Here is a 57,671-nt window from a genome sequence, read left to right as displayed (position 1 = left end):
TCAAAGTGGAATACGTCCGCAATGGCAAAAAAGCCGTGGCAAAAGTAACCCTCAAAAACCGCAGCAACCGCACCAGTATCGTGAAGGGAGATGATTTGAAGTATTTGCAAAAACTCGGCATGGAAGTCCGCCCTTTGAATGCTCGTGAGCGCAAAATTTCAAAATTGGAAAATGGCATAAAAGTAACCAGCGTATTGCGGGGCAGTACCATTGATCGCACCAACCTCAAGCCCAATTTTATCATCACCGAAGTCAATGGCATTAGCGTTTCGACCGAAATTGATTTGGTGAACGCACTACAAAAGGCAGGAAAAGAAGTGAAATTGAAAGGGGTGTACGAAAACGTAGATGAACCCTATTTTTATGTTTTTCACGCAAAATAATCCATCACACTTAAGAGACCATATGGGTACATGGTGCTCATATGGTCTAATACCATCCAACATGACCCAAAAACTTTACTTAAGCCTTTGTTTCACTTGTTTGCTGAGCAGCATCCAAGCCCAAATTTCCTTGACGCGCAACGATTTTACGGTTTCGAGCAATCGGGTCGATACCATCCTCACCCAGGGGATGCAGCGCGTGGGATTCCAATTGCCGCAAGGTGGGAACAACCAGTTTTGGGATTATTCCAACCTTCAGGATTCTACCGTGTCCCCCGCACGTTTTGTGACCTCAGTATTCGGTCCACAGTTGGCCCCATTTGATTTTCCCAATTCCACTGGTGCCTACATCGCGACATATAGCTTTGGTCCTTTTCGGGTTACCGACAATTATCAGTTTGAGCGTTACGGCGATGATGGGTACTCCATTCAGGGTACCCTTTTTGCGGGAGGGCGATTCCCTTTGCAAAGTTTTACGGGTTTTCCTACCGATTCTGTCGTGTTGTTCCCTAAAGTGGACAATTACACCAGCAACCCACTTTATTACTACAAATTCCCGCTCACGGCTACGAGCAAACATACCTGGAGTTACCGCAACGTGATCAATTTCCAATTGACGGTTGCGCTAGTGGGCTTGAACCGTGCGCCTGGACAAGTGGTCACCAACGAATTCAAACGCGACTCTACCATTGGCTGGGGCACCTTGCGCATGCGCAACCCCAAAGGTGGCAGTGCCCTGGATTTTGCGGTGCTTTTGGTCGAAACGGCTGAATTATCCCGAGATAGTTTTTACCTCTCCGGAACACCCGCCCCGGGCTTGTTGCTCACTGCACTGGACTTAGAGCAAAATGCCTTACGCAGAAGTACTACCTATAGCTTTTACGGCGCCCGTTTTGCCACTGCTATCCTGAGTGCCGCCGTGCGCAATGACACCTTGGCTCGGGTTACCCGTAGCATCAATCCGGTGCGTGGCCTGGTGACGGATTTGCCAGATGTAAAAGAACTATCGGTGCAAACCAAATTGTACCCCAATCCCAGCCTCGGCGAATTCTACCTGGAATTTGACAAAACCGAAGCCGCCGATTGGGACGTCCTGATTTACAACACGCAAGGGCAAATGGTCGGTTTGGAGCGCATCAGTGCGCCAAGTGGCCAGGTCAAACAGCGCATCCAACTCAAGCCAACCCTGAACAATGGCACTTATTTTTACCACTTGTTGGATCAACGTTCTTTGATTCGCAGCAGTGGAAGTTTTTTGTTAGTGAAAAGTGAATAGTGAAAAGTGAATAGCGCAAAGTAAGATGAACCATAGCCTAAATTTAGTGTTTCGCGAAACAGGTATATGGTGGAACGCAAATGCTGTATTACTTTTCACTTTTCACTATTAACTTTTCACTAAAAAAATATTATGAACTACTTCATCCTCTCCTCCCTCTCGGTTATCATGAGTTTGCTGACGGTGTTTCAACCCATGCAGCGCCGGGTAGCCTTGCTTCATCCAATGGAGGCCCCAATGCCGATGTGCCACAGCACTGGCGACGGAATGGCCGCTTTTGTTGATGACCCTAAATTTGTGGCACTGCACCCGGCACCACTGCCACTGGATTATGCCGAAATGGGCAGCAACGTCAGCTTCAAAACACCCGATGGACAAACCGCCACTGGTTACATCATCAAAGCCAAAAAGAAGTCGAACAAGTGGTTGTTTGTGTACCAGGAATGGTGGGGCTTGAACGATTACATCAAGCGCCAATCGGACATTTTTTACACCGACTTGGGTGGCTCAGTCAATGTGATTGCGCTGGACATGTACGATGGTAAAGTTACTGCCGATCCTAAAGAGGCTGGTGCTTTCATGCGCGGCGTGCAGGAAGCTCGCCTGGAAAGCATCGTTAAAGGTGCCATGATGATGGCGGGCAAAAAAGCCAAAGTAGCCAATGTAGGCTGGTGCTTTGGTGGCGGCTGGTCCTTGAAGTCGGCTATCCTGGGAGGCAAACAAACGGTTGGTTCCGTGATGTACTACGGCATGCCCGTGCAGGATGTAGAAAAACTCAAAACCTTGAACACCGATGTGTTGGGCCTTTTTGCAACCGAAGAATACATCTCCAAAAAAGTCATCGAAGACTTTGCTGCCAATATGAAAACGGCGGGTAAAAATTTGACTTACAAAATTTTCCCTGGCGTACATGGCTTCTCCAATCCAAGTAATCCCAAATACGATGAGACGCTGTCGAAAGAGGCCTATGGGATGGCTATTGGGTATTTGAAGCAGAAATTTGGGGTGTAAGAACTCAAAGAGTAAGAACATTACCAAGCGGCATTTTTTTATCACAAAGGGAAAAAAAGAGGGCACAAAGGACACAAAGCGACGCATCGTCAACGTCTAACTTTGTGTCCTTCGTGTCCTCTTTTTTCCCCTTTGTGATAAATATGTGTCGCTTTGGTTTTCAAAACAATCATCTTAGCTCTATAAATATCACATTGGCTTTACCACATAAGTCTTTCCTTTTTCAGTAAGGAAACTCAAAGCCCCATCTTCTAGTGCCTTACTCTTGATTTTTTTCCCATTTTGAGTCACCTGAAAAGCACCTCCACCCGGCAGCAGCCGACACTCCAGACCCGCTTTCGACAAAACCTGCAATTCCTGTACCTTCCCATTCTGCCAGCTAAAATCCAATTGGAAACCGCCACGGGCGCATACCCCTTCCATCCGCCCACTCGCCCAGGCCGTAGGCAAGGCGGGCAGGAGGTGAATCCGCCCTTCGTGGGATTGCACCAGGGCCTCCACCACGCCAGCAGCAACGCCAAAAGACCCGTCCACCTGCATGGGGGTGTAACATTTGGCAAAAAGCTGTGGGTAAGCCTGGTCTTTCAGGTATCCCTTGAAGATTTTTTCCAAACGATTGCCATCGTACAACCTGGCCCAAAGGCACATTTTCCAGGCCCGCGACCAACCGGAAGCTTCGTCGCCACGTTGCTCCAGCACTTTTTTGACAGGTTCTACCAACTGCGGAGTACGCCAGCTCGAAATCACTTTGCCGGGGTAAAGCCCGTACAAATGAGAATAATGGCGGTGGGCTTTTTCCAATTGCCCCCAGTCTTCAGTCCATTCCTGCAAAGCCCCATCTTTGCCAATTTGAGGTGGCGGGAGGCGTTTGCGGGCAGCGGCGACTTGGGCGGCAAATTCGGCATCTACTTGTAAAACTGCGGCTGCTTCCGTGTAGTACCCAAACAGGTCAGCCAAAATTTGCATGTCGATCGAAGAGCCATAACAAATGGTGGTGCCAGGTAAGATCATCCCCGTTACTTCATCGTAATAAGGTTGATTGCCGGGGCTGGCCGGAAAGTTTTCAGGCGAGGTTGAAGGGTTGGTCACCAGCCACTTATGATCCGGCGTTTCCACCAAAAAATCCATAAAAAACTGCACCGAACCTTGTAGCAGTGGATACACCTCCCGCAAATACTCCCGATCCTGGGTGAACAGGTAATGCTCCCACAAGTGGGTACAGAGCCAGGCACCGCCCGTGGTGAAAGTACCCCAAGTGGGGCCGTCCATCGGAGCAGCGACGCGCCAGAGGTCAGTGTTTTGGTGAAAAACCCAGCCTCGGCAGCCGTAGTGTTCGCGGGCTACCTGCGTGCCTTGATCCACCAGTTCTTTGACCATTTGGACGAGCGGCATGACACACTCGCTGAGGTTGCCCGTTTCGACGGGCCAGTAGTTCATTTCGGTGTTGATGTTGGTGGTGTATTTGGAGTCCCAGGCGGGATTCATGTCGTTGTTCCAGATGCCTTGTAGGTTAGCGGGTTGGGTGCCCGGGCGGGAGGAGGCGATCAGGAGGTAGCGCCCAAAATGATAGCAGAGGGCGGCCAGACTGGGATCGGGTGCCGTTTGAATGCTGACCATGCGCTCGTTGGTGGGCAAAAAGGATTGCTGGGTGTTTTCCAGTTGCAGGTTGCTTCTTTGGAAGTATTGCTGGTGGTCTTTGAGGGCGGCGGCCTGGATTTGGGCGTAAGTTTTGCCTTGCAGGTTTTTCCACACCGCTTCTACCTTGGCATGTGGGTCGGCGCTGACGTCGTGGTAATTGACAAAATTGGTGGCGGCGCTAAAGTAGAGGGTAACCGACTGGGCATTTTCTACCCAGAGGTCGGCATCGTCGGTGCGTACGGTGCCACCTTCGGCTACGACTTTGAGTTGGGCTTCGAAGCGGATTTGTCCATCAATCCCGAGGTAATCGGAGGATCGGCCTTTGAGCAGCAGGCCATCCTGGCCATTAGGATCCATCGTGAAATAATCGGTGCCGTAATTGGAATGGGCGGGGTTGCGCACGCCGCGCAGGTTGGCTTTGAAGCTGATCTTTTGGTCGCTGGCCGTAATGCGCAACACCATCACCTGATCGGGGGCCGAAACAAAGGCTTCGCGGCGGTAAGTCACCTCTCCAATCCGGTAGGAAACGCCGCTGATGCCCGTTTGTAAATCCAACCAACGTTTGTACTCGCTCATGGCTCCGTTTTCAGGAAAAAAGAGGTGCAAATTGGCCAGACTCTGGTATTTCTGTTGCTCCACCGGGTAGCCCATCAGGCGACGGCCAAAGAGGTTGTGCGCCTTGAGCATTTTGCCCGCAAAAACGAGTTGCTGGATTTCGGGTAAAACGGCCGCGCCGTTCTTCACTACGGTGGAGTAGGGGCCACCCGTCCAATAGGTTTCTTCGTTGAGCTGGATGCGCTCTTCGCCGTTTTTGCCAAAAACCATCGCTCCAATGCGGCCATTGCCGATGGGCAGGGCTTCTTCCCATTTTTGGGCCGGGGCGGTGTAGTACAGGGTGGTGGCGGGGTTGAATTGATCGGGGTTTTGGGCTATGCTGGGCGTAGCGCATAACAGGAGCAGAAGGTGGATCAGCTTGTGACGCATGGTGTTTTTTGGTTTTGAAGGGCCTTCAAATGATGGGAGTGCATGACAAAATCGGGGCAACGTAAAACATGACGGGTGATGCCGAATTGTAGAGACGCACGGCCGTGCGTCTCTACGGTGCGTTGCCCCGATTTTGTCGTACACTCAAATGATGGTTCTCAAAGCTAAGGAGTTTTGGCGTTAGGAGATATTCTTTTGAGATCTTTGTGAAGTCGAGGATGCCCTTTGTACCTCTTAGGGGCTCAATGAAATAGAGCGAGTGGGTACTCGAAGCCGCTATGCTAGTTTCTACCACCTAACCCTACCCCCGTCTTTTCCCCAAACTCCCCCACACCATGCCCCACAACTCTTCAAACGGAATCACCTCCACCTCGTACCCTTGCGGGTTCATCTGCAACGGATATTGCTCCAACAATTTCAAATAGCGCTCCGCCCGTGGCAACACCGTTTGTGGATGAAAATGCGCTTTGGGAATTTGCAACAACAGCCGAATGAACACATTACAGCGGTAATTTTCATCCTGTTTCAGGTAGCGGCTGCAATACCGCTCGATGGCTTCCATACGGCTGATCACGGCGTCGTGGCGTTTTTGAGCAATGAGGAATAGAATTTGGATAATCAAAATGGGGATGTTCATGCCCCGTTTGTCTTTGGAAAAAATGGGAACTTCGTTGAGAAACTTGTTGAGTCGAAATTTGCGAGACGTTTCCGTTGCGTTGGAATTGAGTTTGCCAATGAACAGCAGGTACTCCAACCAGGCTTCATAAATTTTCCATTTTTCCATGGCCCGTTTGCCTAGGGCCGTGAACAGGGGATGATTGGTGGCGTATTGCCAAACCTGATATGCCTCCGTATAATTGTGGGTGTGTAAGGCCAGGATCAGGCACAACTCGCGGTTTTTGAACCAATTGTAAGCTCCCTCTTTTTCCAGATCCAGTGCTTTTTCCACTACTTCCCGTCCGGCAGGGTAATCTTTGAGCTGAATGAAACAAACCAGTTTTTGGTACAAAAAAGTCAAAAAAGCCGCTTTGGGCACAAATTCAATCGCCTTCAATGCGGCCAAAGCCTCATCGCAAGCTTGCGCCGCCTCTTCGTAATTGACTTCGCCCATCAATGCGGCTACTTTGAGCAAATACACGTGGCGCAAAAAATGGTAAGAACGGTGCTGCTCCTGCAAAGGGGCCAATTGCTCGTAATAGGCCCGTGCTGGAGAGGCTTCAGTTGATGCATTTTGATCAAATAAATGACTGTACACCAAGCGGATGTACAGGTCTTCGGCCAGGTTTTCACTTTGCCAGAGCTGGACGTATTGGCCGTGCAATTCGTCGTAATATTTCAGTTTGCGGGCATCGGGCTGGCGAGTAGAATAATACAGGCGCAGGATTTTGCTGATGTTGACCAGCAATTCGGAAAATTGGTAGTATTGAGCGCGTTTGAAAATTTTGAGCGCCAAATCAACGGCTACCTTGCTCGCTCCCCGATTGAGCAGAATTTTTACGGCGGCCCATTCCTTACAACAACTGATGTAAGCCCGATCCCAGTCGGAATAACCCGCTTGTTTGACGTCGATGAAAAAAATCGCGTTGACCAGGCGGTTTTTGAGCTGGTTTTTGAGTTTGCGGTAGGCGTGATCGCTAGGGGCAGCACTAAAGTAGTACTGGGCCGCTTCTTCATCGGTGCTGAACTCCCGCGAAGCAATTTTTACATAAAGGCTGTTGACCATTGAAACGCGGCCTTGCTCGGCTTGCCCTAGCAATTCAATGGATTTGAGTTTGTTGCGGCTGACCAGATCAACCAAATCCTGAATGATTTCCATAATACCCTCATTGTTGAACGAACGGAGAAATGCCTGTTTGCAAACAGGTTGAGTGCAAATGGAAATTGTTTAATAAAAGGTTGCAGTTGGAAATTGTAATAAAGGAAAGCAATTGATGTTCCAAATATTCTGGTTTTTTTTGAAAGAAGCAATAGCGAGTCAAAAAAAAAGCCCATCAAAGATGAGCCTGTACTTGCCTTACATAAAACTATTATTTACACAACCTTTCTAATCGCTGGATTTTCAAATAAATGAGTCGCTTGATAAAGCAGGGGAGAGGGGCACTCTGATTTCCCTCTCCCGGTCTTGCTAATCACCCTTGGTTAACAATGATCCTCTTTTATTAAAAATCATGGTTCAAAGATAGAGGGGCCGGGAGTGGTGTGCAGTACCAAAAGAAGGCTTGATGTTCCAGCGCAGAATTGGAGAAAAAGTTAGCGGGTAAGATTGTAAGTTATTGATATTTAGATTTTAAGGCAAAGCTTCGCGTTATAAAACACCAAAGGCTGCTGTACATTTTGCGCAGCAGCCTTTGGTATGAGCAGATTAAAATCAGCAGATTAAACTTAGTCCGCGATTCTTTTGTAATTGTCCGCCAGCGTAGTATTCACATTGCAGAACAGCGACAACACAATCCAATATTGATCGCGGGTACCTTTTGAACGCAGGGCGATATTGTCTTTATCGGTCAATTGCAGCAGCATCAGGGTGCGGTCGGCATCAGCCATGTCTTCCTTTTTTTCAATCGGAATTTCGATGCGGCCATTGCGGAAAACCCCAATGTCACTCATCGCACAAGAAGGACGGCCATCATCCAGGGGATTACCCGTAATGTCAACTTTTACCCGATCAGGACCTGCGTATTTGATGCTGATCTGTTTCCAAATGCCTTTATCTGGATAATTGGCTGTAACGTAAGTGCCATAAAGCTCCTGCATTTGTGCCGCTTCTTGGTAGGTTTCTTCTTTCGGAGCGGCGGTAGATGTTGGAATTTCTGTAATCACTTCTTCCTGTGCTGCTTCTTTTACGTTTTTGTCGTTTTTACAGGCGCTCACTGCGGCCAACAAGAGCAGACTGAATGCAAACTTTTTGATCATAGGACTATCGGTTGGTTAGCCGGCAAAGGTAAAAAATAGACTTTAGCTGTAATAGAATGGCCCTAAAAAAAAGTAAAGCCACAACCCGAAGATTGCAGCTTCCTTAACCTACATCAGATCGCAAGTTCTTTACATAGATTCTGGGGAAAAAATTTTCAGATCTGATGCCCCAAAAATAGAACCTATGTATTAACGCAATATGAATTATTTGCGAATTGTTTTGACATAAGCCTTGTCGCCAACGTTCAGTACAATGGTGTACTCACCAGCAGGCAATTTGCTCAAGTTGTAACGTTTTTCCACCTTTACTACGTCGCGTACCTCATCTTCGTAAACCAGTAGCCCTTCAGCATCCTCAATTCTGAGTTTCAAGGTAGTCAGTTGGTTGTTCAAGAGGCTCACATCCAGCAATTGTCCGGTCGTTCTAACCACGGGAGCGAAAAACAGCTTCCGGTCGTTGATGTTCAGACTCAGGCCAGTTCTGGTGATCGAGATAGGTTGTTCGGTTTCACGAAGACCTGTGCTTACTACCAGTTTGTATTTGCCATCAGACAATTCGTTCAGGTTCAAAACCCGTGCATATTCAGCGTTGGTGATTTCTTCTTCCAACAGAACCCCTTCCAGTGCACTTTCCAAACGGATAGTGGTTGATCCTTTAAGGTTCTTCAGTACCAGACTTACTTTTTTCTCGCTTCCAATTGAATTGATGGAGATAAAAGGATTGTCGTCTTTGGCTTGCATAGCTAATGGCAATACGAACATAACCGAAAGCAGTACAAGACGGGCGGTAGTTTTTAAAATGTCCTTCATAACAACAGTTTTTGTGTTTACTAAAAAGTTTGGGTTAAAATCGAAAAGTTGTGCTTGGGTGTTTACAATGACAAAATTACGCCACATTGGGTGGCTGCGCTACGCCAAAATTGATCTGTTTTGATGCTATATTACCCCAACTATTGATGTGCCTATCTTTTATGGTTAATATTGGCGGTATTTTAGAATATAATTTTCCGTTTCGCTCATTTCAGCTATAAAAATTCAGGTAAAAGGGCCAGAAGCGACAAAAATTTTTTTTGGCTTAGTTTAAAAATGAAAAGAAGTTAGGAAAATGCCGGTTTTTGCAATAAAACACCTTGTTGGGGACGTTGTAAGGTTGCATAACTAAAAATTTCTAGGATAAAAAAGGTGAAAGTAGGCCAGGCCATACTTTCACCTTTTTTCTTTTCTATGTTACTTTCTACCACTTGACCAACTTCCGAGTGGTGTTTTTTTGACCTGCACTGATGCGTAGCAGGTAATTTCCGGTGGGTAAATCGGCCAAGTCCAAACGTTGCTGCGTTTTTCCTGCACCTACTTGCCACTGATATTGCCGAATCGTGCGACCAAAGAGGTCATACACTTCCATGCGCAACGTTTGGTTGTCGTTCAGTTCCAACTCTACCAACGTTTGGTCCCCAAATGGGTTGGGATACACTTTGATGTTGGCTTCAGGCCAGGCTTCATCCCGATTGCTGCTCAAAATCCGTTGGCCATTGGCAAACCAGACACCTAATACATAGCCCGCTTTAAAAATGCTGGGATCGGCATTAGGGGTGAGTTTATCAGTTTTGAGGGGCGCAATGGCAATCACATCGTCGCCAGCGTTGTTTTGGGCATCAAAAATGATAAAGTCATCTTTGGTCGCATAATTGGGGAAACCAAGGGTGCTGTTTTCAAACACGGTACCAATGTCGCCCGTTTCCAAATTGGTGGTCAGTACTTCATAGTCATCCGAATCATCCAGCTCACCATTCCCATTGTTGTCCACGAAGTAATCGAAAGACAATATATAAGGTGTGTTTTTGGAAAAACTGGGATTACCGATGTTTTCCCCATCCTCTAGGCCAGTGAAGATTTTTTCAATTTTCCCATCGCCAAAGGTGTTGGTTTTTTTGTTCCAGGCATTCAGCAGGCCCACGTCCCAGTAGTTGTAAGTTCCAAAACCACTCAGAGGCACTTCATTATTGGCATCGTATACTACGGTTTCACTGCTGAGGTCCCATTCCAGGGCGTCCCCACCTACAACATCCCCCGTGGTTACACCCTCCGTGTAGGAAGGATTGTACAGTTCAAAATAGCGGGTATTGCTGCCGGTTCTAGTCAAATCGATGATGCCAATTTCACCCTCCCGGTCAGTCACCAGAGCCGCCAGGCGCAGACCATCTTTGGACAGGGCCACATTTTCCCAAATCCGGTTGTTGTTGAGTGTACCCGTATCATACGTAGCCTTGGCCCAGTCGAGCTCCAGGTATTTGAGCTGTTTGCGGCCATTGATGTAAATGATCAGGCTACCATCGTCAGCCACTGTTGGTTTGCGCAGTACCCCATTGGCGATGGGTAATTCCAAAATGGTACTTTTATTGACATCAAAAATGCCGAGGCCACTGTAGTCAGCTTTTACGCCCAAGACAAACTGGGTGCCCGGGTTGAAACTCAAATCCACAGGAGGGGCAGTCGGTACTCCTACCCGGATGCCAACGGTTTCAAAAGCCGATTCGGCTGCTTTGGCCACGGTTTCACCGCCTTTTTCCCGGGCGGCGCGCACAACGGCCAGGCGCGCATCCACAAAACGGGAGGAGCGGGTGATGTAGTTGCTCAATGCAGAATAATACACTTGTTCGGCCATTTCTTTGCCAACCTGGGTGGCAAACAGGAAAAAGGCACGATTGACAATGCCACTGTTGATGTGTACCCCTCCATTGTCTTCCGAACCAGTGTAGCGCTCGGAGTAGGAGGCAGGTTGCCAGCCTTCGTCGTTCAAACTGGTTCCACCGTTGTGTGGATTCGACAAATCGCGCAAGGCACCCGTGGGGAAAGCGGAGGGCAATACCACGTCTTCGCCCATTTTCCAATCATCGCGGTCAATCATGGCCCCAAAAATATCGGCAAAGGATTCATTGAGCGCACCGGGTTCATTTTCGTATTCCAGGTTGGCGGTATGTTGAATGATGCCGTGGGTGATTTCGTGCCCCGCTACATCCAAGGCTCGGGCCAAACTGCGAATTGTGGAGCCACCGTTGCCATAAAACATGGCATCGCCATTCCAAAAGGCATTTTCCAGCGAAGAACCGTCTTCATCGGGCATATTGACATAAGAACGAATGGTACTTTTGGTTCCATTGATGGATTGGCGCCCAAAGGTATTGCGGAAATAATCGTAGACCACACTGGCATTGTAGTGGGCGCTGACAGCGTTGGGGGCGGTCCAGCTATTGGTACCGCTGGTAAAAAAATAGGCATTAAAACTGCCATCCGCCTTAAGTGTGTTGCGTATATCTAAGGTTACGATGCCTCCTCTAGGATCTTGTGGCAGGTCGGAAGTTGTAGGATTGTACATGTCCTTGCTGGCATCCAACATAAAATAGGTATTGCCAATCAGGTAAGTATTGATGGTGCGCTCCACACCCGCCAGGTCTCTGGCTTTGGCGGTAGCTTTGCCATCCAAAAGCGCAAGGTTGCTGCTGTTTTGGACTTCCTCAATGCTCTCATGGGTATGAAAATGGGCTGGAGTGTCAGTTTTTTTGGCACTTTGGTGCTTCATCTTGCACAAGAGCGAATGACTTTTTAACACCGCCCCACTTTCAGCATCGATAAAATAGGCCCAGCGGGCATGTAGATTGGGGGCAATCTCCAGGTACCAGCACAGTTTAGGCACATCTAGCTCGGGGCCAGTGTGAAAAATGACCAATTGTTTTTTGGCGATTTGTTCACCCACCATGCTTACCTCAGCGGTGGAAAGGGAGCGCAAGGTTTCCTTTTTTTGCACATCGGCCAAGGCTGCCTGGATGGCTTGGGGCGAATCCAACCCAGGTTTTACCGAGCGCAGCGCTGGGGTAGGGAAGTAGCGGCCATTGAAGAGGAGAATTTTTCCCTCCTTCTCGTGCAAAATGACCTCAGCACCGTACACCTCAATACCCTGGTACTGCTGCCGGAAGCGCAGGTGATTTTGTTGTTGCTCATCGGTGGATTGACTGACCAGCACAAATTCTTTCCCGGGAGCAACAATACGTAGGTCTTTGCTGAAGTGATCGAGGTATTGAATGGCCCTTTGACTGTTGGGGGCATCGCGCAATTCGGGCAAACCTTCTACTTCACCTTCGATAAAAATGGGCAGGCCACTTTTTTCATCCCGTACCATCAGCGGGCCGGGAATGGGCTTGCGGAGGCTCAGCTTGGGTTTTGGTAAATTGTTGTAGCTGATGTTGCTTGGATCAGGTGTACTGCTGTTTTGGGAAAAACGAGGCAGCGCCTTAATCGGTAAGTGAGTATTTTGTTCCTTCGTACCAGCCGTAGTGCTGCGCTGGGGAATCGGCTTGTACTGTGCATGCACTTGCAAAAACAGTACAACGCATAAAAGAGTCAGGATTATTCTCATCGTGTTTGATTTTGGAAAGGGGAAGTTAGGGTAAATAAATAGACATTCAACTACCCTGGGAAATTGATTTTTGTCAAAAAAGCAGCCCATTCCTCCGGCGTATCCAGATCTAGCGCCCCTTCCGGAAAATCGAGTACAGCCGCCTGATGCAGGTGTTGTTGAATCAAAGCTTTGGCCCCTTGGGCACTGTGCAATGCTGCCAAGTCCCCAAAAAGGGCTTGTGTAAACAAAGCTGGAACCCCCAAAGTATTCGTGTACCGGGAGACGACCAAGGGTGCCTGGGTTTGGCTTTGCAATTCCACCAAAGCAGTTAAAGTAGCCACTTTCAACAAAGGTTGGTCGCCCACCAAGATCAAAACCTGTTGGATCGAAGGCGTTTGTTGCAACAGATGGGCCAAACCAGTCGCAATGGAGCTCCCCATCCCGGTAGACCAATCTGGATTGAATACCTTCAGTATTTCCGTGCTTTGCAGTTCTGGTTCTATTTGTTCCCGATTTGCCCCTAAAACCACCAGCACTGGCCGAAAAATTGTGCCCAGCGCGGTTTTTACTGCCTTTTGAATCAGGCTTTCGCCACCAATCCGCAGCAGTTGTTTGGCTTGCCCCATGCGGGTTGAGGCCCCAGCGGCCAGGATGATGATGCCGGTTTGTGGTTCAGCATTTTCCATGCGAATGAATTAAGGGGCAATAAAAAAATAAGTGCTTCATTTTGCCAAAGGATTAGATAAGTAAATGCTTCATTTTAAGTTTCTTATCTAATCCTTTGGCTCAGGAAAAATGAATACTTATTTTTGCCCCACTACTAAATGCGTGGTCTTCACCTTAGTTCAACGCTTTTTTGCGTTATTTGGGGTAAATATTAGACTTTATGAATAGAAATAAAGTCTATTAACCCTGCTCAATATGTTGCGGTTTTTGATGCTCTCACTCTGTTGTGCTGTTGTATTGCTACAAAGCGTTCATGCCCAGGACCAAGCCCTGCGTTACGAAGACTTTGTTTACCAGCCACACATCAAGTCGGTCAAATTTACACAAAAAGGACTCTACCTTAGTCAACCCATCCTGGTGTTGGATGGGAGTGACCTACTGGAACTGGAATTTGACGACATGGAAGCGGATTCCAAGTCCTATTATTACCGCGTCATCCAGTGCGACATCAATTGGAAGCCCACTTCACTTTCCGAACTGGACTACATCGATGGGTATGCCAATGATTTGCTGCGGGAGTACCACAATTCTTTTAAAGCGACGAGTCCCTTTTCGCATTACCGCCTCGTTTTGCCCAACGAAAATACCCGCATTACCCGTTCGGGCAATTACATTTTACAGATTTACGAAAACCTCAATAAAGAAGTAACCGTACTGTCTCGGCGCTTCATCGTGCTGGAGAACAAAGTTTTTATCAATGCCAAATTGGTTCCACCAGCCGCGGTGGGTAAGTTCAAAACCCATCAGGAAATCGATTTTGAAGTAAGTGTTGATAAGCTCCCCATTGGCAACATGCGGCAGGAAATCAAAGCTACGATTTTGCAAAACAACCGTTGGGACAACGCGATAACCGGGATCATCCCCAATTTTAACCGGGGAAACAACCTGGTATGGGATTACCAGGACAAGGTTGTTTTCCCTGCAGGAAAAGAATTCCGCTGGTTAGACATGCGCAGTTTGTTCATCTATGGTTCGCAGATTGCCACCATCAACCGCGTCAACAATCGGTATGAAATCATCATGAAGGAGGATCAGGTTTTTGAAAGTTCACAATATTTTCAAATTTTTGACCTCAACGGTGATTTTGTCATTGGCAATTCAGACCAGCGTGGCATGCGCCTCGACGAGAACCTGCAACGCCGCAACAGCCAGGTAGAAGGAGTCAAGCCTAGCCCTACTGACTGGCGGGATTTGGCCCAGGACGATGCCAACCACTTCAACAATGCGGTGGGGAGCGATTACGCTGAAGTGCAGTTTTCCCTGAGTATGAATGAGCCCATCGAGAATCAGGATGTTTTCCTCGTTGGTCGTTTCAACGATTGGCAAATGTTGCCCCAATACAAAATGAAATTCGACGATGTGTTACAAGCCTATACCGTACGTACGCCACTGAAACAGGGGTACTACAATTATGCTTATGCAACCAAACCACGCAATACCAGCACCGCTCCCGCGAGCCTCAGTCCCATCGATGGCGATTGGTGGGAAACCGAAAATGTGTACACCATAATCATCTATTACCGAGCCTTCGGAGAACGCTACGATCGGGTCATTGGCATGGGGCAAGTGCAGTCCGGCATTCGTTGATCCGTCCCTTATCTAGAATAACCGCCTTTTTATATAAAAAAATCTGCCTTTCGCGGGTGCTTTTCTAGTATTGCAGTGTGTTAAATTTTTTAAGAAAAGCATCATGTCAAACTTCGCCAAACTGAGCTTGGGTGTAATCCTAGGATTGCTACTTTGTACAGGTCTAAGTGCTCAAAAGCGCTGGACCTTACAAGAAATTGTGGAATATGCCACTAAGAACAGCATTTCCATCAAACAAGCCCAAAACCAAATCAACACCGCTGCACTTGCGGTGAAACAAAACCAGGCCAACCGACTTCCACAAATCAATGCTTCGGTTGGTGGGAACATACAGTTCGGTCGTACCATCGACCCTACGACCAACTCCTTTAACTCACAAAACATCACCAGTAACAGTTTGTCTCTTTCGGGTGGCATTCCGGTGTACAGTGGGGGCCAAATCAAAAACAGCATCATCCAAAGCCGCATCGATATGGAGGCAATCCGGTTCGATGCCGCGACCACTACCAATACCCTTGCTTTAAACGTGGCGGCAAATTACCTGAATGTGCTGTTGGCCGAGGAGCAATTGGCCATTTCCAAGACTCAATTGGATCAATCACGTTTGCAATTGGCGCAAACCGAAAAACTGATCGAGGCAGGTTCCCGCCCGCGCAATGAGCGCCTGGATGCTTTGTCTCAAGTTGCGTTGAATCAACAAACGGTGGTTAACGCTGAAAACCAGGTTACCCTGAGTTACCTTGCACTCAAACAGTTGATGCTGCTCGATCCCGCTCAAGAATTGTTGATTGAGCGCCCCGAAATCAGCATTCCGGCCAACGCCAATCCTGATGCTTTTGTGGTTGAAGAAATTTACAATGGTGCCCTGGGTACCCAACCACAAATTCAGGCGGGACAAAAACGCCGGGAAAGTGCCCTGATCGGTATCGATTTGGCCAGAGCGGGTATGTTGCCTTCTTTGTCTTTTTTTGGCAACCTGAATTCTTACGCCTCCAGCCGCGCGTATAATTTTGCCTTCCAAAATCAAAGGATCAGCCAGACCGCTTTTTTTAACGGTCAACCCGTCACCTTTGAGATAGAATCCCAAATCCCAATTCAGTTGAGCAAACAAGCCTGGACGGATCAGATCAATCAGAACTTTGGTCAAAGTATCGGGATGCAGTTGTCGATTCCCATTTTCAACAACAACCGCAACCGCATCAATATGGAGCGGGCCAAAATCAGCGTAGCTGGCGTTGACTTAAACAACGAACAGGCCAAACAACAGCTGAAAACGGACATCCAAACGGCCATCGCCAATGCCCGCGCTGCACGTCGGTCTTATATCGCAGCTCAAGCCGCCGAGGAAGCTTCCAGGCTAGCCTTCGAAGGTGCCCAACAGCGCTTCGATATCGGTGCGGCCAACCAACTGGATTTCAATACCGCACGCAACAACTTGTCTCAGGCCCAGATGGACCTGACCCGCGCCAAGTTCCAATACATCTTCAATCTCAAACAGGTTGAATTCTACCAAGGCCGCCAAATCACCCTAAACTAAGGCAACCCACGGCTTCGGCTCTGGACGTCGATCCCCGGCAACCCACGGTTTTAACCGTGGGAGCCACCTAAAAAACCAACCCATGGCTTTAGCCGTGGGACTCAAAACACAACCCATGGCTTTAGCCGTGGGAAAAGCACAACATCCTCAACAACGAAAAATCATGGCAAAGAAAAAACGCAATAATTGGCTCATCTACGGATTAATCGCCCTCTTGGTCGCACTAGTAGTTGTTGCAGCCATCCAAGCCCGCAACAAGCCAAAAGGTGAAAAAGTGACCGCTGAAAAAGCCGAATTGCGCACCATCGTGGAAGTAGTAGCCGCCAGCGGCAAAGTTTTCCCCCAAACGGAAGTCAAAATCAGTTCCGACGTTTCAGGTGAAATTGTGGAATTGTATGTCAAAGAAGGCGACTCGGTGCGCATTGGTCAAGTTTTGGCCCGCATCGACCCCGATGTGTACCAATCTCAGGTAGAACAAGGGATGGCCTCACTCAATCAGGCCAAAGCGCAGGAAGCCAACGCCCGATCTCAAATTGAAAGCCAACGTGGCCAGAAAGAACAGATCCTGGCCAATCTGGAGAATGCGCGGGAAATACACAAGCGCAATGAAAAATTGTACAAAACCGGTGTGATCTCTGAAGCAGATTACCAAACCTCCTTGTCCAATATGCGTGCTTTGGAAGCCAATGTTAAGGCATCCGACGCTGGGATTAAATCGGCACAGGAAAGCGCCAATGGAGCTCGTTTTTCGATCCAGAGTTCGGAAGCAACCCTGAAACAATTGCGCACCAGCCTCAAGCGGACCACCATTTATTCTCCTACCAATGGCATCATCTCGATGTTGAACGTGGAGAAAGGGGAACGGGTGGTAGGTACCATTCAAATGACGGGTACCGAAATGATGCGCATCGCCAACCTTAATAACATGGAGGTGCGTGTGGACGTAACCGAAAACGACATTCCTCGGGTAAAACTGGGCGACTTGGTGGATGTAGAGGTAGACGCTTACATTGGCCGCAAGTTTTTAGGCCGGGTAACTGAAATCGCCAACTCCTCCTCCAACTCGGCGGCAGCCGCGTTGACGAGTGATCAAATCACCAACTTTGAGGTGCGCATTGGCATTGACCCAAGTTCGTATAAAGATTTGGTCGAACCCCGCAAACGTTATCCTTTCCGTCCGGGTATGTCGGCCTCTGTGGAGATCAACACCATGACCAAAAGCAACGTGCTGACCATCCCCATTCAAGCGGTAACCACCCGTGAAAAGGATGAAAACAAAAGCAAAGCCAAAGTGGTGCGCAACAGCAGTGGCGAAGATGAAGTGGTCGAGGACATCACTGAAGACGACCTTAAGGAGGTAGTTTTTGTCATTGGCAAAGGGGATTCGGTGAGTATCGCCGAAATCAAAACGGGTATCCAGGATGACAACTTTATCGAAGTGCTCGCTGGCATCAAGAAGGGCGATGAAGTGGTTTCTGGGCCTTATTCCGTGGTGGCACGCAAGCTCAAGAAGGGCGATGTGGTGCGCAAGGTGAAAGAAGATGAACTCTTCTCGGATGGGAAGAAAAAGAAAGACGAATAAGGTAAAACAGGTAGTTACCTCGAGTTTTTCAAACATGCTGCCAAAGCGATATTTTTATTATCACAAAGGATGAAAAAGAGGACACAAAGGGCACAAAGTTAGACGTTGACGACGTTTTCTTTGTGCCCTTTGTGCTGCTTTGGTGTCCTTTGTGCTCATTTTTTCGTTTGTGCTATTTTTAAAATCCGGGATGATTCATTTTTATTTGAGCAATTTATGAGTGTAATCATTTTTATCAAAAACCCGGCCCTGGGCAAAGTAAAAACCCGCCTTGCTGCCACGATCGGCGACGAAGCTGCCCTGGCCGTCTACCACAAACTCTCCCAACGCGCCCGCGAAGTGGCCCTGGCCCTGGATGTTCCCCGCCATTTGTTTTACAGCGATTTTATTGACGGCAATGATGACTGGGACAATACCCTTTTTATCAAAAAACAACAAGCGGGAGGAGACCTGGGCGAAAGGATGCACCTGGCCTTTGTGGATACCTTGCAAACTTCTTACAAAGCGGTCATCATTGGCAGCGATTGCCCGCTATTGACGCCCGGGATTGTACAACTGGCACTTGATCAATTGGAGCAACATCCTTATGTTTTAGGTCCGGCCCTGGATGGTGGGTATTACTTGCTAGGCATGCGGAAGCCTTCCCCTGAGCTCTTTGAAAACATGGAATGGAGCACGGAAGATGTAGCCAAAATCACCTTGGAGCGCATGGCTGAAAGTGGAGCTTCCTGCTATTTGTTGCCCGTCTTGCCGGATATTGATGTGGAGGAGGATTGGAGGAAGTATGGGTGGTAGATTTTGAGCTTAAATTGCAGGGCGTTCATCGAAAAATTTAACAACGCACTTGGAATAATTGAGGGTTTTTGGTATTTTAGGCAGCAAAATTATCAGCCATGAAAAAGAGCAAATTACCATTGTTAGGTGCACAAATCATTAGCATCGTTGCGGCCCTTTATGTATTCTATTACATCGTCTACCTGAAGGATCAGGCTGCACAACTCCCAGCGTTTTACGCCCTGGCTTACGGATTAAGTATGTTGTGGATTGGTTTAATTTGCCTTTTTTTAGTGTACAAAACGGTGGTGGAACGGAATAAAAAACAGGTTGAATCGGAGCAAGGGTAAGTGTTCCGGTGCTCTGCACCTTGGAAACCGCGCTTCGTTCCAATGCCTATTGACGTTTCGCGGCTAGTGCCGCTGGTCGGAGGCGCGAAGTTGGTTAACCTGGTTTGGGGCTGGGTGAGGGTGAATTTCAATTGCTACACCTGCTGATTGGGTTGTAGTACTGATTAAAGTAAGGTAAAGCTGGAGCGATGAAATAGGGCCACGGTAATAACCCAGGCTGAGCGGACTAGCGGCGCTAGCCGCGCAACGTCAATAGCGGTTCGACAGCGGGAGATGTTTAAGGTGCAGAGCACCGGAACAAAGGGGAGTGCAGGTTGAATTAACGCGAGAATCACATCCAACATCTTGTAACCCGCCGCTTTATCGGCGGGCTTAGGCGTCTCCCCTTCCTCACATCAATCATCCGTCCAAGAGCGCGCATCAAGATTTTTTTGATGGAAGCCTCTGGAAAGATGTTAGATGTGAGGGGGAGGGGTGTTTGTACAGCCCCTCGTTGAAACAAGGGGTTTCAAGATGCTAGATGCGGGTGGTGTATTGCATCCAGCATTGGGGACTACAAGCATTAATTTTTTTGCGGTGCCTTCCTGGATCTGGCCACCACTACGTGGTTAAAATGCCATGTTTCCGGCTCGTGCTATAAACCGGGCCACCGCTATGCGGTTTGAGCTTACATCCAACACCAGACACTGGGTAAACAACCAACCGCGTAGCGGTGGCCCGGTTTATAGCTTAAGAATTCCCCCTCAGGTTTTTAGCCGCGCTAGTGGCGGCTTGATGGCGGCTAGCTTTGGAGCAGCATTTCAGCCTTGATTATAACCGTTTTCGCGGTCTGCGATGACTTGACTGGTGGCCTTGGGGAAATTGATGGGGGTAAAGTTGGCGTACTCGGCGAGGAAGGTTAGGAGGGCGGTTTGGTAGTCTTTTTGGGGCATGGGAACATTATTTAGTGAGCATGGCTAGAAGGTCTTCCAAGGGTTCTTGGATGTCTAGTTCTTTGATGAGTTGGTCAAACTCGGCTTTGTTGATGGGCTGATGGCCTTGCGCTCGTTTTATGGCTTCGAGGTCGAAATGGGGGTGGATTGGCTTGATGATTTGACCAAGGGTTTTACTTTTTACCTGCACTATCAGTTCATCAATGAGTGCTTCGTCATTGATTTGCAGGATTTGGTGGATGAGGTGGAGTTTTTTGGAGTGGAGCATGATTGAAAAAAGTTTATTTCCCCAAAATTTCAACAGCTAATTATTTTAGGTTTAAATCTATCTCATTCAAAGGCTTAGCTTTTCCCATTCATCGCTACAGTATTGAATTGTTTCGGTCCAAGCGTACCTAAGAATTTCGTCAATAATATCAAAATCATTATTGTTAATCGAGCCATTACCATCAGTTAAAAGTCTCCAATCAAGATAATTCTGTTCTTTTCCAATGTTAGGCAACATAATCTTATTGTTTTTTCTAGTACTAGGTAGTACACGCCCATGTGCTATAGTGTTCCTATAATTTCTAATATCTCCTAAAGGATGATTATTGTTTTTTCGCCATTCCCTCTGAGCGTCCTCGCTCGTGTTGTTGTTCCTAGTCTGATTACCATGATTATTTGGAACCCACGGATCGTATTTATTAGGAGTGGACATCCTTTGCAAAAATTCAAAAGCGACATCTTGTGCAGCAACGACATGGAAAATACCCTCAGCCAAAGCATCAGTATCAATGATGTCTTGAACAGGTTTTGATTGAAGATAGGCAAGAATTTCAACAGCTCTCCCTAGACGTCTTAAGACCGTATAATGAAGCTGTGCTTTACAAATATCCTCAGGTAAATACCCTTCACTCAACAACTGGTGACTATTTTTAAAGTGAACATCACCTGGGGTAGATATTGATCTATTAGTTAATGGGACAATGTACTTCGACCAATATTTTTCATATGCTGGAAAATCGTTTTTCAAAAATACATTCCAGTATCTTTTTTCAAAAGAATCACCATCATTGCTTAATGTGTACATGTGGTTAAATTATTGAGATTCAAAAACTAAAAAATAAAGGCACAAGAAAAACCAATGTCTTTTGATTAAACACTTTGATCTTACTTGTGCCTCCTAACAGGAATATGTCGATAATAGTTCCTCTCACGCCAATTCCACCCTCACCTTCACCACCACTTCCTCCGGCAAATCCAGCACTTCCCCTTCAACCCCTGCTACCAAATCCAATCTCACGGCCAGTACCTCATCGCTGATGTACTGCCCAAACTGGGCTACTGCTTCCTCCACTGCCGGGTGTTTTTCCAGGTCGATTTGGATGCGGTCGGTGACGTTGAAGTCGCGGGTTTTGCGGATGTTTTGGATGCGGTTTACTAGTTCGCGGGCCATGCCCTCGGCCACCAGAGCGGGCGTGAGCGTAATGTCGAGTGCTACGGTTAGTGGGCCGTCGTTGGCGACCAACCAGCCGGGGATGTCTTCAGCGGCGATTTCGAAGTCTTCCAGGTTCAGGTCGAAGCTGGTGCCGCCGACCTCCAGGGTATATCGTTTGCTTTTTTCGATGGCGTTGATGTCGGCCTGGCTCAGGTTGTTGATGATTTCCTGGGCGGCTTTCATGTGTGGCCCCAGGCGTTTGCCGAGGGTTTTGAAGTTGGGCTTGATGCGCTTTTTGAGCAGGCCCGAAGCATCGGTCAGGTATTCAATTTCCTTCACGTTCACTTCCGACTTGATCAGGTCTTTCACTGCATCCAGTTGTTCGGTGAATGCCTCATCCAACACCGGCAGGATCACCTTTTGCAGCGGCTGGCGCACGTTGATTTTGTGCTTTTTGCGCAGCGAAAGCACCAGCGAAGAGATGCGCTGGGCATAATCCATCCTTTCCTCCAAACCTTTGTCGATCATGTCGTCGCCAGCGGGTTCGATCAGCGCGAGGTGCACCGATTCGAATGACTCGTGGCGGGTCACCTTATTGAGGTTTTTGTACAACCAGTCGGCGAAGAAGGGCGCGATGGGCGCCATCAACTTGGCCATGGTCGTGAGGCATTCGTACAAGGTTTGGTAGGCCGAGATTTTATCGTCGCTGTAGTCCCCTTTCCAGAAGCGGCGGCGGCAAAGGCGGATGTACCAGTTGCTCAGTTGCTCGTCTACAAATTGCATCATCTTGCGGGCCGCGTTGGTCGACTCGTATTGCGCCAAGTCGGCGTCTACCTCGTTGATGAGGCTATGCAGCGCGGAGAGGATCCAGCGGTCGATCTCCGGGCGTTTCCACATCGGAATATCGGCTTCCATGTGGCGGAACTTGTCGATGTTGGCGTACAGCGCGAAGAAGGAGTAAGTATTGTAGAGTTTACCAAAAAACAGACGAGTCGTTTCTTCGATGCCAGCCAGGTCAAAACGCAGGTTATCCCATACTTGTGCGTTGGAGATCATGTACCAGCGGGTGGCGTCGGCACCGTATTTGGCCACGGTTTCGAAGGGGTCTACCGCGTTGCCCAGGCGTTTGGACATTTTCTGGCCATTTTTGTCCAGCACCAAACCGTTTGACACCACGTTTTTGAAGGCCACACTATCGAACACCATCACGGCGATGGCGTGCAGGGTATAAAACCAGCCCCGGGTTTGATCCACGCCCTCGGCGATGAAGTCGGCAGGGTAACGGAACTCAAAGCCCTCCTTGTTTTCAAAAGGATAGTGCCACTGCGCGTAAGGCATGGCACCCGAGTCGAACCAAACGTCGATCAGGTCGAGTTCGCGGTACAGCGGCTCGCCGTTGTCGGCTACCAGTACGATCTCGTCAATGTAGGGGCGGTGCAGGTCTTTGGGTACAGCCTGGTTTTTGCCCAGGGCAGCATTGGCTTTGTTGACTTCGGTTTGTAATTCGGCTACTGAACCGATGCATTTTTCCAGCGTACCCTCTTTGTTGCGCCAGATCGGCAGCGGGATGCCCCAGTAGCGCGAGCGGGAGAGGTTCCAGTCTTGCAGGTTTTCGAGCCATTTGCCAAAACGACCTTCACCCGTTGAAGCGGGTTTCCAGTTGATGGTTTGGTTCAGCTCGAACATACGTTCCTTCTTGGCCGAAGCCTTGATGAACCAGCTGTCGAGCGGGTAGTACAACACCGGGCGATCGGTACGCCAGCAGTGAGGGTAGGAGTGGACGTATTTTTCGGAGACAAAAAGTTTGTTCTCCTCCTTGAGTTTGATCACGATGTCGACGTCCACAGGGCGCTCTTCCACCTGGCCGTAGTCTTTCACGAAACGGCCCGCGAAGTCGGTCACTTCTTTGACAAATTGACCGTGGCGATCCACCAGTGGCATATCGTTGCCCAATTCGTCTTTGACCATCAGCGGCACGATGCCGTACTGCTTGGCCACCTTGAAGTCGTCCGAACCAAAGGTTGGCGCGATGTGTACGATCCCTGTGCCATCCTCGGTACTCACAAAGTCGCCCAGCAGTGCGCGGAAGGCGGGGCCGTCCGGCTTCACGTAAGGCAACAACTGCTCGTACTCGGTATTTTCCAACTCGGCTCCTTTCAGTTCCGCTACAATTTCGAGGTAGGGGATGGGTTTGTTGCCAGGTTTGAGGTCTTCGGGTTTGAGCTCGGGGTTTTGCTCCGAAAAGTAGGAGCTGAAGCGGTCTTTGGCCAAAATCACCACAATGGGTGCTCCGGTGTAGCGGTTATAGGTGCGCACCTTCAGGTAGGTGATGTTGCGCCCCAGAGCCACGGCGGTGTTGGAAGGCAGGGTCCAGGGCGTGGTGGTCCAGGCCAGGAAGTACTCGTTGTCGGTACCTACTATTTTGAACATGGCCACCGCCGAAGTATCGCTGATTTCTTTGTATGCCCCGGGCATGTTCAACTCGTGGGTGCTAAGGCCAGTACCTGCGGCGGGCGAGTAGGGCTGGATGGTGAAGCCTTTGTACAGCAAGCCCTTGTTGTACAATTGCTGTAAGAGCCACCACACCGACTCGATGTAATCGTTTTCGTAAGTGATGTAGGGATTGTCCAGGTCTACCCAGTAGCCGGTTTTGCGGGTGATGTCGTCCCAGCGGTCCTTGTACATCATCACCGTTTCGCGGCACTTCTGGTTGTATTCGTCTACACTGATGCTTTTGCCGATGTCATCTTTGGTGATGCCCAGCGCCTTTTCTACACTCAACTCGATGGGCAGGCCGTGGGTATCCCAGCCGCCTTTGCGCTCCACCCGTTGGCCTTTCATGGTGTGGTAGCGACAAAAAATATCTTTAATGGTACGCGCCATGACGTGGTGGATGCCGGGCATCCCGTTGGCTGAGGGCGGACCTTCGTAAAATACATAACTGTTTTCAACATCTCTTTGCGCGATGCTCTTTTCAAAAATGCCCTCTTTTTCCCAAAATGCGAGTATCTCCCGATCGATTTCCGGTAAATTGAGTTGCTTGAATTCCTTGTACATGCCAGTTGAAAATTTTGAAGGTGCAAAGATAGGGGATTTTGTCAATGTCCAATAACCAATAATCAATGGCTCAGGTTCCAGGTGAGGGTAGTGCGGTATTTATAGCTTGATCTGGGGGGAAATGAGTAAAAAAAGCATTAAATCACACATTTGGTTCGGAAAATGTGATTTTTTTCACATTTTCCGAACCAAATGTGTGATTTAGGAACGATTATTAATCTCTACTTCAATGAAAAAAATAACCATCGTTTTTTCCATTTTAATAGCCGCAATCCATTTTGGAAGTGCCCAGCCCAGCAAATTCCCCCCTCCCAATGACCTCGGTAAAGACAAATCCCTGGCCACTTTTGTCAATCAATTGAAGGTGGCAGTGCAGAAGAAAGACAAGGCTTATGTTTTGTCGGTTTTAGATGAAAAGGTGATGAACAGTTTTGACGGAGAAGACAATCCAGCAGAGTTCATTAACATTTGGGATTGGGAAAAAGATACTGTTTCGCTTTGGCACTACCTCGGGCGAGTATTGGAGTTGGGTGGGGCTTTCAATATCCATCCCGAAGACCGTTACACTGTAGTTTTTCCATATCTGTGCAATATCGACCTTGAAAATGGTGATGAATATTTTAAAGTTGGAGTGATTACGGGGAAAAATGTGAACCTGCGGGAAAAGCCTGAGTTAAGTGCCAAAGTCGTTGGACAACTCACGCATGATGTCGTTTGGTTTGTCGAAGGAGAGCAGGTTCTTCGAAAAACTCAGGGAACCAATACTTTTGGCGATCCAGAATGGTACCAGATTGAGACAATAGACCACAAAAAGAAAGGTTGGGTATTTTGGAAATACGTATACAGCCCAGTAAATTATCGACTTTTTTTATTCAAGGACAAAAAAGGGAATTGGAAAATATCGACTTTTTTGGCGGGAGATTGAAGGTAGAAAGTCGCCTAACTGCGAAGCATGTGGTCTTTGCTAAGCACTCCCCGAAAGTTCCAAACTTTCGGGGAGTGCGGTTTTGATTGGAGGCAACATCAACGATTGGCGCCAATCATGATGCGCTCGGTGTATACTTTTTGACCTGCTTGAATGCGTAGGATGTACAAACCTGGTGTTTGTCTACTCAAATCGAGCGGCAGAGTTTGTGCAGGCACAATGGAGGTTTTAAGGGTCAATACTCGCTGACCGGAGGTGTTGAATACTTCCAACATGGCCCCAGTAAGTGGAGTAGTCAATTCTGGAAATACAATGTCTATTTTTCCTGGGCTGGGATTGGGAATCACCCGAATCGTCCCTGATTGAGGAGCATCCGTCAGCCGATCCACCAGTCCGCTGTGGATTTTGGGTGCTTTGATTGTTCCTGGATTTTTCCGGTTGTACAGCTTGATCACTGCTGACCAGGGGCTTTTGTTGCCATTGGGGCAAATCAAGCGGAATTGAAAATCGTTCATCCCGGGGTGCAGGGAAAAAGCGGTCAAATACGTATCTTCAAAAGCATCCGAAAAATACTGCACGAAATAACCATTTTCCGGCTTTGTACGCATTTGGTATCGATACCCTTTCGGTGATTTAAACTCAATCACCGGATTCAGGGTACTTTCTTGAAAGGTGATTTGGACGGATGCGGTATCGGGTTGTTCAGTACAAGGACTAAGTTGCGCATTGAAGGAAGTCTCCAGCCTGAGCGAATCTTGTGGGTAATTGGGGCAAGCGATGACTACGCTCAAATCGTATTTCTGCCCACGCAATAAATTGCTCAAGGTAAATTGTTGTTGTTTTCCGTTGGCAGGAGTGGTCCACAAGTTTTGATCCGAAGGTTTGTAACGCCAAGTGTAATTGTGTTGTGCCGGGAAGTTGAAATTGAGGTAATCAGCACTAAAAGTGGCCGCGTCCTGGGTATTGAATTGCAGCAAACTGATGTCTCCAGCCAAAGGTAGTTTGCAATTTTTGGTCGTAAAAAACAGCGATGGCGACCAAACCAAGAGGGTGTCTTCACAGACTACTCTTGCGCTTATTTCATAAGTTGTGCCGGGGATTAGTCCCTTGAGGTAGGTTCCAGTTCGAAGTTTTGTGAAGGAATAATTGGGCTGCCCCACGATTCGGTAGCGGTACTCAATCATTCTTATTTGCCCCAGTCTTAGTTCGACAAAAACGGAGGAGTCATGGACTTCTCTGATGTTGATTTTAGAAATTACGAGGCAAGATGGAGGCACCTCAATTCGCTTGAAATAGGAAACAAAATCGTTTCCACAACGCACGTCTACCCTTACTTCATATACCTTGCCGGGGCTAAGGTTCTGAATCATGATGGCACCGGTGGTACTCCGAATGGTATCAACCCAGGTAGTTTGCCCAAGTTCCCGATAATACCATTTGAAGCTGAATGGGTCGGCGCGTTGGAGCAGCAGAATGGAAATTCTTAAACTTGGAAATGCCGAAAAAGAAGTATCAAAGCGGATGTCTTTCGCATCAGGAAAAACGCAAGCAGCAAACTCAATAAATAAAGATTCCGACCACTCGCTCCACACACCTAAGTTCGGGCAATTCTGCCTTACCTGGATTTCATATTCGCCTCCACCCGATTCAAACTCAATATTGGTAAAGGGATTAGTGGTGATAAATGGATTTTTCCAGGTAGTTGCTCCCTTTTTGCGGTAGCGCCATTGCAGTGACTTGTTGTCGATTCCCTGGTAACTCAATTGAGCATTGTACCAACGATCCTGATTCACTTTGATGTTGAGGATGTTGGGGGGCGTGCAGGTATCCAGGCTGGAATAAGCGGCAATGTGGTAAACGTCTTCAGCGGAGACAATTTGCGCTAAGTTTTTTCCTTCCCCATACGCTCCTTGAAGTTCTTCCTCCCCAAAAGGTTTTAAGGGGTCGACCCAAATTGTATCCGACCAGGGACTGATGTTGCCATTGGGGCAGATGAGGCGAAATTGCAGGGCAATGGTTTGTCCCAGCGTTGAGAGGTAATAAGTAGCGAGATCGGTAGTGGGTGTGGAATAAGTAAATTCTTGATGGAATCGGCGGGTTCGGATTTGTACTTTATAATTGACTGGCAATTTGAATGAGGCTATTAGTGTTGAATCTTTGCGTAAAGTGTAACTGAGGTAAGCAAGATCGGGCTTTTGATTACATTGGCCTATTGCATATACAAACTTGGTCGTAAACCGCAAGGAATCTTGAGGTGCAAGTGGGCATTTGACCACCACTTGTACTTCGTAAGCCTGATTTAGCACCAGATTGTTCAGTGATACCCGATTAGTGCCTTTGATTAAACTCGGTTTCCATAGGGTTTCATTTACTGCTTTTATCTTCCAATGGTAGTCATAATTTATACCTCCAAGATGGTTGATGAAATCTGCGGATAGGATGACTGGCTGATTCGCATTCATCTCGACCAGGGCTATTTCACCTTCTTTAGGGAGGTTACAGGAATACGTGGTGAAATAATAGGGAGCCGACCAATCGGTTGAGCCCACACTATCCTGACCACAGATCAGTCGTGTAGAAAGCTCATACGTCGTATTGGCTTGCAAATTACGCAGGGTTAATACGTCATTGAGTACAGTGACCAGTGCTTCCTTGTACTTGATATAGGTATAAGCGGAGTCACCTTTAGGCCTGATTCGAAATTCGTAACCTACTTTTTTTCGCCCCGTTCTCATCCAGATTCTGGCATGCGTATCAGCTAAGCCCAACAAAAAAAGATCTTTGGGGCCAATCACATCACAAAACTTAGGAATGGTAACTGTGTCTAAGACCGTGATTGAGTTCCCATTAGGGCAGGCTACTATGGACTGGATTTCGTAGCTGCTTCCCACTTCAAGCCCTTCGAAAGTTCTAAAATAAGTATGAGGAGCGGGGGAATCCATCCAAGTATCGTCACCCAACTTGCGGTGTGACCATTGGTAAGTCGCATAATTTATCATGCCTCCTGTAATCGCCAGACGAACTTGAATATTCGGATGTTTAATGACTTCGTATTCCATCGCAATGGAATATGAAGTAGGTGGACGGCAACTTTCAATCAAATACACCGCTCCTGCAGACCAATCGCCCCAGTCCTTACTCTCAGGACAAAGTATTCTGACCTGAAATTCATATTCCTGGCCGGGTTCCAATCGCTCAAACCAAACTTGATTAAACCCTTCGTTTATTTTGGGAAGCCATTGATCGTCTCCTTTCTTGCGATATCTACCTTGTAGCCGGGTGCTATCATTTTCAGCCACAAAAGCAGACATTAATGTTGGTCCTAACTGATTAAACCAAATCCTTTTACCCTTTTTTGTATCACAGTTTGAAGCAATTGAAAACATTGCCCTTAACTTTTGTGGACCCAACTGAATAGTATCGCCATTGGGGCAGGTAAGGGTAGCAAAAAGCTCATAGTCAGTTCGTTCCTTTAAACCTTCAATTCTTAATGTGTCCGTTGAAACGTTTTGATAGCTTCTGCGAAAATCGCTTGGTTCGAAAAAATCCCTAATCGTCAGGAGTAAATCATAACGAATTTGGTCATTGTTTTTAAGGACTATCGTTGCGGAGGTGTAATCAGTTTTGAGGATTTGAACATACTCATCCTGATCGAACTGACATGGGGAAAAAGGCTCAGCTCTAAAATGGTAGTCCTCCATTTCAATCACCATGGCCTGCTCGCCAGTTGGTGGGCCATAGGCTTTTTTGGAGGCCAGAACACGCAGTACATAGTTTCCAGATTCGACTGCGGGCAATTTGAACGCCCCTCTGGCGATTGCGCGATTCAGCGTTTTTCCTTCCCAAACCTGTTCTCCAGCATCCTCAAAATCCTTGTCCCGGTTGAGGTCAATCCATACCCGCAAGTAGGCAGTATCCTGCACCCGAGGGTATCCGCCCAATTCCAGTTGCAAGGCATAAGTGCTGTCTGGCCTTAAGGTCAATTTTGAATCTTCAACCAAATAATACCCGTCGTTGACCCCGGAGGTGAAGTTCCAGTTGCCAATGCTCACTTTTTGCAACCAAATCGAATTGCGGATTGGTTTTTTGCCTAAGAGGGCATCACTAAATTGAGCCTGCAAAAAAGCAGGGAGCAGCAATACCAATAAAAACCAGCATAATGATTTCATAAAACGAAGGGGTTTGGTGTGTGGGCAAATAGGACTGCCCACACACCGTTACTTGATTATGGTTTTTGCAACAAAATCCGTTCGGTAAAACTTTGATTGCCTGCCAGCACTCGGACGAAGTACAGACCGCTGGCCTGGTTCGACAAATCCAGGGAAGTCTCCGCCCCTTCCAGCTTTTGGCTATACACCTTTTGACCAGAGAGGTTAAAAACTTCAATCAGATCGGAAGTCCTTGTTTCTAGTTGTAGCAATTGCACTTTTAACTGCCCGGTGCTTGGGTTGGGGCTGATGCGCAAAGTAGCCTTTGCCCCGGCTTTAGATGACGGTTGGAGGAGCATCTCAGCTGCCCCATTGTTTACTAGCGGCTGAGTGGGTCTGGTAATAATGCTGTCTGACCAGGGGCTGACATTGCCATTGGGGCAAATGACCCGGAACCAGATTACCTCAGGCGCAGAACTATTACCAAAAAGAATGGCATTATTAGCAGGGACGGGAGTACCACCAATCCAGTCTGATTGGCCCTGCCTTCTTATTTGATATTTGTAAAACTCAGGGAGTTTAACACCCAAAATCCAATTCGAAAACTCATCTGCGCGCATCCAGACAATACCTGGATCAGGAGGAAGGGTACATTGGCTGGAGTCAATGGTCAATTTGGTCTCCAGCAACAAGCTATCTCCCTGCTCGCCTGGGCATTTGATGTTTACCCTAACCTGGTAAGTAGCCCCTTTGAGTAGATTTTTCAGCACAAAAAAATTGGTTCCCCGAAAATATACCTTACTCCAGCGTGAATCCTGATCCGATTTGTATTCCCAGAAATAGTCCAGATTGGGTTCGTAATTAACTGCACCAAAATCGGTTTGCAGCAAAACCGAGTCCACGCCATAGTATTTCAAGACGGCCAAATCGCCATAAAGCGGGATCAGACAAGACTTGGTTTTAAACTCAACCGTTTCGGACCAGTCAGTTTGGCGGCTAGGGTCCGCACACTTAATGCGTGCACTCAGTTCATAAGTTGTTCCAGGTAACAGATTTTCAAGAGTGGTATGCCCATTAAACCCAAGCATGTCCGCGTAAAGGTAGGCATCGGTACCTTTTATCCGATAACGATACTCACAAAGCCGAGTATTGACAGTGCTTACAAAGACATTGATTGATTCATGGGTCGGGTCTTCAAAACCGATTGATGTCGCCTCAATCTGGAAGCATTCAGAGGGCACGGTTATGGTACGGGTGTAGGTGGCAAAGCGCTCGCCACAAAATACTTTGATCTGTATTTCATAAGTAGAATCCGGGATCAACTTTTGAAAGCTAACGGAATTCTTTTCTGTTTTGATGCTATCCTGCCAACTGGAACTACCTTTCAAGCGCTGGTAAAAATGGTAGTTATATTTGAAATTCCCCGTGTTGGCATAAAAAGCGACACTCAGCTCAGGAAATCGATAAAAATCCAAACTAATAAATACCTGTTCAGGAATGGGTAAAGCACAGTTTTGGGGGGCAAATATTTTGCTTTCCGACCAGGCTGACCAGGCATTCAAGTCCTTACACAATTTGCGTACCTGAAACTCATAATTGACGCCCAATTCCAGTTGGTAAATGATCTGCTTCGAAAGACCTTGAGTGCTTAAAGTCCGCCAAAAATCGTTTGCGTCAGCTTTGCGGTAGCGCCATTGGATGTTTTCCTGAGGCTGAATACTTTTAAGGCTCAGTTCTACCTCCTGAAATCCAAGCTGGGTAATGGTCAGGTCATCGGGAGAAATGCCCTTGCAAGGATTCGCAGCCGTGTCCGGAAGGGTATTAAAGGTAACAAACTCAGTCCAGCGCACCTCATATGGCGTACAGACCAGACCCAATCTAAGCTGGTAGGTTTGTCCTGCCTTCAGGTTGGTCAAAACCAGTGAATCCTGATTAATGGTTGAAAAATTCAGCGAGGAAAAGTCATCGGGGCTATACAAGTACCAATTGTAGCGTTTCCGGGATAGATTTTGTGCAACGACTGTTGCGCCTTTGCTTTGAATGTTGCGCACTTGGATGTTTTCCGTGGTAGGCGTTACACAATCTCCGGGAAGTTTATTCTCCAACACAATCACATCCGACCATGCACTGACATTACCAGTGGGGCAAAGGACTCGAAACTGTACCTCGTAAACCGGGCCCAGGTAAAAGCCAAAGTACAGGGTACTATTGCCGCAGATGATCTTTTGGGGTTTAGCATCATCCCATGCCTGGGGGCTAGCTGGTTTAGGGCGAAAACGAATTTCAAGGTCATACCCAGCTTTCAAATTACATCTGGCTTCAACACTGTAATTGGTTGAATCCTGTTTGATCTGCAACCAGGACAACTGCGGTTTTTGGCCACAAATGTCCGAAACAGTGCGAAAGAACTTATGCAATAAAAAACTATCACTCGCTTCCCCCAAACAACCCACACTAAGCTGCACCTCATAGTCCTGATCAGGCGTGAGTTTACCCAGTGCTACCCGAACCTCATTTTGGCCTTTAGCGGCAGTCCATCCCGGGGTATTTTTGATTCGATAGCGCCATTTATATTGTAGATTATTCAATGGTTTATCGTATTCAAAAAACTCAACCATGGCTTGTATTGAATCCGTGGCGGTGTTCAACAAAGAGATTTCACCTGCATAGGGCAATTGACAATTGGGGGTTGTGAAATAAACAGGCGCTGACCATTTAGTTTCTTTTCCACAATCAATCTGGACACCTACTTCATAATTTGTACCCGGTGTCAACTGAACCAAGTCCATCGCGTTCCAATACTCGGCAAAGCTTTTCACGGTGTAGTTTTCGCTCCCTTTACTCCGATAACGTACTTTGAAGGGGTTAATAAAAGGAAGTTTTACTTCAACTCGTGCTGATGTATGGGTTACTTTTACAATTTTGATCTCCTCTGGCTTGAGTACAAAGCACTCTTCTGGCATGCTGAAGGTATTGGTAAGTGTCTTGACCTGAGTGCTGCCACTTTCGTTACAAACCAAATCCACTTCAACCTGATAAGCTGCACCAGGTATTAAAGTTGACAAATTCAGGACGTTTTCTCCCTTGATGTTGATGGAGTTCCAGGTAGTTGCACCTACTTGTCGGTAACGCCAATCGAACTCAGGAACATACCACCCGTATATGCTGCTTTCTGCATAAAGCCGTACTTTAAAAGGACTGATTACAATGGGTACCAGGCGCATCGAATCGGGAATAGAACAGGCCAGTGTTTTGAAAGAAACACTTCCCGACCAATTTGTCCAGCTGCTTTCACCTACACAAATTTTTCTAATCTGGGCCTCGTACATTCTGTCTGGCGAAAGGGTATTCAAGCCGATCAGGTAATAGCTGGTGAAGTTGTAAGGAGTCCAGGTCGAGTCTCCTTTTAAACGATAGCGCCATTCAACCCGTGAATAGTTGAAATTGGTATAGGTCAAGGTAACGCCATAAGGTGTGATTCTGGATACACTGATTTCGCTGGCCAATGCCGTACAAGGCAGTTTGTATTCTTGAGTTACCCAGGCCGTTGCTGCGCCATTTCCGCATTGTACACTCAAGGAAAACTCGTAGCGGGTATCGGCTTTTAAGTTTTTCAACAAAAACAAGTCACTATTTCCTTCGACGGGCGTACTCCAACTGAAATTGCCTTTGATTCGATAACGCCAGAGGTATTTTGCAGCCACAATTTTAGCCTGTAAAAGTACAGCCCCCTCCCCTTCGTATTGGATACTGAAGTCATTGGCATTGATGGCTGGACAGGGTTTTACAAACAAGCGGGATCGACTCCAGGGCGTAAGTTCGTTGGTGGCAATACAAAGCCCACGTGCACTAAATTCATAGGGTGAGTCGGTATTCAAAATTGGGAGTTTGCCCGCGGAGCCAGGTAAGTTTATCCAGCCCGTATCCCTTAACGCTTTATAACGCCACTGCACATTGCGCAATTTAGTGCCTTTGTACTCATACGTAATGTCTTCTGGCCCGTGATAAGTAATGAGCAATTGGGTAGAATCAGGGGCAGAACACCGTAAGTCGGGGGTTTGAATTTTGATAACTGGACTCCAATTGCTCCAGCGCGACTCGGCACATTGCACGCGTGCCTGAAAGTCATAAGCCTGTGGAAATACGAGTCCTCGCAACAAGGTACTAGAGGAGTCTGTTTTGAGGCTATCTGCCCAGATACTGGTTCCGCTTACCCGCCAGCGCCAGTAATAAGCTATTCCCTTGCGCTTGTTGGTAAGGCGGTAACTGGCTACATCCAGGTAACTCAGCGTTAGTTCGGTGGCTAATGGAGCAATGCAGGGCTCCACCTCGGTTTTAAAGGATTTGATGGGGCTGTATCCAGATACCAATGACAAGTCGGTAGTGCAAAAAATTCGAACTCTAAACTCATAGAATGTCTCTGGTCTTAAGCCTTGTACCGTGGTGCTTGAATTGCTCACTCTTGGCAAGAAGATCCAGGTTCCAGTGCTACGAACCCGATAAGAAAATTCAAAAAATCCACCTGAGCTAGATGCTAAGCATTGTAAAACTGCACTTTGATGGGTTATTTGAGTAACTCTTAATGTAGTGGAATCAGGAGTATTACAGCCTGCCAAAGTTGTGAATTGAGCAATTTTAGAATCAGCACTGACCGTGCTCAAATTGGTATTACAATACACTTTTACCTTAAATTCATAGACTGTTGCAGGTTGTAAGCTTGAGATGTAGTCGTAATTTATGCTTCTCAGCGTGCTGTTGGTCCAGGTTTCAGTTCCCTTGATGCGATAATGAAATTGGTAATACACCGCATTGGGCTGTTTGCCACAATTCATTTGTGCAGATCGAGATCCAAGCAGGCTGACGGTCAAAGTGCTGGCATCAGGTGCAGGGCATGGAATATCAAGCGTGGTGAAAGACAAGTAGTCGGACCAATTGCTATACACTCCATTCTGGCACTGTATACGCAGGCGAGCTTGATAACGGGTATTACCTTGCAATACTGCAATGGGAAAACTATCGATGCTAAGTGCTGGTGAAGCAATCACCAACTGGCTGGTGCCAGCATCCCGCAACTCCCACTGATAACGAGATGAGGTAACCCCTTGGGCTTTGAGGGTAACCGAAGTAGACGTTAGTTTTGAGAGCGCAATGTTTCTTGAACTGGTGGCGCAAGTTTGGGAAGATTGAAGATTGATGTCATAGTCCTCGGTTTCAATTACCTGTATCGAAGTATCACAAGGCCCTTGAGCCCAATTGTTCAAAGACAGAATAATTCGCATGCGGCTTGAGCCACCGCCGAGTGTAGCAGGTAATGAAAAAGTTCCCTTATTTGCAGTCCGGTAGGCGCTTTTGCCCTGGTAAACGCGCTCTCCGGCATCCTCAAAATCCCGATCGCGATTGGCATCTACCCAAATTTCCCAGTACAAGGTATCTCTGATTCGCAATATTCCACCAGGTTCAAGTTGCAAGTTGTAATCAGTGTTACTTGTCAGGGAAAGACCACTATTCTCCCGAAGCAAATATCCTTTGTTGTCCCCGGAGGTGTACGCCCAGGAGCCCAAACTGACTCGATTAAGCCAAGACGGGTTATTTCCCCCAAAACTGGCGCAATAAACCCCTCCACAACCCTGGGTTTTGAGGTTCAAAACGCTCGTCCAGGCAGAAAACGCCCCTCCACAAGCCCGGCGCACTTGCAGCTCCAATTTGGTACAAGGTTTGAGGTTCTTCAAACTCCATACATTACTCGTGAGGTTTTGTGTTTTCCAGCTGGTGTCCCCCAAAGTCCGATAGCGCAGCTGATAGAGGCTGTCTTGCGCAAAAGCCGTCCACTGTAATTGAAGCGAATTGTAGGTAGAATCGATTTGGGTGATGGAAGGGATGGTACATACTTCAGCCGGGCATGCTTCAGGATAAATCCTAAATTGACTAAAATACTGAATTCTCGCGTATTGCCCTGGTGATAAATAGTCGCGGCATCTGCTGGGACCATAAGACATGGTATTGCGGACATCCGGTTTGAACAAATCGCCATTTTTATCCCTTACCGTACCAATGTACGTACACGTAGCACTATTTACTAAACTGGTGTTGCAGCCCAATCCTTGCAAATTGGGATCAGCAGGCGTGTCACATACATCATCCCCCGTTTTTTCGCAATTGCTTCCATTTACCAATTCATCAGTCAGGGTTTCGCAGTTGGACTTGCCATGGGTGTGGTACAGACCGTAATAATGCCCCATTTCGTGAGCGAACGTAGGCTGATTCAGGTTGGTTTTGAGCATAAAAATGGCCTCAGGAGCGTTTGTCCCCGGCAAATAAGTATAACCAGCCACACTGCCGTATTCAATACTCTCTACACAAAAAATATTGATGACTTTGGAGGCTTTAAATTCTTGCCAAAGTGCTCGTTCTTCGCTGATCAGATAACTGGCATAGGGAGAAGACAGGACATTTAAGGGGGCTTGACAAGAAAAAAATTCAATGCCCGCCGGCAAAAAGGCCTTGTTCAAAGTGCTCAGGGCCAGGTTTACGTCAGCCTGCGACAAGCCAGCAGTTTTGCCAGCGTTGAATGCCACAAAACGAAGGGGCACCCGTTTGACTTCCCGCAAACGATTACGGGATAGAGGGTCTGCCTGGAACCGAGCAATGGCGTCATGGTGATGGTTCATCCACTGGATGGCAGCTGGATCGGGTGCGAACCCACAAGCAGAACCAGGCTGTGCTGCCAATAGGATCGGAAATAAACAACCCAAGAGAAAAATGTAAAACGGAGGTTTCATAGGCTAGATTTTCTTAAACAAGCGCTTAGAGCTTATGGGGAATAGGTGCACTATTTTTTTACAAATTGAAGCGATTGATTGCCCCCCGCAGTTTGCAATTCCAATACGTACATCCCAGGATTAAAGTTCCGTACAGGAATGCTTGTGCCCGAAAAATTGTCTTGTCCTGCCATCCGCCAGACTATCCGTCCTAAAGCGTCACGGACCAGGATCGAACTGACATTCAAAGGCTGTTGCAGTCTCAGTTCCAGCTGATCTTCTGTCGGATTGGGGAATAATTGTACGGCCACTTGATCGGCCAGCGGCACTTTTAGCCTTTCGGTTCCAATTGGCGTTGGCAGCGGGAACGGCAGCTGCCCTGGAGAAGGGCGACGGGTGCTGGGAGAAAAGTCAAAGCGGGTTAGCACGGAGGAAATGTAATCTTCGGTAACCAGGATGTTATTACTCAGGCGCAGGGTATCAATGTACATGGCCCCTTCCAGGTAAAAGGTTTCACCAGGGCCAGGGCGGATAAAATGAGGGTAAAAATGATTGGCAGAATCCAGCGGGAAATCAGCGATCCACTCCAGTTTCCCGGAGGGTGCAATCCGGGCCAGCCCGCCCCATTCGTACATGGTATAGTCTTCGTCGGCGTACGTAATGGGCAATTCAATGGTTCTGTCCTCCACTTGCAGGGTAGTAGGGTCGTAAGCGAGGTAGTACAAGGGCATCAACAAACGCCCGGCTGCATCTACCGACCAACTGCGATAAGGCAGAAAGGTAGATTCCAGAATGTAATCGACGCAAAGAGGAACCACCTGAGGGAGCTGCTTTTTCCAGATGATGTTTCCATCCGGGTCGATTTTGAGGATAAAGGTCGTGAGGTCGTCTTCGGGGTTCGGATTGATTCCAATATCGCTCAAGAGCACCCGACCATTGTAGTACAAAATTTCGGAATAGCTGCCCACTACATAAATGTCTCCATTTTTTCCTGCAACCATGCGGGCGTACAAGGTTTCACTATTGAATTCACTCAACCACTCGATGTTGCCATTGGCATCGTGTTTGAGGAGGTAGGTCTGGTTAAAAAAAGGGTCGATTTCAGGCAGACTTTGTAAAACAAACCCATCTCCAAAGTCCACTTCATCGCCGAAAGAATACCCACCCAGCACCCAGAACGAACCATCTGGTTGAGCACTTACATCCAAAAGCTCCAAACTGGCATCGATCTGGTCCCCTTGACGGTACCATATTAAGTTCCCGTCCGGGTCCATTTGGCAAGTGAAAATGGCATCTTCGGGCACATTTTCAATGGTTTGATCCGCGATGTAAATGCTTTCTGCGCTATTGCTGAAAAAGGTCAAAAACAGGTTGTTTTGTTGGTCCAGGTTCAGGCGCAGGTCATAAAAATAACCTGCTGCGGTGCTCACCTGCTGTCCCCAGATCAAATCGCCAGCATTGGAAAATTTGACCACAAACAAGTCTTCACAAAACGAATCGGCCCCACAACTGGAGCTCAGGTAATCATTCCGCCCCAAATAAGTGGTATCGGCACTACTGATGCCTCCCAGTACAACCTGGCCTTGGGCGTCCAACACCATGTCAAATACATCTACCGAGCCGAACTCCGATTCCCGGATCGTTCGGTACCATTCCAATTTGCCCTTGGCATTGTATTTGGCCAAAAAATATTGATAAATGCCATCGGGGTGTTCTGCCAGGAAGGTGCGCGCATCCAACTGAAGCCCCTCCTGAAACCCGCCGAGCAAATAGGAATTGCCTTGTTGGTCGACGAGCATTTCGATCAAGGGGCCACCTTCTTCATCCGCAACATCACTATCGCTGATGTCAATTTTGGCAGCCCAGTGGTAGTTGGGCCTTTGGGCAAAAGCCGAGCTGGATACACCCAGCACAAAAAGGGTCAAGAAAATAGGGTAGTAGTATTTTTTCATAAAATGAGGTGCTTTACAATGGGTTAAGGATGCAATAAAATGAGTCGTTCACTGAAAACAGTTTGCCCAACTTGCAGGCGCAGGAAATACACTCCGGGGGCTTGTCCTGAAAGCCTGACCTGCGGTGGAAGGCCAGCGCTGAAGTTTAGCTTTGCCTGTTGTACCTGCTGACCGGTGCTGTTGAAGACCCGTACCTGGCCTTCGCCCTGGAGGGTATTCGGGACTTGCAGGGTGAACAGGCCCGCATTGGGATTCGGGATGACGCGCAACTGTGGAGTGCTTGACTCGGCAGTAAGGCCCACGGGATTCAACTGTAGATCTGGCTCAACAAGGCCAGCGGCTGGGGTTGTAATGGCCCATTCATAATCTTCGGTCTCCAGGACGATCCCTCCCTTTCCACAGGCATCTACCTGCCCGCTCTTGGAAAGGCTAATCCGCATGCGGTAAGTGCCTGCGAGGGAATCAGGAAAAGCCAGGCTTCCTTGCACAATGGCGCTTCGCCCACGGCTTTTGGCTTGAAAAACTTGTTCGCCGGGGTCATTAAAATCTTTGTCTTGGTTGAAGTCAACCCATACCCGCCAATACAAGGTATCTCTTGCGCGGGTGAAGCCTCCCGGCTGCAAGGCTAAGGGGTAGCTTTTTCCAGCAGTGATGCTCAGGTCATTGGGGGTAAAGAGGTCATAGCCACCATCGTCGCCAGTATTATTTGACCATTCACCCAAGCTCAGCTGGTTGATCCAGACACTTTCGCTGCCCCCCAGGCTGGTACAATACCCATCGTTGTTGGCACAACCCTTGGTGAACGCCAGGGTAGGGGCCGACCAGCCCGTGTAGGCATCCCCGCATTGGGCGCGAACCTGAAACTCGATGCGGGTACAGGCGCCAAGGTCATAGGCCAGCCACTTGTTGCCATAGATGGCTTTGAGGGGAACCCAGGTGGTATCTTCCCTGAGGCGATAACGCGCCTGAAAAACGGATGCGCTTCCCGCAGTCCAATCAAACTGCATCAATCCCGGACTGAGCTGGCTTGCCACCACCTGAGGAATGGGACAGATTTTTCGCCCAGAACAATCCTCCGCGTACAACCTTATATTTTCGGCAAAAAAGCGCATGCGCTCGTATTGCCCTGGTGTAAAACGCGTGGTGCAATGCTCCCAGGTATACGCCATGATGTTGGTGGGATCGGGCTGAAAAGGATTGCCTACACGATCCACTTCTGTACCGATGTATGTACAGGAAGCGGAATCGACCAGGCTTTCACTACAAAACAAGCCCTCTAAATTGGGGTCAGCGGGCGTGTCACATACGTCATCTCCAGTACGGGCGCAATTGGGATCATTGACCAATTCATCGGTGGTGCCGCAGTTGGATTTGCCGTGGGTATGGTACAAGCCGTAGTAGTGCCCCATTTCGTGCGGAAAGGTAGAGGTAAGTAGTTCTTCCTGGAGGAGGAACAATGCCTCAGGCCCATTCCGCGAGGGGAGGTAGGTGTACCCCAACACGCTGCCAAAATCAATGTTTTCAAAGCAAAAAATATTGATGATCCCGGAGCGGCCATAGGTGTTCCACACGTTGTCTTCGTCCAGATCGCTGTCAAAATCAGCGTAACGGGAGGAAATGATCCGCCGCAAGTTTTCACAGGCAAAAAACTCCACATTAACCGCTTGAAAAGTTCTATTGAGTGCGAGTAAGGCCCGGTCAAAATCGGCTTGGGTGAGGCTGGGGCTAGTGGTTCGACTGGAAAAAACCACCAAACGCACGGGGACCCGGATGGGTGCGCGCAATTCAGGGCTGGCAAGTTGCCCAAAACGGTCGATCGCTTCCTGGTATCCCTTCATGATTTCGAGCTGGCGAGGGTCTGGTTCAAAGGCGCAGTGCTTTCGCTGGGCAAAGGTGATGATGGGCAAAAATACAAGCAGGGTCAAGTAAAACAGTTTTTCCATTCGTTTTAACATTATTGATGCAAAAGCATCTTGAATGGGTGTGCTGGACGCACACCCAGGATATTTTTTGTTGAAAAAATGTCCAATTAACGATTCGTACTCAGTAGGAGTCGCTCTGTGAACACCTGCTGACCTATTTTTAAACGCAGCAAATACATTCCCGGGCTTTGATTACTCAGGTCTAAGCCCAATGTTTCACCGGCATTTACAGGCGTTTTACGGTTGAGTACTTTTTGCCCGGAAACGTTGTATACTTCCAACCAGCCTTCCGGTTGATCAGCGGGGGTTTCTGCCGGAAGCAAAATGTTGAACTGGCCATTACTGGGGTTGGGGGCGATCCGCAGATGTAAAGATTTGCTCACAGTTTTGTTAAGAACGCCAGGTTGCCAGGGTTCGTAATAATCTGACATGTAAATGGTATCCGACCAAGGACTCACACTTTGATCGGGGCAAATGATGCGGAACTGAAAGGCACTTAAACGATAAACTTCAGTTTTTTGGTTGGCAGGCATAATTAAGCCCCTATAATAACTTGGCACCCACTGCCCATTTTTGATGTCGAATTCCCGGATTCCCCAGCGGTAGGTTTCTGGCAAACGGCAAGAAATCTTTGCATGGCTACTCAAGTTTGAAGCATCAATATTCAACAAACTGGTATCCGGTTTTACGCCACATTGTGTAGGGGTGGTACTTAAATATATACTTCGTGAAAAAGAATCCAGGGCGCTTTGAGCACATTTTACAAACATTTGCACTTCGTAATTGCTTGAAGGTTTGAGACTCCGTAATATGGCTTGTTTTTGAGCTCCGGTTGAAAAAGTTACCCAATTCAAGCTGTCCCGCATACGATACCTCCAATTGTACACCAGCGCAGTAGTATCATAAGGCTGATTTCCAAAGTAGGCTTCAATCGTAGCGGAGGAATCCTGCGGGGAAATCTCAAAAACATCAATTCCACCAGAAATAGGGAGCGAACAACTTGTGGTTCGATACGTGATAGGATCCGACCAGGGCAGTTGAGTTCCATCAAAACAATATCCACGTACACTTATTTCATAGTTAGTTCCAGGTGGGAGGTTTTGGAGGTACCTTGACCATTGGCCCAAACTAAGAAGGGTATCGTAACGGGTTGAATCCTGTTGGCGAATCCTAATTTGGTAAGGTACCGAATCATCAAAATCTGGCAACTCAATCCGTACCCAGGTCTTGGTTGCAAAAATTTCAATCCTGGATTCATCAATCTCCACGCAGGAAAGGGGTAAAGCTTTTGTTTCAATCACCGTAATTGGATTTAAACTATCCTGAGTACAAAATACCTGGAGTCGGATTTCATAGGTTTTCCCGGGCGTCATGCCCCTCAATATCCCTGAAGGTCCAGTGGTTTTCAGCGGCTCAGACCAGATTTCCTGGCCTTTTTCCCGGAAGGACCAACTGTAACTTGCTTGGGATTCAACAGTAGGAGCAGCGGAGATCCAGCTGATTTGAAAGGAAGGATAAGCAGCAAAAAAATAACTAAAATGGCTGGTAGCAGCTGGGTGAACTTGTGGACAATTCGATGCCGCTAAAACTATACTTTTTGACCAGGCACTCCACTGGCCTTTTTCACACTCTAAGCGCAATTGGACTTCAAATGATTCCGCAAAAAGGGTATCCACGTAGAAAAAACTTTGATAGGTAGCATATTCTTTCCAGGCCGTTTCCCCTACGACGCGGAATCTCCATTGATAACCAATGCCATAGAACGGGTAGCTAAATTCGGTTATCTTAATAAAAATGTTCCTTTGGACACGAATGGAGTCAAAAATGGGTCCAGCACAGCGCAATGGCTCGGTTCTGAAGTTTTTGGAAGCACTCCACTCACTTTGGGTACCGTTTTGACAAAGGACTGACAACTGCGCTTCCATCTCACGGTCATACAATTCAAAATCCAGGGTATCCTTGTTGCGATTTGAAAAATAAAGCCAGTTTTGCTCACCTTTAGGGCGGAAGCGCCAGGAATAGGCGGCAGCCGAAAGGTTCGTAGCAAAAGTGTACTTAAGCCCATCAATTGATTCTATCAAAATGTTTTCCACTTTAGGGCTGTCACAAACCGGGGTAGGCGTTTTAAAAACTGCCGGTTCTGACCACGGACTGAATACATCCTGATAACATTGGAGTTGTACTCTTGCCACATAAGTATTGCGGACTTTTAGGCCGCGAACCAACACCGTATCATACAATAAATGCTCAAATAGTTGCACAACTGCACCGTACTCATCCCGCACCTCCAAATTATAGGAAAGACTGGCGGGCCGCTTGACAATGATGCGGGCACTACTGTCTGTAATGGCCTCAATGACGATGTTCTGAGGTTCAAGAGCGGAACAGGAAGGCAGGCCTTCGAGGGGAAAATCGTAATCTTCTACCTCCAGTACTTTTGAACCTTGCTCGCAGGAGCCTACAAATCCCGTTTTGGAGAGCACCAGTCTCAACCTTGACTGGCCGTTTAGTACATAATAGGGGATAACCATATTCCCTTTAGGTTGGGTCCTTTGGAGTGTTTTTGCTTGAAAAACCCGTTCATCAACATCTTCAAAGTCGCCATCACCATTGGCATCTACCCAGATTTGCCAGTAGAGCGTATCTTGAACCCGCGGAGTCCCACCCGGTTCTAACTGTAGGGGGTAAGAGGTGCCTGGACGCAGGTTCAGTTGAGCATCTGTTTTATAAAGATAGCCATTGTTATTCCCGGATTGGTGACTCCAGGCCCCAATACTGATCTTATTGATCCATACATTGGTACGGGTTCCTTTGCTCGCGCAGTAGTTTGGTCCTGTTTGAGCAAAAGACCAAAAAGGCAGACAAAATAACAACACGATGCCGTAGAATAAGGCTGAGGTGTAGATCAACTTCATGGAGTTATAATTTGATTAGTAGTCCTTAGGGAGCAAAAATAATATTAAAATTGTTAATGATCGGATACACAGGGTTATCAAAATGTAAAAAAAAGCCCTTTGGCAAGGTATTTACCAAAAGGCTTTTACAATTGTTTTTCAATTTCTTAAACAGCAGCGAACCCCTGCTCCAAATCCGCCTTAATGTCATCAATGTGCTCAATGCCCAACGAAATCCGCAGCAAATTAGGCAATACCCCTGCTGCTGCTTGCTCTGCTTCATCCAATTGAGAATGCGTTGTTGCAGAAGGTTGGATGATCAAGGTTTTGGAGTCACCTACGTTGGCCAGGTGGCTGGTCAAGGTAAGGCTGTTCACAAATGTGGTGGCTTTTTCTTTCCCACCTTTCAGGGTGAAACTCAATACCCCGCCAAAACCATTTTTCAGGTATTTTTTAGCCCGATCGTGGCTTTCGTGGCTCTTCAAGCCTGGGTACCATACTTTTTCCACTTGTGGATGTGCTTCCAGCCATTCGGCCAGGGCCTGGGCATTTTCACAAGTGCGGTCGACGCGTAAGGAAAGGGTTTCCAAACCTTGCAAGAACAGGAAGGAATTGAAAGGACTCAGGGCAGGACCCCAGTCGCGCAAACCTTCTACCCGGCAACGAATGGCAAAAGCAATGTTGCCAAAAGGCCCTTTGTCACCAAAAACATCCCAAAATACCAACCCGTGGTAGCCTTCGGATGGTTCAGTGAATTGAGGGAACTTGCCATTGCCCCAGTTGTAATTGCCTGCATCCACGATCACACCACCGATGCTGGTGCCGTGGCCGCCGATCCACTTAGTCGCCGATTCTACTACAACTGCTGCACCCCATTCGATTGGGCGGCAGAGGTAACCACAGGCACCAAAAGTATTGTCGACAATCAAGGGCAGGTCATGCTTCTTGGCCAAGGCGCTCAAACCTTCAAAATCGGGGATGTTGTAGCTGGGGTTCCCAATGGTTTCACAGTACAAAGCCTTGGTATTGCCATCGATGAGTTTTTCATAATCGGCTACACTTTCACCTGCCGCAAAGCGTGCTTCAACGCCCAGGCGTTTGAAAGACACTTTGAACTGGTTGTGTGAGCCGCCGTACAAGTTGGAGGAGGTTACGAAATTGTCGCCAGTTTGCAGAATGTTGTTCAAAGCAATGAATTGGGCAGCATGGCCCGAAGCTACCGCCAGGCCCATCGCGCCCCCTTCTAGTGCTGCTACCCGCTTTTCGAACACATCCGAAGTAGGGTTCATGATCCGGGTATAAATATTGCCAAACTCACGCAAACCGAATAAGTTGGCACCGTGCTCAGAATCTTTAAACGTGTAGGAAGTGGTCTGATAGATGGGTACTGCACGTGAGCGAGTAGTTGGGTCTACTTCTTGACCAGCGTGCAATTGCAAAGTTTCAAACTTCATGAATCTGTAGGTTTTTATGTGTGAATAAGGATACAATGCGTGTGGGTCCCTGTACAGTTACATGCACTACAGGGCGATCGTTATTAGCGAGTAAACAAGTTTAATAATCGTGAGAACGTTTGGAGCGAGTATATTTAAAATTATGGTTGGGGCTTATGAATCAAGGCCTGTAATAAATCGCCAGCCTCGTAGACCATCAAAGTTACTAAAATTCCCCAAATCGAAGCAAAGATGGACATCCAGAAAAAGATTTTTTCCTTTTTTTCACCAAAAGCATTGGCGACCAGGGTGCCACCAATCGGCGTCAACAAAAGGGGCGTAAACATGGCTACGCCGATGATTCCATACCGCCGCCACAAGGTCACCTTGCGTCGGTTAGCAGGGGTAAATACTTTTTTGGTTTTGAAAAAGCGCTGTTTGAGGTACTGTCCGAAGTAGGTGAACACCACTACGCTCAACATCATGCCTGCGGCGGTCAATGCAGCAGTTAGCAGCCAGGGTAAGCCATAGGCTTTGCCCTGCAATGGGCCAAACAAAAACTTAAAAGAACTCGATAGGAGTACAGAAATGTACTCCACAATATTTTCGGACATGTCAAGGGATATTTCAATCGTTTAAACAGTGTAAAGAGGGTTTAGGTTGCATTTTTTTTCAGGACACAAATATGCAAAAAAAACGGGGATAAAGTCAATAACGTGAATAGGGCATGGAAGGGCATTTTGGGGGCTTTGCAAGCCAATTGCCCGTAATATTGAATTGGCATGACAAATCACACCTCAATTGAGGCTCAGATACCTTATTCTTGTGCATCTTTTGTCCAAAAAAAATTGTTCATTGCTTTTGTTTTTTCATAGCCCCGATCGTTTCAGGAGCTTTTCATTACAATCATTCAGTCATGATAAAAAATGTAGCTGATTTGCGGCAAGAGTATACTGCTGCCACACTTGACATCGCCGATACCGCCGCCAACCCCATCGATCAATTCGAGCACTGGTTTGCAGACGCCATCCGGGCCGAAGTCAAAGAACCCAATGCCTTTACCCTCGCAACCATCAACGCAGCAGGACGGCCCCGCGCCAGAGTGGTTTTGCTCAAAGGATTTGACCACGATGGCTTTGTTTTTTATACCAATTACAGCAGTGCAAAAGCTGCGGAACTGTTGGCTCAACCCTACGCAGCGATGAATTTCTTCTGGTACGACCTGGAGCGCCAGGTCCGAATCGAAGGCAAAATTGAAAAGGTAAGTGTCGAAACCTCGCGGGAATACTTCCAAAGCCGCCCCAAAACCAGTCAGATTGGCGCTTGGGCCTCGCCGCAAAGCAACGTCATTACCGACCGGGCGGTGTTGGATGCCGAAATGGAACGCCTGAGTCAGCAATACGCCAGCGAAGAAGTATTGCCCCTGCCACCACATTGGGGTGGGTATTTGATCCGGCCGGATTTGATTGAATTTTGGCAAGGTCGCCGCAGCCGTTTGCACGACCGGGTACAATACCGCCTGGAGCATGGCCAATGGCTAAAAGAATTATTGGCACCTTGATCTTTTGGCGGTTATTTTTATAAAAACTAGCTATCTTTGCACCGCGAAATCAAAAATTTAATAAAAGTTAAGTACATATGTCGGTAGCAACTCAATTGAAGTACAAGGTAAAAGACATTGCTCTTGCCGAATGGGGGCGCAAGGAAATCACCCTTGCTGAGGCAGAAATGCCAGGTTTGATGGCGCTTCGCCAGAAGTATGGCCAGTCCAAACCTTTGAAAGGTGCACGCATCGCAGGTTGTTTGCACATGACCATTCAAACGGCTGTACTGATTGAAACCCTTAAGGAACTGGGTGCAGATGTAACCTGGTCTTCTTGTAACATCTTCTCGACCCAAGACCACGCTGCTGCCGCAATTGCCGCAGCTGGAATTCCTGTTTTTGCCTGGAAAGGAATGACTGAAGAAGAATACGAATGGTGTGTTGAGCAAACTTTGTACGCTTTTGAAGACGGCAAAGGGCTCAACATGATCCTGGACGATGGTGGCGACCTTACGAACATTGTTTTGGACAAATTCCCCGAATTGGTGAAAGACCTCGGTGGCATTTCCGAAGAAACGACGACTGGTGTACACCGCTTGTATGAGCGCGTAGCCAAAGGCACCTTGCCTGTTCCTGCCATCAACGTGAACGACTCCGTTACCAAGTCTAAGTTTGACAACAAATACGGCTGTAAAGAATCACTGGTGGACGCTATCCGCCGCGCTACCGACATCATGATGGCCGGTAAAGTGGCAGTAGTGGCTGGTTACGGCGACGTAGGTAAGGGTTCTGCTGCTTCACTGCAGGGTGCAGGTTGCCGCGTGATCGTTTCTGAAATCGACCCCATTTGTGCGCTGCAAGCGGCCATGGACGGTTTTGAAGTGAAGAAGATGATCAATGCGATTCCTCGCGCCGACATCGTAGTTACTGCTACGGGCAACTGCCGCATCATAGGTCCTGAGCACTTCAAAGTGATGAGAGACAAAACGATCTTGTGCAACATTGGCCACTTCGATAACGAAATCGACGTAGCCTGGTTGAAAGAGAACTACGGTCATACCAAAGATACCATCAAACCTCAGGTAGACTTGTACAACATCGATGGCAAAGACATCCTATTGTTGGCTGAAGGCCGCCTGGTTAACCTGGGTTGTGCGACTGGTCACCCATCTTTTGTAATGTCCAACTCTTTCACCAACCAGGTTTTGGCTCAACTTGAGCTGTACACCAAAGGAGACAAGTACGAGAACAAAGTATACATGCTACCCAAAGAATTGGACGAGGAAGTAGCTCGCCTGCACCTGGCCAAAATTGGGGTAGAACTGGAAGAACTGACTACCGAACAAGCTGAATACATCGGCGTTGAAAAACAAGGTCCGTTTAAGCCCGAGTACTACCGGTATTAATCGAACCCGAAATTTCGGTGCAAAAGCAGGGAGTCCATGTCGCAGTTTTGTGGCATGGACTTCTCTATTTATGGGAAAAAAATTTCCATTTTTTCTCGTAAATAGATAAATTGGACAAAAATAGAAGTGATGGCAGTTACTGTTGCATTATCAGAATACGAAATTGAACGTGGAAAACCTATGCCAGATAAGAACCATGCCCTAATTCAAGGAAATTTGAATTTCTTGATTCGTTTACTTTATGGAGAAAAATACTCTGTACTACCTGAGATAAACCTTGACCTTCCAATTCGGGAACGGATTCCCGACCTAGCCATATATCCTGTAATTCAATTCAACCCTGACGAGAATGAAATTCGGATGAAACAAGTACCGCTCTGTGCCATCGAGATTTTGTCAGCAAAGCAAGATTTATCCGAATTGATGACCAAGCGCGCCGAGTATTTCACTGGTGGGGTATTGTCTTATTGGTTGGTTCTACCTGCCTTGTACACCATCTATGTATTTCATTCAGCAACAGAATACCAGATTTTCTCTGGGAAAGACAAACTTCAAGACGCCAAATTGGGTATTGAATTGAAATTGGAAGAGGTTTTTAAATAAAGTCTATCCGTATACCGCCTTAAAAAACACCTCCAATTTCACTGGATCCAAATTACCGTTCGTCCGCACACCGCTACACAAGTCCAGCCCCCAAGGCTGCACCACATCCATCGCCGCGCGTACATTTTCAGCTTTGAGCCCTCCGGCCAAAAAAACGGGCTTGGACGATTGTTCCACGATCTGGCGACTCAGCGCCCAATTGTGGACCCGGCCAGTGCCGCCTAATTCCTTTATGGCCAAAGTTGGATTGCCCGAATCCAACAGCAGTGCATCCACCTGTGGTGCAATTTCCAAGGCCTCTTCTACACTCCGCTCATCGATCACGTGGATCACCTGCACAATGGAAATACCCGGAAGTGCCAGGCGTAAGTCGGCATAAGACCCTTTGCTCAAAGCATCCACAATCTGCACCGTATTGGTGCCCACGGCTTGCTGGTGCGTGGCGATACTGGCTGCATCAGTCCGACTGGTGAGCAAAAAACTGGCAATGGGTGGCGGCACACTGGCGGCAATTTCCTGAATGAGTGCATCACTAATGGGCCCTGGGCCACTGGGCATTTTGGCGACAAGGCCCAAGGCCGAAGCGCCATGCTCAATGGCCATTTTGGCTTCGGCGAGGCTGGAGATGCAGCAAATCTTGACTTTTGGAAACATTTTTTTAACGCTTTTGGCGCTTCAAATCACCCCTTGGGGTGAGGATATGCGCCGGGAACTAAGCTAATTTTGAGGTATTCATAAAGTCTAAAATCCAAAAAAAACACCTCAAGATTATGAAAAAGAATTGGAATATCACCGTACAACTGTTGTCGCTCGTTTGCGCCCTATTCATCTTCAATGCCTGCGGCGACGAAGAACTGGTTGATCCCGGTGGCAATGAATTGACGGCCCAAAAACGCATCGATCATACCCTGAACGTGGAAGGCAAAAGCCGCGAATTCATCGTGTTTCAACCCGCAGGTATTCAAGTGAGTTCCCCCGTTCCGGTGGTATTTATGCTGCACGGCACTTCCGGGGATGGGGAAAAGTTTTACAACATCTCCGGCTGGAAAGAGAAGGCCGCGAAAGAGAAATTTTACGCCATTTTCCCCTCTTCGCTGGCCTATTGCATCACCGAAGATGGAGTGAAATCCACCACGACCAAGTGGCGGCACTACGACTTGGACTCCATTGCTTGCCCTGGCCAAAAAATCTACGACGACGTAAAATTCTTCCGGGAGATGCTGAAGTTTTTACAATCGAAATACCCCATCGATCCCAAGCGGGTGTATGTGAGTGGATTTTCCAATGGTGGGCAGTTTACTTTTCGCCTGGCAGTAGAAGCATCAGATGTTGTTGCAGCGGTAGCTCCCTTTGGCTGTCTTTTTACCGAGCAAAACAAAACACCCCTGTCGCTCATTCCAATTTATCATGGTTTGGGGAATATGGACGACCGTTTTTTTGGACTAAATAATGGCCAGCCACTGCCCATGGGTGCTCCACTAATGGACCTTGGAGGAATGAAAAGAGGAACCAGTACGGTTTGTAATACTTTTGGCCTGACTTATGCCAATACCCTAAAAGAAACGGCCAGTTCGGCCTTTTGGACCTTTAACACGCCCACCAAAGGCAATACCAACGTGTACCACCTCCATGAATTCAAGGATATGGCCCATGAATATCCGAATGGAACCAATTACCCCATTGCAGCTACGGATTTGTTGTGGCCGTTTTTTAGCAAATACAGCAAATGAGTGAAAAGTGAAGAGTGAAAAGTGAAAAGTGAAAAGTTGAAAAAAATACATTGAGACGTGAAATCCAAGTGCTGTACCCACTTTTCACTTTTCATTTTTCGCTTTTCACTAATCAAATACAATCGTCTTATTCCCCACCACCGCTACTTTGTCGTTAAAAACCAGTTTGAGCGCGTGGGCGAGCACAATTTTTTCCACGTCGCGGCCACTTTGCATCATGTCTTGCACTGAGTAGTTGTGATCCACGGGGATGACGTTTTGCATGAGGATGGGGCCTTCGTCCAGGTCATTGTTGACAAAATGGGCGGTAGCCCCAATGATTTTTACGCCGCGCTCGTAGGCTTGGCGGTAGGGGTTGGCCCCGATAAAGGCGGGTAAAAAGGAGTGGTGGATGTTGATGATGCGATTGGGAAAATTGCGCACAAACTCCGGAGATAAAATGCGCATGTATTTGGCCAAAACCAGGTACTCCGGGTTATAACGTTTCACCACTTCCAGGACTTCCTGCTCGTGTTGCTCGCGGCTTTTGCCTTCGTGGGAGACCAAGTGAAAGTTGACCCCGAATTGATGCGTAAAAGGTTTCAAAGTATCATGGTTGCCAATGACGGCCAGGATATTGGCATTGAGTTCGTTGAACTGGTGGCGCACCAGGAGTTCTCCCAAACAGTGTTGTTCCTTGGTCACGAGCAGGACGATGTTTTTGGCGCGTTTTTGCCGCAGGCTGATGCTGGCGTCGGCGGGCAGTACTTTGCGCAATTCTTCCAGGATGTGGGCATCGTTGATTTTGCCCGAAAAATCGGTGCGCATGAAGAAGCGGTCTTGCTCGCGTTCCACAAATTCCTGGTTGCCGATGATGTTCACGTTCTGGCTGTACAACACTCCGGTGATCTTGTACACGAGGCCCTTTTGGTCGGCACAATCGATGAGGAGGACGTAGGCGGCTTGGCTCATGTTGTTTGGGTTGAAAGGGGCAAAGATAAGCAGGGATTGGATTTAAGTATTCCAATTTTTGAGCCTACCCAACTTAGGTGCCCCTTAAGTGTCTTAGGTTTCTTAGGTGGTGAAAAAGAAAAACTACGCTATTTCACCACCTATGACACCGTAGGATCACCTCAGAAGTTATCGTATCTTTTTCCGGCTCAACCAAAACAACAAAAAGCCCGAAGCAATCGTACACAAACCCATGATCGAAAACACCCGCAGCAGCACATTGCCCAGGTTGTCCCGCGACTGGTAATCCATCGTGTGCAACATCCACAAAAAGTCAAAGATGCGCCACTTTTCATTGCGGAACTTGGTCACTGCACCCAATTCCGTCGCCACATACACGGTGGTGCGACTCGGATGATCAAAACGAATGGCGTAAGCAGGCAGGGGGCTTTCGCGGTATTCGTGGTGGCCATCAGTCGTGGTGATGTACTGGATTTTGGTGACTTTGGGCGCTCCGTTGAATTGCTGGGTCGCCATCGCTACCGCTTCTTTTTTGCTCAATGCGGGGCGGATTGCACCCGTGACTGCATCGGCCAGGAAGAATAGCTTGTGGTGCATGCCATGCACAATCTCCACTCGGTAACAGGGCTTGCCCAGAACATCGATGAGCTGAATGCTGGCAACTTGATCAACGGGGTGCCGGGTCGCCAGGTTTTTCAGTACCAGATTGGGCGAAGCCAAACTATCCCGCACCTGCAACATAGGCGGTGCCTTCCGCTGGTAATCCCCGTGAATGTAGTCCATATCGGACCAACTGAAGTAGAGGCCGCCGATGGTCCAAAGCAGGAACTGGATGCCGAGGAAGAGGCCGAGGTAGCGGTGGGTGCGGCGAATGAGGTAGTGGAGGTTGTATGACATTTAACGAATACTTTTTTCAAATTGAGCAAAGATAGGGATGCTGTAAATAACTAAATTGGTATCCAGCAGCTCACCCATTGTATCGGTTTCAAACAATTCCAATCGCAGCTCCACTTTTACCCTCGAACTTACCCAGCCATAAGCCTTGACCAATTCAATATTACCATAAGTTTCATTGGTTTAGTTTCCACAAATAAAAAGAAAGTAATTGGTTTAATACGTTATTATTTAGCTCAATCTCGGATCAATTGCATTGATAAAACAATGGACAACTTCTCAGAAGTTGCCCATTGTTACCCATTTCGTAAAAAACTCACGTTTATATTACTATTCTACCGATCATTCTTCATCGTCAGCGGTGATTTCCCACCGGTCAATTCCACAACATCCCCCACTACCTTGGTTGCTTCATACAAGTAGCGGTCTTTTTTCAGGAAATTCACCCAGCGGGTATTAAAAGTCGCGCTGCTTGCCGAAGCGCTGGGATCTTCCCCTACTCGGGCCACGTCCATTTCTTTGCTCATCACGAACAACTCTCGGGCCTGCTTGGCTCTGGCTCCGACGGCTTTCTCTTTTTCCTTGTATTTATCCAGGTTCAAATCCATGGCTGCATCCTGCTGAGCGGACAACCAAGCGGAATTCTGTTGCACCTTTTGAACCAAACCCGTGCTGTCGATGCGATTGTTGAACCGTTGGCGCAACACATCCATGTTGGGCGTTTTTGCCCAGGGCTTGTAGCTCAATTTTTTGATTTCATCCCAGGCCAAGGCAGTCTCATTGTCTTTCTCTCTGAATTTGTAAGACTCGTAGTAACCTGGCAACACCAGATCGGGTACGACTCCTTTCAACTGCGTAGAAGCACCATTGACGCGGTAATATTTCTGGATGGTCAAGTGTACAGTACCCAAATCGGTGTTTGCATCTCTGGTCAGGCGGCTCAACGGGATGGGGCGTTGTACGGTCCCCTTGCCGTAAGTGGAAGTACTGCCTACAATGATCCCCCGCTGGTAATCCTGGATGGCTGCGGCAAAAATTTCGGAGGCCGAGGCGCTGAATTCGTTGACCATGACCACTAGTGGGCCGCTGTACAGTACCTTTCCGTTGTCTTCATCCGGCAGGAAGGAAGAACGGCCATCGCCGTTTTTTATTTGTACTACGGGGCCATCTGGGATAAACAAACCAACCATATCTACCACTTCGGACAAGCTACCGCCACCATTGTCGCGCAGGTCGATGATGATGCCATCCACGTTTTCAGCCTGCAGTTTCATCACTTCTTTGGCCACATCAGCGGCGCAACTGCGGCCACCTTCGTCACCCATCGGGGTATAAAACTTGGGCAGGTAGATGTAGCCCGTTTTTTGATTGCCGTCTTTGATGGTACAAGCTTTGGCAAAAGTTTCTTCCAATTTCAGCTCTTCCCGCACGATGGGCACCACTTTGATGGTTCCATCTACTTTTTTGAGGGTGAGCTTCACGGTAGTGCCTTTGTCGCCCCGAATCAGTTTGACGCCATCGGGAATGTCATAACCCGCTACGTCCACGGGCGCTTTGTCACCTTCCCCAATTTTCAGGATGAGGTCGCCGTCGTTGACTTCGGTCGTTTTCCATGCGGGACCACCTTGGGATACGGTCGCAATCTGGAGGTAACCATTTTCTTGCCCAATCACGGCACCGATGCCATAAAATTTACCCGAAAGGCGTTCGTCCCAACTTCTTTTTTCTACGGGCATAAAAAAGTCGGTATGTGGATCCATCGTGTTGGTGATGGTGGTGACAAACATGCTAAAACGATCGTCGTCGCTGGTTTTATTGATCAGTCGATCCAGTGATTTATCCAGGGTGGTTTTGGCAAATTCACGGGCCTGTGCTTCCAGTGCCTCGTCGGTTTCCTTGGGGGTTTCCGCTGTTGCTTTGTCCCTTTGGTCTTGCAGGTCGATGAATTTTTCCAGGGCCATGAACTTTACCTTTTTCTGCCACTGCTCCTGTTGTGCTTTGGCATTGTTGGCAAAAGCCCTTTTGTCGTAATCGTTTACGATGCTGTCATCTTCAGTAAAATCGAAGGCTTTTTTGGCCAGATTGGGCAAATTGGTCTTGATTTCATTGAGCCGTTGCTTGTACCGTTCGTTGACCTTGTAAAAAAACTCGACGGGAGTTTGGCGGATTTCATCATCGATCAAGGTATTGTACTTGCTGAATTCTTTCAGGTCGGATTGCAAGAAGATGACCTTTTCCGGGTCAAGTTCCTTCAGGTAAGTTTTGTAAATTTTGTTAGAAAATTGGTCATTGAGCGCCTGCGGGCTATAATGCCCTTGTTCCAATAATTGACCAACGGTATGCAAAATACGATCGTAACGATCATCGACAGGTGCCTTGCTTACATCGCTGCTGCACAACAAAAGCACTATCGGAAAACATAGAGCAGTAAAAAATACACTTTTTTTGGTGTTCATGTGTCGCTTTTTTGGATAGATCCTTGATGAAGGTAAAACTAACGCAACTAAGATAAATAAGAAATCCCCCACTTGGCGGGATTTTAGGAATTATGCTCGCTTTTGACGATTTTTAAATAAACGTATTTTTTGGGGGAGTAGTTTAGGGAGGGAGGGTTAAGGTTTTCCCAAAAGTTTAGGGGTTGAATTTGGCGTTGTACTTGGTGATCACCAACGCTACCATCAATTTTCCCCCACCTTGCTCACTTTTCTTATATTCGCAGTTCACACAACTAGATTTGGATGCGCTTTTTTTCATTCCTCATCCTGATGGCCTTGCTGAGTGCACTATTGGGATGCCAAACGCAACCCAACAGCGCTATGATAGAACTCAAGGACAACTGGACTTTTCGACAAGCCAACAAAGGCAGCTGGATGCCAGCTACTGTACCCGGCACGGTGCATACCGATTTGATGCAGAACGGAAAAATCCCCGATCCCTATTTCCGCATGCAGGAAGAGGAAGTACAATGGGTGGACAAAGCCGATTGGGAATACCGCTGTCGCTTCACGATTGAGGAAGATTTTCTGGATTTTGAGGCCATCACTTTACAATGTTTGGGGCTGGACACCTATGCCGATGTGTACCTCAATGGGCAATTGCTGATTTTGGCGGATAATTTTTTTGTGGCTTACGAAAAGGAGGTCAAACCCTGGCTCAAAGTTGGAGAAAATCAACTGCGCATCTTCTTCCATTCCCCCATTACGGTCGGATTACAGGCTTTAAGCAAAAACAAATACGGACTTCCGGCCACCAACGACCAATCCGAACGGGGTGGCCTGGGGGACAAAAAAGTGAGCGTTTTTTTGCGCAAACCCGGTTATCACTTTGGTTGGGACTGGGGCCCACGCCTGGTCAGTAGCGGCATTTACCGCCCCATTCGGCTGATGGGCTGGAACAAGGCGCGTTTGACGGATGTGTATTTTCAGCAAGATAGTTTGAGTGATGAAAAAGCGCAACTCACTGCGCGTTGCGAGGTGGAGTCGCTGGTGGAGCACGAGGGATTGATCCAAATTTATCAGGGCGACACCTTGCTGGCGACTCAGGAAGTAGCGCTGTTGAAGGGCAAAAATGAATTCCACCTACCGCTGGAGATTTACGACCCCATCCGCTGGTGGACGCATGATTTGGGCAAACCCCACTTGTACAAACTCACGGCGCGATTGTCCTATCAGCGCAAACCCATCAATGAAATTTCGCGAAAAATTGGGCTTCGCACCATCAAAATTGTGCAGGAACCCGATAAAAAAGGCAGTTCCTTTTACTTCGAACTCAACGGTCGGGCCGTTTTTGCTAAAGGCGCTAACTACATCCCCAACGACATGTTCATCCCGCGGGTGAGCAAAAAGCAGTACCAAAACCTGATCCGTTCCACCGTGGATGCCAACATGAACATGCTGCGGGTTTGGGGGGGAGGTTTTTATGAAAACGACATTTTTTATGAGCTCTGCAACGAGCAAGGGGTACTGGTTTGGCAAGACTTCATGTTTGCGTGCAGCATGTACCCCGGCGATCCCGAGTTCCTGCGCAACGTGGAGGAGGAGGCGGTGTACAACGTCAAACGCCTGCGCAATCACCCTTGTATGGCCATCTGGTGTGGCAACAACGAAATTGACGTGGCCTGGGCGCAATACAACGAATTTATGGGCTGGGGCTGGAAACAACTCTACACCATGGCGCAACGCCGGGAGATTTGGCAGGCTTACGATACCATTTTTCACAAACTACTACCCACCATCGTCGGTGCCAATCACGCGGGTATGTTTTACTGGCCCTCCTCGCCCTACAATGTGCCGGGTAGACACGCGAACAGCCATACCCCCAATGGCGACATCCATTACTGGGGCGTTTGGCATTCGGAGCATCCCTTCAGCGCCTATTACGACAACATTGGGCGTTTCATGAGTGAATACGGCTTCCAGTCTTTCCCGGAATTTAAAACGGTCAAAACCTACGCCTTGCCCGAAGATTGGAACATCGAATCTCCCGTCATGGCCGCCCACCAACGCAGCGGCATCGGCAATTTGCGCATCCGCAGTTACATGCAGCAGAACTATCGGGTGCCCGCCAATTTTGAGCACTTTTTGTACGTGGGGCAATTGCTCCAGGCCGAGGGCATCAAAATGGCCGTTGAGGCGCATCGGGCCAGCATGCCTTACTGTATGGGCTCCTTGTACTGGCAAATCAACGACGTGTGGCCAGTGGCCTCCTGGTCGGGTATGGATTATTACCAGCGCTGGAAGGCTTTGCATTATTTCATCAAAAAAGCTTTTGAACCCACCATCACCGCTGCTTTGGTCAAGGATGGGAAGCTAAGACTCAGCATCATTTCGGATGAGTTGGGCGAACGGGAAGGAGAATTGCGCCTGCGCCTGATCGATTTTAATGGAGAAACCTTGTGGAAAAAAGACACCAGCCTACAGTTGCCCCAAAACACCGCGCTTCAGGCCCTGGAATTGCCCTTGACGGAAATTTGTGATTCAAATACGGCCAAAAAAACGGTACTACTGGTTGATTTGTACAGCCAGGGCCGCCGGGTATTCCACAATCCGGTCTACCTGGTCAGTGCCAAAGTGCTGGAATTGCCCAGCGCGCCAGCCATCGAAAAACAGGTGTTTCCCGACAAGGAGGGTTTCTTGATCCGCCTGCGGGCCAGCCAATTGGCCAAAAATGTTTTCCTGGACTTTGGGGATGAGGTGGATGGCTTTTTTACGGACAATTATTTTGATCTCTTGCCGGGTGAGCTGGTGGAGGTTGTGTTCAAGCCAAAGCAGAAGGGAGTGAGTTTGACGGCGGAGGGGTTGAAGATTTTGAGTTTGGGGGAGGCGAAGTGATAAAATTTTTACAGCCATTTTATCCATCTACTAATCATTAAACTGTTGGCATTAGCTACTTGTGATATCTTTTGAGCTGTATAGCTATGGATTGGCGCTGGTCATTTAGTTAGCCATAAAATCTTCAGTTTAACAACTTCAAAACTATGATCAAAACATACGATTTAATGAATACATCAACCATGTCCGTCAAGCTTTTTGTAAAGTAGTCTCGAAATAACATCCCTTGACAAATAGCATAAACAGGAGGATTATCTCCTTCAGTGCTTTTTATAAAAAAGTAAAACTGATAATCACCTTGAGCCATACAAATTTCATCCCCTTCATAAATACCTACTGCTTCTAAATTTTCTTTTAGAAAGAGTTTAGATCGAACCATCAATTCATTGGAGTAAGTATTACCTACATTCGAATAAGAATTAAAAATGTAAAAAATATTCCGTCCTCCAATAATTAATAACTCTTTGTATGCTTGAGGTCATACTACTGGACATTTTTACAAAAAGGCTTCCTTTGCGGTTTTAACAAGCTAAAGACATGCCTTAAAAATTCAAGGAGGGAAAAACACTTTTTGGTCAAGACGCTCAATCCTTCCCTAAAAATAGAGACCTCCAGGGTC

General features: G+C 47.7%; 35 protein-coding genes (1 of these 35 running past the window's edge). 14 read left to right on the top strand and 21 right to left on the bottom strand.

Annotated elements, in window-relative coordinates:
- The 3 genes from ACEW9O_RS02390 to ACEW9O_RS02380 all read left to right on the top strand — a co-directional run.
- Window positions 1–383, top strand: partial view of a trypsin-like peptidase domain-containing protein gene (locus tag ACEW9O_RS02390; protein ID WP_373548520.1) — the end only. Its footprint begins 1,078 nt before the window's first position; the window shows 383 of its 1,461 coding nt (coding positions 1,079–1,461); its start codon lies off the left edge, out of view; its stop codon occupies window positions 381–383.
- Window positions 384–444: 61 nt separating this feature from the next.
- The gene (locus tag ACEW9O_RS02385) at window positions 445–1,659 is read left to right on the top strand and encodes a T9SS type A sorting domain-containing protein (RefSeq protein ID WP_373548519.1); all 1,215 of its coding nucleotides are present in this window, start codon (window positions 445–447) and stop codon (window positions 1,657–1,659) included.
- A gap of 132 nt (window positions 1,660–1,791) precedes the next feature.
- On the top strand, window positions 1,792–2,670 hold the full coding sequence (locus tag ACEW9O_RS02380; RefSeq protein ID WP_373548518.1) for a dienelactone hydrolase family protein: 879 nt from the start codon (window positions 1,792–1,794) through the stop codon (window positions 2,668–2,670).
- Between the two features lie 189 nt (window positions 2,671–2,859).
- Here ACEW9O_RS02380 and ACEW9O_RS02375 read toward each other — a convergent pair whose 3' ends face one another.
- From ACEW9O_RS02375 to ACEW9O_RS02350, 6 genes are all read right to left on the bottom strand, one after another.
- Window positions 2,860–5,292, bottom strand: coding sequence for a glycoside hydrolase N-terminal domain-containing protein (locus ACEW9O_RS02375; RefSeq protein ID WP_373548517.1), 2,433 nt, complete (start codon window positions 5,290–5,292; stop codon window positions 2,860–2,862).
- 301 nt (window positions 5,293–5,593) lie between these two features.
- Window positions 5,594–7,108: a hypothetical protein gene (locus ACEW9O_RS02370; protein ID WP_373548516.1), complete on the bottom strand. Its 1,515-nt coding sequence runs from the start codon at window positions 7,106–7,108 to the stop codon at window positions 5,594–5,596.
- Between the two features lie 566 nt (window positions 7,109–7,674).
- Entirely contained in the window at window positions 7,675–8,205 is a 531-nt protein-coding gene (locus tag ACEW9O_RS02365) for a hypothetical protein (RefSeq protein ID WP_373548515.1), read from the bottom strand.
- 204 nt (window positions 8,206–8,409) lie between these two features.
- The gene (locus ACEW9O_RS02360; RefSeq protein ID WP_373548514.1) at window positions 8,410–9,015 is read right to left on the bottom strand and encodes a hypothetical protein; all 606 of its coding nucleotides are present in this window, start codon (window positions 9,013–9,015) and stop codon (window positions 8,410–8,412) included.
- A 424-nt stretch (window positions 9,016–9,439) separates the two neighbouring features.
- The gene (locus tag ACEW9O_RS02355; RefSeq protein ID WP_373548513.1) at window positions 9,440–12,616 is read right to left on the bottom strand and encodes a M4 family metallopeptidase; all 3,177 of its coding nucleotides are present in this window, start codon (window positions 12,614–12,616) and stop codon (window positions 9,440–9,442) included.
- A gap of 50 nt (window positions 12,617–12,666) precedes the next feature.
- Entirely contained in the window at window positions 12,667–13,284 is a 618-nt protein-coding gene (locus ACEW9O_RS02350) for an NTP transferase domain-containing protein (protein ID WP_373548512.1), read from the bottom strand.
- 235 nt (window positions 13,285–13,519) lie between these two features.
- Here ACEW9O_RS02350 and ACEW9O_RS02345 point away from each other — a divergent pair, with 235 nt between their 5' ends.
- From ACEW9O_RS02345 to ACEW9O_RS02325, 5 genes are all read left to right on the top strand, one after another.
- Window positions 13,520–14,911 (top strand): type IX secretion system plug protein domain-containing protein, encoded by a 1,392-nt coding sequence (locus tag ACEW9O_RS02345; RefSeq protein WP_373548511.1) that lies wholly within the window; start codon window positions 13,520–13,522, stop codon window positions 14,909–14,911.
- Between the two features lie 103 nt (window positions 14,912–15,014).
- Complete coding sequence (locus ACEW9O_RS02340) at window positions 15,015–16,448, top strand: TolC family protein (protein ID WP_373548510.1); 1,434 nt, start codon at window positions 15,015–15,017, stop codon at window positions 16,446–16,448.
- Between the two features lie 163 nt (window positions 16,449–16,611).
- Window positions 16,612–18,030, top strand: a complete 1,419-nt coding sequence (locus ACEW9O_RS02335; RefSeq protein ID WP_373548509.1) for an efflux RND transporter periplasmic adaptor subunit — start codon at window positions 16,612–16,614, stop codon at window positions 18,028–18,030.
- A 216-nt stretch (window positions 18,031–18,246) separates the two neighbouring features.
- Complete coding sequence (locus ACEW9O_RS02330; protein ID WP_373548508.1) at window positions 18,247–18,825, top strand: TIGR04282 family arsenosugar biosynthesis glycosyltransferase; 579 nt, start codon at window positions 18,247–18,249, stop codon at window positions 18,823–18,825.
- Between the two features lie 98 nt (window positions 18,826–18,923).
- Window positions 18,924–19,154 (top strand): hypothetical protein, encoded by a 231-nt coding sequence (locus ACEW9O_RS02325; protein ID WP_373548507.1) that lies wholly within the window; start codon window positions 18,924–18,926, stop codon window positions 19,152–19,154.
- An 800-nt stretch (window positions 19,155–19,954) separates the two neighbouring features.
- Here ACEW9O_RS02325 and ACEW9O_RS02320 read toward each other — a convergent pair.
- The 4 genes from ACEW9O_RS02320 to ileS all read right to left on the bottom strand — a co-directional run bounded on the left by ACEW9O_RS02320 (window position 19,955) and on the right by ileS (window position 24,563).
- Window positions 19,955–20,086 carry a hypothetical protein gene (locus ACEW9O_RS02320; RefSeq protein ID WP_373548506.1) on the bottom strand — a complete coding sequence of 44 codons (132 nt, stop codon included), beginning with the start codon at window positions 20,084–20,086 and terminating at the stop codon, window positions 19,955–19,957.
- 7 nt (window positions 20,087–20,093) lie between these two features.
- Window positions 20,094–20,354, bottom strand: a complete 261-nt coding sequence (locus ACEW9O_RS02315; RefSeq protein WP_373548505.1) for a hypothetical protein — start codon at window positions 20,352–20,354, stop codon at window positions 20,094–20,096.
- A gap of 66 nt (window positions 20,355–20,420) precedes the next feature.
- A complete protein-coding gene (locus ACEW9O_RS02310) occupies window positions 20,421–21,158 on the bottom strand; it encodes a hypothetical protein (protein WP_373548504.1) in 738 nt (245 codons plus the stop codon).
- A gap of 123 nt (window positions 21,159–21,281) precedes the next feature.
- Complete coding sequence (gene ileS / locus ACEW9O_RS02305) at window positions 21,282–24,563, bottom strand: isoleucine--tRNA ligase (protein WP_373548503.1); 3,282 nt, start codon at window positions 24,561–24,563, stop codon at window positions 21,282–21,284.
- 229 nt (window positions 24,564–24,792) lie between these two features.
- On the opposite strand from ileS, the gene ACEW9O_RS02300 reads away from it, so the two are divergent.
- Window positions 24,793–25,488 carry an SH3 domain-containing protein gene (locus ACEW9O_RS02300; protein ID WP_373548502.1) on the top strand — a complete coding sequence of 232 codons (696 nt, stop codon included), beginning with the start codon at window positions 24,793–24,795 and terminating at the stop codon, window positions 25,486–25,488.
- 98 nt (window positions 25,489–25,586) lie between these two features.
- On the opposite strand, the gene ACEW9O_RS02295 is transcribed toward ACEW9O_RS02300, so the two are convergent.
- The 7 genes from ACEW9O_RS02295 to ACEW9O_RS02265 all read right to left on the bottom strand — a co-directional run bounded on the left by ACEW9O_RS02295 (window position 25,587) and on the right by ACEW9O_RS02265 (window position 45,209).
- The gene (locus ACEW9O_RS02295) at window positions 25,587–29,657 is read right to left on the bottom strand and encodes a T9SS type A sorting domain-containing protein (protein ID WP_373548501.1); all 4,071 of its coding nucleotides are present in this window, start codon (window positions 29,655–29,657) and stop codon (window positions 25,587–25,589) included.
- A gap of 56 nt (window positions 29,658–29,713) precedes the next feature.
- Window positions 29,714–36,415 (bottom strand): fibronectin type III domain-containing protein, encoded by a 6,702-nt coding sequence (locus tag ACEW9O_RS02290; protein ID WP_373548500.1) that lies wholly within the window; start codon window positions 36,413–36,415, stop codon window positions 29,714–29,716.
- A gap of 50 nt (window positions 36,416–36,465) precedes the next feature.
- Entirely contained in the window at window positions 36,466–38,346 is a 1,881-nt protein-coding gene (locus tag ACEW9O_RS02285; RefSeq protein ID WP_373548499.1) for a T9SS type A sorting domain-containing protein, read from the bottom strand.
- A 23-nt stretch (window positions 38,347–38,369) separates the two neighbouring features.
- Window positions 38,370–40,289, bottom strand: a complete 1,920-nt coding sequence (locus ACEW9O_RS02280) for a zinc-dependent metalloprotease (RefSeq protein ID WP_373548498.1) — start codon at window positions 40,287–40,289, stop codon at window positions 38,370–38,372.
- Between the two features lie 86 nt (window positions 40,290–40,375).
- Window positions 40,376–43,183 carry a T9SS type A sorting domain-containing protein gene (locus ACEW9O_RS02275; RefSeq protein ID WP_373548497.1) on the bottom strand — a complete coding sequence of 936 codons (2,808 nt, stop codon included), beginning with the start codon at window positions 43,181–43,183 and terminating at the stop codon, window positions 40,376–40,378.
- Between the two features lie 146 nt (window positions 43,184–43,329).
- Window positions 43,330–44,616 (bottom strand): O-acetylhomoserine aminocarboxypropyltransferase/cysteine synthase family protein, encoded by a 1,287-nt coding sequence (locus tag ACEW9O_RS02270; protein WP_373548496.1) that lies wholly within the window; start codon window positions 44,614–44,616, stop codon window positions 43,330–43,332.
- A gap of 140 nt (window positions 44,617–44,756) precedes the next feature.
- Entirely contained in the window at window positions 44,757–45,209 is a 453-nt protein-coding gene (locus tag ACEW9O_RS02265; protein ID WP_373548495.1) for a hypothetical protein, read from the bottom strand.
- A gap of 302 nt (window positions 45,210–45,511) precedes the next feature.
- On the opposite strand from ACEW9O_RS02265, the gene pdxH reads away from it, so the two are divergent.
- The 3 genes from pdxH to ACEW9O_RS02250 all read left to right on the top strand — a co-directional run bounded on the left by pdxH (window position 45,512) and on the right by ACEW9O_RS02250 (window position 48,147).
- The gene (pdxH, locus tag ACEW9O_RS02260) at window positions 45,512–46,156 is read left to right on the top strand and encodes a pyridoxamine 5'-phosphate oxidase (RefSeq protein WP_373548494.1); all 645 of its coding nucleotides are present in this window, start codon (window positions 45,512–45,514) and stop codon (window positions 46,154–46,156) included.
- A 77-nt stretch (window positions 46,157–46,233) separates the two neighbouring features.
- Window positions 46,234–47,544: an adenosylhomocysteinase gene (ahcY, locus tag ACEW9O_RS02255; protein WP_373548493.1), complete on the top strand. Its 1,311-nt coding sequence runs from the start codon at window positions 46,234–46,236 to the stop codon at window positions 47,542–47,544.
- Window positions 47,545–47,673: 129 nt separating this feature from the next.
- Window positions 47,674–48,147, top strand: a complete 474-nt coding sequence (locus ACEW9O_RS02250; RefSeq protein ID WP_373548492.1) for a Uma2 family endonuclease — start codon at window positions 47,674–47,676, stop codon at window positions 48,145–48,147.
- Window positions 48,148–48,150: 3 nt separating this feature from the next.
- Here the strand turns inward: ACEW9O_RS02250 and ACEW9O_RS02245 are convergent, their stop codons facing one another.
- Complete coding sequence (locus tag ACEW9O_RS02245) at window positions 48,151–48,801, bottom strand: phosphoribosylanthranilate isomerase (protein WP_373548491.1); 651 nt, start codon at window positions 48,799–48,801, stop codon at window positions 48,151–48,153.
- A gap of 116 nt (window positions 48,802–48,917) precedes the next feature.
- Between ACEW9O_RS02245 and ACEW9O_RS02240 the strand changes: the two genes are divergently transcribed.
- A complete protein-coding gene (locus ACEW9O_RS02240) occupies window positions 48,918–49,877 on the top strand; it encodes a PHB depolymerase family esterase (RefSeq protein ID WP_373548490.1) in 960 nt (319 codons plus the stop codon).
- A gap of 108 nt (window positions 49,878–49,985) precedes the next feature.
- On the opposite strand, the gene purU is transcribed toward ACEW9O_RS02240, so the two are convergent.
- From purU to ACEW9O_RS02225, 3 genes are all read right to left on the bottom strand, one after another.
- Window positions 49,986–50,828, bottom strand: a complete 843-nt coding sequence (gene purU / locus ACEW9O_RS02235; protein WP_373548489.1) for a formyltetrahydrofolate deformylase — start codon at window positions 50,826–50,828, stop codon at window positions 49,986–49,988.
- Between the two features lie 168 nt (window positions 50,829–50,996).
- Window positions 50,997–51,725 carry a PepSY domain-containing protein gene (locus ACEW9O_RS02230; protein ID WP_373548488.1) on the bottom strand — a complete coding sequence of 243 codons (729 nt, stop codon included), beginning with the start codon at window positions 51,723–51,725 and terminating at the stop codon, window positions 50,997–50,999.
- A 332-nt stretch (window positions 51,726–52,057) separates the two neighbouring features.
- Complete coding sequence (locus ACEW9O_RS02225) at window positions 52,058–54,178, bottom strand: carboxy terminal-processing peptidase (RefSeq protein WP_373548487.1); 2,121 nt, start codon at window positions 54,176–54,178, stop codon at window positions 52,058–52,060.
- A gap of 282 nt (window positions 54,179–54,460) precedes the next feature.
- Here ACEW9O_RS02225 and ACEW9O_RS02220 point away from each other — a divergent pair, with 282 nt between their 5' ends.
- Complete coding sequence (locus ACEW9O_RS02220) at window positions 54,461–57,052, top strand: glycoside hydrolase family 2 protein (RefSeq protein WP_373548486.1); 2,592 nt, start codon at window positions 54,461–54,463, stop codon at window positions 57,050–57,052.
- Window positions 57,053–57,671 lie beyond the last annotated feature (619 nt).

This window comes from Haliscomenobacter sp., assembly GCF_041740695.1.
In the GTDB taxonomy this organism is placed as follows: domain Bacteria; phylum Bacteroidota; class Bacteroidia; order Chitinophagales; family Saprospiraceae; genus Haliscomenobacter.
The sequence above is the reverse complement of the archived record's forward strand: the minus strand, read 5'-3'. Positions and strand labels throughout refer to the sequence as shown.

What these genes read in the sequence shown, in the direction of transcription:
- ACEW9O_RS02310 (WP_373548504.1), bottom strand. Translation starts at nt 21,158, where the DNA reads ATGTACACATTAAGCAATGATGGTGATTCTTTTGAAAAAAGATACTGG.
- ACEW9O_RS02350 (WP_373548512.1), bottom strand. Translation starts at nt 13,284, where the DNA reads ATGGAAAATGCTGAACCACAAACCGGCATCATCATCCTGGCCGCTGGG.
- ACEW9O_RS02280 (WP_373548498.1), bottom strand. Translation starts at nt 40,289, where the DNA reads ATGGAAAAACTGTTTTACTTGACCCTGCTTGTATTTTTGCCCATCATC.
- ACEW9O_RS02220 (WP_373548486.1), top strand. Translation starts at nt 54,461, where the DNA reads ATGCGCTTTTTTTCATTCCTCATCCTGATGGCCTTGCTGAGTGCACTA.
- ACEW9O_RS02380 (WP_373548518.1), top strand. Translation starts at nt 1,792, where the DNA reads ATGAACTACTTCATCCTCTCCTCCCTCTCGGTTATCATGAGTTTGCTG.
- ACEW9O_RS02275 (WP_373548497.1), bottom strand. Translation starts at nt 43,183, where the DNA reads ATGAAGTTGATCTACACCTCAGCCTTATTCTACGGCATCGTGTTGTTA.
- ahcY (WP_373548493.1), top strand. Translation starts at nt 46,234, where the DNA reads ATGTCGGTAGCAACTCAATTGAAGTACAAGGTAAAAGACATTGCTCTT.
- ACEW9O_RS02375 (WP_373548517.1), bottom strand. Translation starts at nt 5,292, where the DNA reads ATGCGTCACAAGCTGATCCACCTTCTGCTCCTGTTATGCGCTACGCCC.
- ACEW9O_RS02290 (WP_373548500.1), bottom strand. Translation starts at nt 36,415, where the DNA reads ATGAAACCTCCGTTTTACATTTTTCTCTTGGGTTGTTTATTTCCGATC.
- ACEW9O_RS02295 (WP_373548501.1), bottom strand. Translation starts at nt 29,657, where the DNA reads ATGAAATCATTATGCTGGTTTTTATTGGTATTGCTGCTCCCTGCTTTT.
- ACEW9O_RS02320 (WP_373548506.1), bottom strand. Translation starts at nt 20,086, where the DNA reads ATGCCCCAAAAAGACTACCAAACCGCCCTCCTAACCTTCCTCGCCGAG.
- ACEW9O_RS02245 (WP_373548491.1), bottom strand. Translation starts at nt 48,801, where the DNA reads ATGTTTCCAAAAGTCAAGATTTGCTGCATCTCCAGCCTCGCCGAAGCC.
- ACEW9O_RS02325 (WP_373548507.1), top strand. Translation starts at nt 18,924, where the DNA reads ATGAAAAAGAGCAAATTACCATTGTTAGGTGCACAAATCATTAGCATC.
- ACEW9O_RS02330 (WP_373548508.1), top strand. Translation starts at nt 18,247, where the DNA reads ATGAGTGTAATCATTTTTATCAAAAACCCGGCCCTGGGCAAAGTAAAA.
- ACEW9O_RS02300 (WP_373548502.1), top strand. Translation starts at nt 24,793, where the DNA reads ATGAAAAAAATAACCATCGTTTTTTCCATTTTAATAGCCGCAATCCAT.
- ACEW9O_RS02270 (WP_373548496.1), bottom strand. Translation starts at nt 44,616, where the DNA reads ATGAAGTTTGAAACTTTGCAATTGCACGCTGGTCAAGAAGTAGACCCA.
- ileS (WP_373548503.1), bottom strand. Translation starts at nt 24,563, where the DNA reads ATGTACAAGGAATTCAAGCAACTCAATTTACCGGAAATCGATCGGGAG.
- pdxH (WP_373548494.1), top strand. Translation starts at nt 45,512, where the DNA reads ATGATAAAAAATGTAGCTGATTTGCGGCAAGAGTATACTGCTGCCACA.
- ACEW9O_RS02340 (WP_373548510.1), top strand. Translation starts at nt 15,015, where the DNA reads ATGTCAAACTTCGCCAAACTGAGCTTGGGTGTAATCCTAGGATTGCTA.
- ACEW9O_RS02285 (WP_373548499.1), bottom strand. Translation starts at nt 38,346, where the DNA reads ATGAAAAAATACTACTACCCTATTTTCTTGACCCTTTTTGTGCTGGGT.
- ACEW9O_RS02355 (WP_373548513.1), bottom strand. Translation starts at nt 12,616, where the DNA reads ATGAGAATAATCCTGACTCTTTTATGCGTTGTACTGTTTTTGCAAGTG.
- ACEW9O_RS02360 (WP_373548514.1), bottom strand. Translation starts at nt 9,015, where the DNA reads ATGAAGGACATTTTAAAAACTACCGCCCGTCTTGTACTGCTTTCGGTT.
- ACEW9O_RS02265 (WP_373548495.1), bottom strand. Translation starts at nt 45,209, where the DNA reads ATGTCCGAAAATATTGTGGAGTACATTTCTGTACTCCTATCGAGTTCT.
- ACEW9O_RS02370 (WP_373548516.1), bottom strand. Translation starts at nt 7,108, where the DNA reads ATGGAAATCATTCAGGATTTGGTTGATCTGGTCAGCCGCAACAAACTC.
- ACEW9O_RS02250 (WP_373548492.1), top strand. Translation starts at nt 47,674, where the DNA reads ATGGCAGTTACTGTTGCATTATCAGAATACGAAATTGAACGTGGAAAA.
- ACEW9O_RS02345 (WP_373548511.1), top strand. Translation starts at nt 13,520, where the DNA reads ATGTTGCGGTTTTTGATGCTCTCACTCTGTTGTGCTGTTGTATTGCTA.
- ACEW9O_RS02365 (WP_373548515.1), bottom strand. Translation starts at nt 8,205, where the DNA reads ATGATCAAAAAGTTTGCATTCAGTCTGCTCTTGTTGGCCGCAGTGAGC.
- purU (WP_373548489.1), bottom strand. Translation starts at nt 50,828, where the DNA reads ATGAGCCAAGCCGCCTACGTCCTCCTCATCGATTGTGCCGACCAAAAG.
- ACEW9O_RS02315 (WP_373548505.1), bottom strand. Translation starts at nt 20,354, where the DNA reads ATGCTCCACTCCAAAAAACTCCACCTCATCCACCAAATCCTGCAAATC.
- ACEW9O_RS02225 (WP_373548487.1), bottom strand. Translation starts at nt 54,178, where the DNA reads ATGAACACCAAAAAAAGTGTATTTTTTACTGCTCTATGTTTTCCGATA.
- ACEW9O_RS02385 (WP_373548519.1), top strand. Translation starts at nt 445, where the DNA reads ATGACCCAAAAACTTTACTTAAGCCTTTGTTTCACTTGTTTGCTGAGC.
- ACEW9O_RS02335 (WP_373548509.1), top strand. Translation starts at nt 16,612, where the DNA reads ATGGCAAAGAAAAAACGCAATAATTGGCTCATCTACGGATTAATCGCC.
- ACEW9O_RS02230 (WP_373548488.1), bottom strand. Translation starts at nt 51,725, where the DNA reads ATGTCATACAACCTCCACTACCTCATTCGCCGCACCCACCGCTACCTC.
- ACEW9O_RS02240 (WP_373548490.1), top strand. Translation starts at nt 48,918, where the DNA reads ATGAAAAAGAATTGGAATATCACCGTACAACTGTTGTCGCTCGTTTGC.